The organism is Shewanella colwelliana, from assembly GCF_001735525.1.
GTDB classification, from domain to species: Bacteria; Pseudomonadota; Gammaproteobacteria; order Enterobacterales; family Shewanellaceae; genus Shewanella; species Shewanella colwelliana.
The window spans coordinates 1-49,340 of the sequence record NZ_MCBT01000044.1; the positions used below are offsets into that span (position 1 = coordinate 1).

Genomic DNA, 49,340 nt, shown 5'->3' on the forward strand with positions numbered 1-49,340 from the left:
CTGGCATTTACTCTGCCCGCTGACAGCGAAGGCAAAAGCCTAGCATTCTGTATTACCCCAGTGGCACTCACCGGAGAGCCCAAGCAAGGCACCGAGGTCTGCGATACGCAAACCATCATCGGCAGCTACGTGCCGCCGCTTGCAAGCAGTTTGAGCATCGCCCCCCAAGTAATAGCGGGGACATTGCTCACGGGCAGCTACACCTACACCGACAATGCTAGTCGCCCTGAAGGCATTAGCCTCTATAGTTGGCGTGTCGACGGCAGCCAAGTTGCTACCAATAGTAGCGTCACGCTTGGCGTAGACAGCGAAGGCAAATCGCTCACCTTCTGTGTCACTCCAGTTGCAAGCTACGGCAACAACAGTATTGGCACCCAAGTGTGTACCACGCCAGCGACGGTTCAACCCAAAGTGGGCAGTGCCCCCGTAGCGAGTGATGTTGTTATCGCCACCCCACTGCAACCTGGCAGCGCCACTACGGCCAGTTACAGCTACAGTGATGCCGATGCCGATTTAGAAGGAGTAAGCCTGACACGCTGGCGTCTCAATGGGGTCGACAGCGGCAGCGGACTGGCATTTACTCTGCCCGCTGACAGCGAAGGCAAAAGCCTAGCATTCTGTATTACCCCAGTGGCACTCACCGGAGAGCCCAAGCAAGGCGCCGAAGTCTGCGATACGCAAACCATCATCGGCAGCTATATCGCTCCTGTGGCGACTAATCTCAGCTACTCCCCAGCAGCTGTAGTTGGTAACACGCTTATCGCAAGCTACGATTATAACGACAGTAATAGTCGCCCTGAAGGCGCAAGTTTACTCACCTGGAAAATAGATGGAATTGACTACGCCTCAGGTGACACATTACTGCTCCCCGTAACTGAGGAGTCTAATGATCTCAGCTTCTGCGTAACGCCTATCGCCAGTTTTGGCGAAAATGACACCGGATTAGAAATCTGTACTCCCGTAGAAACGATCACACCAAAACCAGGTAGCGCACCAGTCGCATCTAATCTTATTTGGGATACTTTCCCCAAAGCTAACACACTACTTAGCGTCACGTATGACTTCAGCGACACTGATGGTGACTTGGAAGGGGTCAGCCTATTTAGCTGGAAAATCGATAATGTCGAAGTCAGTCAAAATATCGATTACACGCCACCAATCAATAGTAATGGTCAATCAATCAGCTTCTGTATTACCCCGGTAGCCATTACTGGTTCGCCGAAAATAGGCAGCGAAACTTGCATATCCACCTCGCTTGCGGCCATTTTTTTAACTGGCGAACTTAAACTCTATGAAACCCTGACTTTAGACGTTAGAGGCTATTCAACATCAAGCGTCAGTTGGAAATCGACTAATCCGCCACTAAATGCGGTGCGCTCCACCGATGTAAATAGCTATACCATAAACAGAGATCCTGTGACTGAAAACGCCCTTAACCTTGTTGGTCACGATATCGAAGTTTGCGTAACCACTGTTGAAGAGGGAGAAATCTGCTTACTCGCATCCTCATTCCCCAATAGTGAAGTCACGGGAGGGCTGCCTATCGCTCTTGACGGTAGTAACAACGTTACTCAAAGAGCTGTCGCACCTGTTGATTACATAGAGCTTACGCTTGGTGGTGTAACTAAACGTCTACATCGCCCGTTAACGATCCATGAATCAACGCTGCTTAAGGCTTCGATTCCCTCCGCCCCAATTCATGACGGTGAGCGAAGTGAAAATGGCAGCGACGTTAAGTTTACCCTGTATACATGGCCCAATGCCGAGGCATTATGCACGGCACGCGGTATGACCCTCGCAGTAGAGGGCGATACAGACACTTCAGATCCATTTGGCCTGAAACAGTACTACAACGATACACTTGCAAAATACCCTTTACTCAGTAGCTCCCCCGTGACATTAGCATACGGCTGGGGAGCCGATGTTGACTATTACTGGAGCTCATCCGATGCGGGCGGAGGCTCACATCGAGATCTTTATATGGTTTCAGGATCATCTGGCTCAATTTCTGACTCGGTTCCAGAATATGCAGCCTGCCTTGAAACCATGCCTTAGTCAGTTGATGGCAAAGCAAAAAGAGATATTCATGAACTGCGTGATTAACCCTATTTTTAAAGTCTTCTTTGGGAGCAAGTTATGTTCGACCGTTACATAAGCTGTGTTTTATCAACCCTACTGGCTATAGCACTAACATTGAGTATGGCGGTTAAAGCTGACGAATTGACCCCAGTTTCTACCACCACCGACAGCGCCCTTTACCTCGGTGTAAAAGCGGGGTGGATGCACTATCAAAACGCATGTGAAGCATGGAATACTGCATGCGATGGCAATGATGCAGCCTATGGTTTGTACGCTGGCTACCAATTTACATCGCACTTTGCATTGGAAACAGCCTACCTTGATCTCGGTCAAGCTGTTGCTAGCTATCCGCAAACGGGATTTGATGAGACATACACTGGCACCATGAAAGCATGGGAGACTTCAACAATAGGGCGCATGGGCATTAGCCAACAATGGGATCTCTTTGCCAAGCTAGGAACACTTGCATGGCAGGGAGAAAACAAAGGGCCTTATAGCATTCGTTCCGACTCTGGATGGGCACCACAGGTAGGGATTGGAATAGAATATCGCTGGTCTGACACTTGGGTGACTCGGCTGGAATATCAATATACCCATGAGCTAGGCAGCGAAGAGATTGGTGGTAGCCATGGCCACCTGACGACCTTAGGCCTAACGTATCGTTTCGGCCAGCGTAGTCACGCGATCTCCTCTCCAAATCTAGCGCCAGTGCAAACCGTGCAACCCGCACAACCCGTGGCGCAAGCCCCTTTGGTTGCACCTCAAAAAGTTGAAATCGCACCAATTCAACGGGTAGTTTTATTTGATTTTGATCGCAGCAGCCTAAAACATGTCAACGAACTCAATGCGGTCATTGAGCGACTAACTCAACATCCAAAGGCGAGAGTGCACATCCGCGGTTATGCCGATTCAATTGGGGCCAGTGAGTATAATAAAGCACTCTCCATGCGCCGGGCTCAAGCAGTATCAGCTCACCTCATTGCCAACGGTATTAAACCACAGCAAATTGAATTGGCAGCCTTTGGTGAATCATTTCCCGTCGAAGCGAATGAAAACCCACTTAAAAGACACTTAAATCGGAGGGTAGAGCTTGAAATCCCCGCCATGATGAGTGAGTAAGGCAAGGGGATAGTCAGCAAGAGCACAATGACATTGGACAGTTTTTTATAACACGGCTCATCAATCTAGCCCGCGGCGGTGGTAAGTATACCACCGCTAAGATTGCGATAACGTTTGGGGGTAGTGGGCGGCGATGAACAATTAACTATGGATAGAAAGGCGCTTATTCATAGCATTAACGCAAATTCAATAATCACTCAACGGGTAAGTGACCTGTTTTCACCCAAATAATAGTCTCCTGTTCGACGTAAGGAAAATGTTGACTCATGTGAGGACTACGCAACCAACTTCCGGCTGGATAGGCACCAAATTCATCTTTAAATTCACCACTCAGTACGAGTATCTCTTCGCCACCAAAATGTTTATGTGGCTGAAACCTCTCTCCTTTTGGCCACTTTACCAAGGCAACATGTTCGTGCTCAAACGAGTGCAGTGGCATCACAGTTAAGCCCCCCATACCGGGTAACCAAGGCGCACAATTGCTATCTACCCGTACTTTTTCTTTATCCCTTGGATGAAATTGATTGAGCTTTACAAATATCGTACACCCCTGCTGACTAAAAGGCGCATGCATACTGCCGGGCGGGTTTCGAATATAGGTCCCAGCAGGGTAGTCACCCTCTTCATCAGAAAAAACACCTTCTAGGACAAATATCTCTTCTCCCAGAGGATGGGAGTGAGTTGCAAAAGCTGAATTTGGTTCATATTTGACGATACTGCTTGTATGGCCCTTCTCTTTTGCTTCTCGCTCAAGCGGCCTACGCCATACTCCAGCAGCGGGGCTTGGCAACCATTGCTGTGCTGACGTTTCAATCACCACCCTATGACTAAAATCCATATTTAACAACATAGTTAACTCTCGACTTTGTTTCAATAGACCCCTAGCGGCCCACAAGGTTTTCCAGCCAATAGACTGCAGCTATCCCGAGACATTTCTCAGTCTACCCCGATACAAGTTTTAGCTAATCAGACCCAAAGACGAGACTTTAACAATTAGCCATCTATTATTTAGTGCTTAGGTTTGACGCCATTACGGACCATCTCTTTACCGGTTTCATACACTTCATCGGTGATCCAGCGCGCATGGAGTAACTTATGATTGCTGTCGAAAACGGCAACAAAATGACGGCCATCCGCATTATTTGTTGCCATTCCAACGCCTTCAACCCCTTTGAGTCCCAATCCACCATTTTCTACCGACAGCAAAAACTGCTCTAATGCTGCTAGGCTGTCGATAACATTTTGTTCATCATTCATCTTTACATTCTCACAATTTGGAATCACCGCCTGCAAGTCAGTCGCGGCATAGTCATAACGGCTACTTTACCGATCAAAGCAGCCGATTTGAACCCCGAAACTCGACTAAAGTCATTCGCCAATCATCTGCGCGTGATCTGACTAAAGCGAGTAGTCAATTCATAGTCACTATTGGTCTTCAGCCCGCTCGACGTTATATCACGCACAAGATGACTTTTGTCACCCCGATCTGGTGACAAAACACTCTTAGCCTCAATCAAGAAACCCATGATACTAAGGACAGCTAATCAATGGTGGGCCCAGTAGTTAACCCTCACCACTTTCGAGCGTCGCTCAACACTAAACAAGGAGAATTAAAGATGGATGACGGACAAATAGCGACAAAGACATTGGAACAATACCGAGACGAATTTAAGCAGAAAAAGCTGATCACCATGCCGCTATCTGGCACTATCATCTGGGCAAGTCTGGCCATCATGGCGACTCAAATTCCAGACCAACAGATGGTTCTTCCCATGTACATCGGAACAGGCTCAATTTTCTATTTGGCGCTATTACTGTCCAAATTTACAGGAGAAACCTTGATCGCTAAAAAGGCTGATAGAAACCCGTTTGACAGCCTGTTTCTTTATACCGTGGTGATGTCACTAATGGTATTTGCCATTGCAATGCCATTTGCCGCGCTAGATCACACCTCAATTCCCCTTTCTATCGGCATATTGTCTGGATTGATGTGGCTCCCACTTAGCTGGATAATCGAACACAAGGTTGGTGTGATCCATACTTTTGTCAGAACATCCGCCATAGTAACCGTATGGTTGCTACTACCAGAACAACGATTTGTTGCCGTCCCCGCAGTCATCGTGTGCATCTACCTCGTCTCGCTCTATCAACTTCACCAACGCTGGTCAGCGCTCAACACCCCGGTCGTTCGCAAACCAGTTAGCCACTAAATCAGACTGTCGGCTAAGCGTGAATTCACTTTATGTTTAGCCACCTCTCAATTGCTTGCTGTAGATAAAGGCGTTGCCCTTCAAATGTTATTCGGCTCAAATTTCGATTAAGTAAGTTGCACACTTTTCAGATAATAAAATATCCAATATATTAAAAATCACAATGAAGTAGTGATTTTGCCAATTGAAAATACCTTTATAAATTAAACCCTCATTCAACCTTAGTTTAAAACATAGGCGAGATAAAACCGCCAACACTCACCTGCCTTATTATTCACAATGATAAATTAAAATAACCACACCCAACACCACCTGTCCCAAAACAAAGACAAACTTACCACGACATTAAATATAAATACCACAACTTACAACCAGCGAAAGCAAGCGACAAAACCTTATAACAAAACATATAAAGAAGTTGACTAAACCAGAATTTAAAAGCTATCAAACCTTGTTCACCAATTTTACATAACACGCTTGTTTTAAATAAAAAACAATCAACAAGGCATGGATATTCAGCGTATATAGATAAAATATCAAACATGAATACTATTTTTAAAAACCATGGATAAAAATCAAAATATAACAAATAAAATAAATGATACATTTGTTAATATTTTGATAAAAATTGACTATAAAAAGATCAAATACACTGTTAGCATGTTGGCGAGATAATAAACTAAGGAAGGTTAAAAGTAGCGAAGACTACATTGAAATTAGGATTCAGATTACTCATTTTCGATTTACACTTTTACTAAAAAACAGGGTAAAAAATGAAAATAAATAAACTGAAATTGGGGTTGTTGTTATCGTTTGCATCTACATTAAGTCATGCTGATGACATCCAAATCTACTTTAATCACGTGGTTAATCCACCCGCCGTTCAAGCTAATCTCGAACAGAAGATAATTGAACTCATCGACTCCGCTGATAACACGCTATATATGGCTATTTATGACCTTGATCTTCCAGGGATAGCCAATGCAATGGTGGCAGCAAAACAACGAGGCGTTGATGTAAAATTTATCACAGATGAGGACAACATCGCTGGCGAAAACGTGATGGCACTGGGCATTTTAAATCAGGGGGGGATCCCTTGGATTGATGATACCGAAAATGGCAGTTCAGGCTCAAAGATCCAACACAATAAGTTCATTGTGGCCGATGGAAAAAAAGTACTCTCTGGCAGTACCAACTTTAGCCAATCTGGCGTTCATGGCGATCTCGATGCTAATGGCAACTTAGTGAGTGAAGGCAATGACAACCACATTATCATTATCGACTCGAATCAGTTAGCCACTGTCTATACCCACCAATTTAACTTGATGTGGGGTGACGGCCCTGGCGGTGCACAAGACTCGCTTTTTGGCCTAGGAAAACCTGATCACCAACTCGAAACTGTCTACACCAATAACGATAATATTCGCATTGACGTACAGTTTACCCCGCAGTCTCCTAGCGTCTATCAAGGGTCAACCTTGTACAATATGCAGCAATATATCCGTAATGCTCAATACCGTATTCATTTGGCCCAGTTCGTCATCAGCGCGCAAGATATCGCTGATGAGATGGAGCTCCGTCACGACGCTGGGGTCGAGGTGCAAGGCTTAGGCGATCGCTCCTTCTTCTCTCGCTACTACTCTGAGTTTCAAGATATGTTAGGCAAAGAGTCACCCAACACCAAAGGTGAAATCGAAGTCGATAGTTTTACGGGTGCCGACAATAATATTTGGGAGAACCCTGCAGATGTGCGTGTTGCGCAACTCAACGGCGGCGACAAATTTCATCACAAATATATGATCATCGACGATATTGTATTAACAGGTTCACACAATATCAGTGGTGCAGCAGCATTTGGCAATGACGAGAACATCATTATTATTCACGACAAAGCCAGTGCAGCTGAATTTGAAGGGCACTTTAGCTACAGCTTTTGTGTTGCAGGAAATGGTACTGATTGCGCCACCCCCGCCTATGAAGAGGGAACTTGGGAAGGTGTTTTCTTCACCAGTACCGAGGTTGGCGTCGTCCTCGATATCATCAATAATGCCAGTATGACCGAACTGGATATTGATGCAGCAATGAATAAAACTGCTGCAAAAAATATCATCGCAGCGCGTCCTATCGACAATATGGACACACTTGCAGCCGTCTCATATGTCGGCGGTGCTGCCATGTTAGATCTCAAGCAATATGTAAGTGAATGGCAAAGTAAGTAATTACTGCCGATCCCCAGCGGCCATAACTCTATGGCCGCTTTTCATTCAGCGTGACATTGCCAATACTATCTAACCTATGGGTAATGCGCACTGCGATTGTTTTTGTATTGCATCAAGGATAGCACTGACAGGACGCTGAAAAAGAGGGGATCGCTCCAGCCAAATCCACTAAAAATGCCAATGACCCCTGCATAAAGGGTGATTAATGCCCCCAGCCCGTTCGCAATCACTAATGCCAGCATCAACTTTTTTGCCACCTCGCCAGACGCTATGTCCCTTAGCAAAATGGTAACTGCTGCCAGTCCACCTAAAAAGATACTGGTATGTTGTGATAGAAAGTAGGCGTATTGATCATTGAGCTCAACGCCATACATTGGCCACACATATTGGGGTAAAAAGAATAGCACTACCGCAAATACAGCGTAGATAACGCCATGTATAGTTAAAAAGACTTTATTAGTCATAACATGCTCTCCAGCTTAAACCAGCGGTGAACGATTAATGGTTGAAAGGGAGCGATTGACATCAAAAACCTTGCCACGTACCTGCTCAATCCCCATCTCTTTTAGACGCGCTGCATGCATAGCTAAATAGGTCTTAGCAGATGCTTCATCTTCAAACAGGTATATGCCTCCACCCAGCTTATCATTAGCGCTCTCAGTCCATATCTTCCATATCATACCAGGCTCATGGTTAATCGACTCAGCCAACCCCGTTAGCATAGCCGTCATCTCCTCGCCAAATGGTCCTTCATATTCAAAGTCTACCTGTAGTAATTTGTTCATATTTCGCTCCAATCAATGTCTATTAAAAATGTTAGTGTCGCTGTCGAGTGTTGCGCACTTCAACGGCTGAACACCTCTTGCCAACTCACAATTGGCTAGGTGTACTCGAGTGATAAGTGCCATACTACTCATAAAATTTAGACAGAAAAGTTCAAAATATTGCGCATAACTGTGGAAAAATTAGACCGATGAAACTAAAAACAACACTAGAACAGTGGCATACCCTGCTGGAAATCAACAAAGCTGGTAGCATTCAAGCGGCAGCACATCAGTTAAACAAAAGCCATACCACGCTTATCTACGCAGTAAAAAAGCTTGAAACACAGCTAGACCTGTCGCTTATTCGTATCGAAAATCGTAAAGCCGTGCTCACCGATGAAGGTAAGTCCTTGTTACGCAGAGCCCAATCTATGTTAGATCAAGCCATCATTTTGGAAGAACTCAGCACGCAAGCAGCAAGGGGGTTAGAGTCACAATTAACTGTTGCCATCGATCACCTGTGTGATCGTCAATGGTTATACCAACCTATGGCACAGTTTTTTGAACACAACAGCGCAACATCGGTTCAAATTGTAGAAACATCCCTGTCTAAAACTCGCCAAATGGTCACAGACGAAAGTGCCGATATATCCATCATCACCCTGCCAATCATCGATCACCCCTGCGAATCTTTTGCAGTGGTAGAGATGCGACTAGTGGTCGCCAAACAACACCCTCTGGCGTCACTAGCAAGCCCGTGTATCGGTGACTTAGCTGCCAACAGACAGATCGTTATCCGCGATTTAGGGAGCCGGGAAAAACAAGATGTGGGTTGGCTTAAATCAAATCAACGCATCACCGTCGACAATTTTGATCACGCATGGCAAGCCCTTATACAAGGCGTTGGCTATTGCCGTGTGCCAAAACACATTATCGAAAAATACCAAGACCCCAATATTATTGTTCTCGATATAGAGCACGCCAATAGTTACCAAGTACCACTTCACCTAACACTCCCTAAAGGCTCTAAAACAGGCCCTGCAGCGAAGCAGCTTTACCGATTACTCCTAAACTCAAGCAACAACTTGCCTTAGCAAAGGTGTAAGTATCGACCTCTCTTCCGACTAATTTTTAGGCAAAAAATCTATTTACATTGTTGTTATTGAACATGAAAATAGACAATGTTAGTGTCTGCGTCATGTGTAGAACCATCTAAGGAAAGAGCAATGTTAAAGAAAATTTTGGCCAGTGTTGGTATTGGAAAAGCAAGGGTAGATACGATCTTGCTTGACGATCAGCTACGTGCTGGCGACACCTTTGCTATTGAAGTGGTCATAACGGGTGGCGATGTTGAGCAGGAGCTGAACGGGCTAGAGTTTGCCATTATGGCACAGGCAAAAGCCGAAAAGAGCCTAGGTGATGATGAGGTAAAATATAGCAAGAGTGTTATATTGCAAAGCTGGAAGCCTATGCTAAAACAAGTGATCCAACCTGGCGAAACCGTCATTCGCCGATTTAACCTTAATCTTCATTCAGAAGCACCAGCAACACAGCTCTTTGGTCAACCTATTGCTAAAGTCTGGTTGCAGACTGGGCTCGACATTAAAAATGGGGTTGATGGCAGTGACAAAGATCCCTTAGTGATCGTCCCCTCTGCGACACAGCTTGCTGTACTTGAGCTTATCGAAAACAGCGGTTATCGGCTTTATAAGACCGATATCGAAGCGGGTTATATACGCGCTAAGCAATTTTCATCCCACCTCCCCTGCTACCAAGAGTATGAGTTTAAACCCGCTTCCCACTCATTTTTTGGGGCTAGAGAACTTGAAGTCACCTTCGTCGACAACGGTGAATCGACTGGAGTACTGATTGAGATAGATAGGGCTTTCACAGGTGATGGTTACCTCAGTGTATCAATCCCGAACCACTGTGACACTGTCGACGCGGTTCGCCCTTATATAGAAAACCTCCTCAGCTAACCAACAGATATAAAAACGGAGGCGACAAGTAGGTCAGCCTCCTTTACTTATAACGCGCATCCTACACCTAACAACAAAATATAAAACAACAACTTAACTAATAACCGCAGTTTTCTATCGACTCGCACCTCAATCTAGATTTGTTTAACTTCCACACTCGCTCCAACCACCGCTACACCACGTCTCTATAGAGACTCACATCACCCATATACCGCTCCAAAAAAACTAACACCTCAAACTATTTTAGGTGTTGTAAAGTTTCATAAACAGCTGCAAACCGCTTAAAGCCTAGAAATTTAATTCCCAAAAATGCTAGAATAGTTACAACACTAACTATTAGCGCTCTAACTATATTGTGATAGTAGTCAGGCTTAGTCATTTATTTAACGCTCAGGAGGGCAATAATGTCGTCAGACAATGCAACAGACGAAAATCTCATTTCACGGATATGGCACACCACAGCAATAAAAACCAAAGAGAGTATGCAACTGCTGTGCTTAATCGCCATTTTAAGCACCTATCTCTTTGTCATGTTGAAACCCAGTGGGATTCAAAATAACAAAGCGTTAGGAGGCCACTAGTTCATGCACTATCTTAGTTATGTTTCATTGGCCGTTTATTTTATCGCTATGTTGGCAATAGGACTGTTTGCCTATAAACAGTCAACCAGCGATGTATCAGGGTACATTCTCGGTGGCCGTAAGGTGAGCCCACAGGTCACTGCGCTATCAGCTGGCGCCTCAGACATGAGCGGTTGGATGCTTATGGGTCTGCCAGGCGCCATGTTTTTAGTCGGTTTTGAAACCATCTATATCGCACTCGGCTTGTTATTAGGCGCGCTGATAAACTACTTAATTGTTGCGCCAAAACTAAGGGTTTATACCGAAGTTGCTGATAATGCGCTGACAATCCCCGAGTTCTTCGCCAAGCGATTTCACGCCCCAAGCAGTAATATTAGGATTATCGCCGCGGTGATAATTGTGATCTTTTTTACTCTATACACCTCCGCGGGATTGGTGGCAGGCGGTAAACTGTTTGAATCAGCCTTTGGCCTAAACTATGAATTAGGACTCGTTATCACCTTAGGTGTTGTGGTGTCATACACCCTGCTGGGTGGCTTTCTAGCTGTGAGCCTTACCGACTTTGTACAGGGTTGCATCATGTTTGTGGCGCTTATCTTAGTGCCCGTTGTCGCCTACCAAGAGTTTAGTAATGCTGACAAAATGATGAACTTTGCCTATGAGTCGATACCGCACTTTGGCGAAGCAATGCAAAACGTGACGCTACTAGGGCTGATCTCAAGTTTATCTTGGGGGTTGGGTTACTTTGGTCAACCGCACATCATCGTTCGCTTTATGGCGATACGTTGTGTCTCTGACATTAAAATGGCGAAAAACATCGGCATGAGCTGGATGATGGTGACAATTGTTGGGGCACTGGCAACAGGACTTGTGGGAATAGCCTATGCCAACAAGTTTGAGATGAAGCTCAGCGATCCTGAAACTATCTTTATTGTATTCTCAGAACTGCTCTTCCACCCTATGATCAGTGGATTTCTCTTGGCGGCGATTTTAGCTGCGATCATGAGTACGATATCATCGCAACTCTTGGTGTCATCGAGTTCACTAACCGAAGACATTTATCGTGTTGTATCAAAACGCGAGGCCACTGAAAAACAGATGGTTGCCATGGGCCGTTACGGCGTTGCCGGTGTTGCTATCGTTGCCAGTGTATTGGCAATGGATCGCTCTAATAGCATTTTGTCCCTTGTGAGTAATGCTTGGGCAGGATTTGGGGCAGCATTTGGCCCACTTATATTGTTTAGTTTGTATAAGCGCAACCTAACCCACAAAGCTGCCATAGTTGGTATTGTCTCTGGTGCAGCAACAGTCCTGTTTTGGATATACGCCCCAGTCCTCGCCAACGGCCAAGCACTGACCAGCGTGATCTACGAGATGATCCCAGGGTTCTTAGTCAGTAGCGCGGCAATATGGATCACTAGCGCTCTCGATAGCGAACCTTGTGAAAACACCGTCGATACATTCAACAAGGCAGGCCGAGTACTGGCAGAACAAAGATAGGGACACGGATATGGCAAACATACACTGGAAACGCATCGTCGTTAAAGTGGGTAGTGCCTTAATCGCTCCCCACAAAAAAGGATGTAGCAGTCATTTTCTATTAGGCATAGCGCAGTTTATTGCTAACTGTCGCGCCCAAGGTTGCCAAGTGGTACTGGTCTCTTCTGGATCCGTTGCCGCTGGCAGACACAGGTTTGCCAACGTCACCTCGCCAGATGTGCCGACGAAAAAGGCGATGGCCGCGGCAGGGCAAGCAGACATGATGGCAACGTGGGATAAGTTATTTGACTTTCCCACCGCTCAATTGCTGGTGACACATGGCGATCTCAGAGACCGTGACCGCTATATCAGCATCAAAGAGACGCTATTTAGCCTATTAGCCCACGACTTGTTACCCATTATTAATGAGAACGATGCCGTAACCACCGATAAATTAAAAGTCGGCGATAATGACAATCTCTCAGCAATGGTTGCGGCGGCCGCGGATGCCGATGCGCTGATCATCTGTTCTGATGTGAAGGGGTTATATACCAAAAACCCCAACATTCATGATGATGCCAAACTCATTAAACAGGTCAGTCACATTACCCCTGATATCTATGCGATGGCCGGTGGCGCCACCAGCGATGTCGGTACGGGTGGGATGCAAACCAAAATCGAAGCGGCTGAAAAGGCGATTTCTCATGGTATCGAAACCGTCATCGTTGATGGTTTCGATCCTGACTCCTTCAATCAGCTACTTAAAGGACAAAATCCTGGCACCTTGTTCACCCCATTTGAACAGCCGATGCAGGAGCACCTGCACTGGATGCTTCATACCTCACAAGTGCAAGGTGAACTGATCGTCGAAGATGACTTTGATGCAGATTTAGAGCAACACAATACGCAACTGACCAGCGAGGATGTCGTCGCTGTCACCGGAAAATTCTCAGTTGGCGATACAGTATTAGTGCGCAAAGGCGATGGCACTAAATTAGCCAAGGCGAAATCAAACTACAGCAGTTGCCTAATCAATTTTATTACGGAACAAGAAGATGGGGATTTTGCTAACGATGTTCAGCATAAAACAGGCCCACTTATTTCCGAAAAAAACATCGCCATATTGGAGTAATAATGAGTTTAATTAAAGACTTATCAAGTGCTGCGGCCGAAGCGGCACAATCACTAGCAGTGCTTGAAACCTCAACGAAGAATACCATACTGCTAGACATGGCTAAGGCGCTTAGGGCCCATAGTTATGAGATACAAAGTGCCAATGTGATCGACATGGCTAATGCGCAAATGCTGCAATTAACCGATGCGATGCTTGACCGACTAAAAATGACGCCAGAACGAATAGATGCTATGGCAGAAGGTATCGAGGCTATTGCGGCCCTACCGGACCCAATTGGTGAACTTCGCGATATCGGCCAGCGTCCCAACGGGCTTAATATCAGTAAAATGCGCGTGCCTCTCGGTGTCGTTTGCATGATTTATGAGGCGCGTCCAAATGTGACGGCTGATGCGGGTGCTCTGTGCTTTAAATCAGGTAACGCTTGCATTCTGCGTGGTGGTAAAGAAGCACTGCAAACCAGCACGGTTATTGCCAATATTTTGCAAACGGTTCTCAAACATTATGGTTTGTCACCTGCGTTAATAACTGTGGTTCCCTCACCAGACAGGGCATTAATGATGGAGTTAATGCAGCAACGGGATTATATCGACGTGATCATACCTCGTGGCGGCGAAGGCTTAATCAACTTTGTGACAGATCACAGTAAAATCCCAGTTATTCAGCATTTTAAAGGTGTTTGCCATCTGTATGTGGATAAAGATGCCAACCTAGACACGGCGATGTCTCTACTGATCAATGGTAAAACTCAGCGCACGGGCGTGTGCAACGCCCTGGAGGGGTTATTAGTTCATCAAGATGTTGCTGCCGCCTTCTTGCCTAAGGTCGCCACAGCACTTGCTAAGCACCAAGTCAAAGTCAACGCCTGTTCGCAGACCGCAAGCTACTTTGATCAGTGTAATGTCTTGGAAAATGAAGATTTTGGACAGGAATACCTAGACTTAGAGATAGCGATTCGCCAAGTCGATGACCTAACTCAGGCCGTGACGCATATTAGGCGCTTTGGCAGCCATCACACCGAAGTCATCTGCACTACCAACGACCTCACCGCCGCCCGTTTTCAACGCACGGTCGATGCCTCTGTGGTGATGGTTAACGCCTCATCACGCTTTTCTGATGGTGGCGAATTAGGTCTGGGCGCGGAAATTGGTATTGCCACGACGAAACTGCATGCCTATGGCCCCATGGGGTTAGAGTCACTTACCACAGAGAAGTTTTTGGTAAATGGAGATGGTCAGATCCGCGCTTAAGGTCTGCCTGTCAACGTAGACTCGCAGCGCGGGTCTACACCTTTCAATTTACTTCTTTGGAACCCTTGTATGACTATGGATAACCTCCACTCAAATTTAGACCCACAAATGCCAATCGCTTTTATTGGCGGTGGCAACATGGCCAAAGCGATCATTGCAGGCTTAATTCAACATGGCCATAACAGTAAGAGCATTCTTGTTTGTACTCCAAGCCAAGCGACACGTAGCAACCTAGTAGAGCAGTTCGACATTAGGGTGCATCAGGATAATAGTGCTGCGGTTGGCTTTGCCGACGTGCTCCTTCTTGCCGTAAAGCCCTTCGTGATCCCACAGGTCTGCGAAGAGATAGCCCCAATAATCGCAACACGGCCCAATAAGAAGCTAGTGATCTCCATCGCCGCAGGTGTGAAGCACCAGACCTTGAGTAAAAAACTCGACAATTTGCAACGCATCATTTGTGCCATGCCCAACCTGCCTAGTGCCATAGGTAAAGGATTAACGGGCATGTATGCCCCTGCCCACAGTCAGCAGCAAGATATTGACATGGCAGATAGCATCATGACAGCTATAGGCGATACGGTATGGGTGAAGGATGAGCAGCAGATGTCTACCATTGTCGCCACGGCAGGTAGTTCGCCAGCCTACTTTTTTCTATTTCTTGAGGCCATGGAAAAGGCTGCGATTGAGCAAGGTCTGCCAAAACAGGCAGCCAATAAAGCTGTGCTACAAAGCGCGATGGGCGCTATCTCTATGGCGATAGATAGTCAACATGACTTACCCACATTACGTCGTCATGTCACCTCTCCTAAAGGGACAACTGAGCAAGCTATTTTAGCTTTTCAACATGGCGAACTCGATGAACTCGTGGCCAACGCGATGCACTCGGCCGCTAAACGCGCTAAAGAGCTCTCACTGGGGTAATACTGATATCAAATCAGTGCCTAATGGGCTAACAAAAAATGCATCATGACCACATGCTCATGCAAGAGCGATGGGCGCTTTGAAAAGAAGCGCTTCGTTAGCCCGAAAACATCCCAACCTCTCTCTGAGTGCCATGCCAAAAGCGCTGCCATCGACTAAGTAGCTGGCTATTGCCCAGTTTCTGCGCCTCTAGCGTACTCGCATCAACCAAATCGTCGAGTTTTGCATGGGCAATATCTTTACCTTGAGTATGCTCTAGCAATCGTCGATACGAGTACAAAAAATAGAATTTGCCACGGTTATCGGCACGATCATATTTGTTCACCATGATCTCCTCAGCTAAGACTAATGATGACGCGATCTGATTCTCATCTAGCTTCATTGACAGCAAATGCCCTGCCATCTCCACCATCTGCGTGGCATCATTGCAAGGGTTAGTGCATACACCTTCCCACTGGCGGTACATGAAGTGGGACAAGAAGAACTCATACATCGGCATATACTGGCGCGTCGTCCCTTTTGCCAGCAACCACCCAAGCTCTAGAGGGTCATCTTGATGGCGCAACATCAAGGCATAGGTCAACTTAAAGCTTCGATGAAACCGGTCCGCATCGGTATTGCTTTTCAAATAGTAACGATGCTCCTCAGAGGTGTAATCCATGGGATCTAAATACTTAATCGCGACACTGTCCCACCAGCTAGGTTTAGCGACGGCGTGCTCAAAAGCAAACCAACGGGGCCAATTAGCCTCACTATTCCTCTCTAATGCAATAGCATTATTATTCTGCATATTATCCCAGCTTTGATACACCACAGGAACCAAAAACAAACATGTTAATATTAAATTTGCCTGCCAGGTTTTAACCACTAACCGGCTGTGGCGCCCAATAATTAAGGCGATCAAATAGAGAAAACTTACGCCCAGTAACACCAGAAAACACAGCAGCCAGAAATGAAATGGCTGACTTATCCTCGTTTTTGGTTTAGCCATTTCATTAAAATAAACACTGATAGTGTCGCCCTCTTTAACCCTGCCATACACTAGGGGGGCTAATTCGCTATGGAGCTCAAGCTTGTCTTTAACGTAGGGATTTTCAAATTGGTAAATAACCTTCAGTGCCGTGGAGTAGGAGGCACTACTGCCACTCCCTGAACGTGATTTTGAAGCCACCTTTTTTATCACTGTTGCTTCAATAAACTGGCTCTGTTCAATATAGATAAAGTTGCTAACAACCATATTCCCCAACAGAAAAATACAGCTGGCGCAGGCGGCCCAAAGCACAAATACAATGCGCCTTACGACCTTAGTGTCTGATGAGGAATGCAGGTCCAATGCCATAAAGAGAGATATCCTTGTTCTCGAAAGTAATGCCTCAGATAAACTAGCACAAGCGGCTCTCATCAGGCGCTATAGCTTAGTAACAAAATATTGATTTAATGGTGTAATTGCCTGTAATGCACTTTCTCTCTCCGCCCATAACTGAGCGAGTGAGGTGTCAATGCTGGCCACATTGAGCCTCTATGCCACTGATTATCACTACGCCACTCAGTACTAACTTTAGCGCTAACTCAAACAGTAACTCAAGTACTGACGGTCACTCAGATACCGCCCCCAGCGCAAAGCAAACAGAAAGGTTAACAAATGGGCGCTTCTACGCCACAATAACCCACCAAATAGGTTAACGAAGCTGAGCTTAGCTGGCATGAATAAGTTGTATTATGTTTACGATCCCATGTGTTCTTGGTGCTGGGGATTCAAACCCACCTGGGGAAAAATCGAGCGAGCATTATCAGGTGAAGTAGAGATAGTTTACTTGCTTGGCGGGCTCGCGCCAGATAGCGACCAACCTATGCCTGCCGCGATGCAGCAACAGATCGCCGCGCATTGGCACAGAATAGAAAGCCAGCTGGGCACAAAGTTCAATCATGAGTTTTGGACAATCAATACCCCCAGGCGTTCAACCTACCCCGCCTGTCGTGCCATACTCGCCGCTCGGGCTCAACAAGCTGAACCACAGATGCTAACCGCCATCCAAGAGGCCTATTACCTGCAGGCCCGTAACCCGAGTGACAATGTGGTATTAATTGATTTAGCGAATAACTTGGGGCTAGATAAGGCTAGGTTCTGCATCGACTTACTGAGTGAAACAACACAACAAGCCCTATTAGCTGAGATCCATTTTACGCGATCCATCGGTGGCAATAGCTTCCCCTCTTTGTTTGTGCACACTCCCGCTGGCATCACCCCAATCATTGTTGACTACCAAAACGCCGACACCTCTATTCAGCAGGTGCGAGAAGCCATTGAATTTAAGTAAGCGAGAGTTCGATTAGCTCCCTTCCCCCAATTGAGCAAAAAAAAGCGAACCTTAAGGTTCGCATTTTCATTGATAAGCTTTTCGTTTATCGCCTTTTCGCTTATGAGCTGGAGACCTACAGGCCAGCTTTAAGCTTGCGAGCTTGGTGAAGCTTCTTGTAGCTTTCAATCAATCTTAGGTGCGGCTCAATACCCTCAAGCTGCATACTGGTTTTAGTCAGCCCTGAGAATCGAATCTCGCCAGTGACAGAGCCAACAGCATTTTCCATCACGGTTTCACCAAACATGCGCTTGAAGTTATGAATAAAGTGTTCAAGTTCTAACTCTTCATCTAAAGTCACTTCCAATACCGCGTTGACGGCTTGATAAAACAAGCCACGCTCAACGGTATTGTCGTTAAACTGCAAGAAGTCACCAACCAGCTCCATCGCCTCTTCATGAGCACCTAACGCAAGGAAGATCAAAATCTTTAACTCAATAATGGTTAGCTGACCCCAAACCGTGTTTTCATCAAATACGATACCAATAAGGGTCCGGATATCGGTGTAGTTGTCGAGCTGGCTCTCTTCGAAACGATTAACCAGATCAACCAGTTCATCATCACTCAAAGCGTGCAGGTTTAAGATATCTTCGCGGTAATCGAGCGCCTTGTTAGTGTTATCCCAAATCAGATCTTCAACGGGATAAACCTCAGAATAGTCAGGCACTAAAATACGACAAGCCGAGGCGCCAAGCTGATCGAACTCAGCAACATAAACCTCTTTACCTAAGGTCTCTAAGATGCCAAATAGTCCCTTGGCTTCCTCTTCGTTGGTGCCAGAAAAATCCCACTCGCAGAACTCAAAGTCATGCTTGCTGCTAAAGAAACGCCAAGAGATCACTCCAGTTGAATCGATAAAGTGCTCGACAAAATTCTCAGGCTCACTGACCGCCATGCTATTAAAGGTCGGCTTAGGCACATCATTTAGCCCTTCAAAACTGCGCCCTTGTAACAGCTCTGTCAGGCTGCGCTCTAATGCCACTTCAAAACTTGGATGTGCGCCAAATGAAGCAAACACACCACCGGTTTTAGGGTTCATCAAGGTCACGCACATCACTGGGAATTGACCGCCCAAAGAGGCATCTTTTACCACAACTGGGAAGCCTTGCTCCTCAAGCCCTTTGATGCCCGCCAAAATACTTGGGTATTTCTCAAGCACTTGCATAGGGACATCGGGCAGTACAATTTCTTGCTCTATGATTTCACGCTTAACGGCGCGCTCAAAGATCTCAGATAAACACTGCACCTCGGCTTCTTGCAGGTTGTTCCCCGCACTCATGCCATTACTCAAAAACAGGTTTTCAATTAAGTTCGACGGGAAATAAACTGTTTCGCTATCGGAGCGACGCTTATAAGGAATGGTGCAGATCCCGCGGTCAATGTTACCTGAGTTGGTATCGACAAGATGCGAACCACACAGTTCATCATCTGGATTGTAGATATCTAAACAATAGTCATCGAGCAAACCTGCTGGCAGCGCGTCATCATCGGTGAGCGCAAACCACTTCTCATTGGGGTAATGCACGAAATCGCTATTAGCGATATCTAAACCAAAGAACTGGTCATTATAGAAAAAGTTACAGTTGAGGCGCTCAATAAACTCACCTAATGCCGAGCACAGTGCGCTCTCTTTGGTCGCCCCTTTACCATTGGTGAAGCACATTGGCGATGCCGCATCACGGATATGCAGTGACCACACATTTGGCACGATATTACGCCATGATGAGATCTCAATTTTCATCCCAAGATCAGCCAAAATACCAGTCATATTTGAGATAGTCTGCTCAAGCGGCAGATCTTTACCTAAAATGTAGGTGCTCGCGTCACCCTCAGGCTGACCCATCAGCATGGCATTGGCGTCGGCATCGAGGTTTTCAACCGTCTCGATTTTAAACTCTGGCCCCGTTTGCACCACTTTTTTAACGGTACAACGATCGATTGACCGTAAGATCCCTTCACGATCTTTAGCTGAAATATCTTCTGGCAGCTCAACTTGGATTTGGAAAATCTGGTTATAACGATCTTCAGGATCTACGATGTTATTTTGCGACAGCCTGATATTTTCTGTGGGGATATCACGCGCTTTGCAATACACCTTGATAAAGTAAGCGGCGCAAAGAGCTGACGAAGCTAAGAAGTAGTCAAAAGGACTCGGCGCCGAGCCATCACCTTTATAACGGATAGGCTGATCAGCTGTGACGGTAAAGTCGTCAAACTTGGCTTCGAGTCTGAGGTTGTCGAGAAAGTTAACTTTGATTTCCATTGAATATGATTTCCACTTTGTCGCGAACACCGCGCATGGCCGAAGCCAAAAAACTTAATGGGGGAATTATCGGTGTTTTTGACTCATTAGTCTTGGGTTAATTAACGAAAACGGCAATAAGCCGCGTTAAAACCGCTAGCACCTACTAACGTATACAGTATCATTTGGGGCAACAAATTAAAAAAGGCTGTAACTACGCAGGAAGTGAGCCGAGATTGGTAGAGACGACCCAAGTCCCCACCAAAATTAGCGACACAGATTCAATAATTAGAGGGCTTCACTTCTTTGTGCGACCTTATGTTCATACATTAATTTATCTGCTCTTTCGATAATACTGTCTACATCATCGGTTTTATTATGCAGTTGGGTACAGCCGTAACTCATGCTCCACTGATGACCAGTTTGACTCAGGCCAAGCACGGTATAGGCAGCCTGAATACGCTCCATCACTCGGTTGGCATTGGCTACATCGCAATCAACAAACACGATTAAAAACTCATCTCCACCAATGCGGGCTGCGAAATCACATTCACGAATAGACATGTTAATCACGGTCGCCACCCCTTTAATCAACTCATCGCCCGCGTCGTGGCCATACTGATCATTGGTTTTTTTAAGCAAGTTAACATCAATAAAACTGACAGCCAGCTTTGCTTTGCGGCGGCGACAACTGCTGATATTTTTACCCAAGTAGTCAACAATAGCCTGACGATTATAAAGCCCAGTAAGCGCATCGTGCCGCGCATCAAAGTGCAGTTGTTTAAACAAGCGGTCTTGTTCCACTTGAGAGCTCGCCAACTTATAGGCTAAAAAGATAAACATGGGCACAAGCAACAAAAAGGCTAAGACAACACCGCTATTTAGGGTCTTGTACCCTTCGCGAATAGTCGTATCTGGAACAAACATGACCAGATAAGCACTCTCACCATTGGCAGTCTTAAAAGTAGAATTGGGCGATAACTGAAACAGACTAAAATAAAATTCTCCCCTGTCGGTTTCAACTTTACCGCGATCAGCTTGCTGCATCCTTCTCCAAACAATGGGATAGTCTTCAGCAAAGCGCACTTGCGCCTTGTCGGGGAACATAAACCGCCACTCATCTTCAGGCCTGTCCCCCTTCAAATAGTAGCCATCACGATTGATCAAATAGGCTTTGTCATTATCGTGGACGTTTAATGAGTCGATGATATCTAGCAGATCTTGACCGTTATAGTTGATCACCCCAGCCCCTATAAACTCGCCTTGAGCTGAATGGATCGGGGTTGCAAATCTGATAGTGGGTTTAAAAGGCTGTTCCACTTCGCCATGTTCTACGTTGAGATCAAATGCTGAGGTGTAGGTCTGTTTAGGTGTCAGTCGCAAAAGGTCTTGAAAGTAATATCGATCATATTTATTTTGCAGCTGGTCTGCTGGCGCTAATTGCAACATGCCATCACGATTTTGTGCAATGCGGATGACCTCATCGCCTTTGGCGTCAAACAAACGTATCTGATCATAATGCTTGTACAGCAGGCTAATTTGAAACATTAAGGAGGTAAGATAATCTTTAGCCCGTTCACTGCCAGCTAATGCTGAGGCTGCTATGTTACTGTGTGCGTAGTAAGTTAAATCTGCACCCACAATACTCAATTCTGACACTAGACTATTTTCAATAATGGCCAACTCTGTGTATTGCATGTTTTCTCTTTCATGAGAGATACTCTGCATCGATACAACGTAAGTAATACCAATCACCATTAACAAAAACAGCACTAGCAGCCCTGAGTAGATAACCCCTCGTTTATATTTAGCATAACTCACGCCCGCAGCCACATTGTCTATACTCCCCATGATCCCCACTCAACCTTCATCAACACTTCCCCAATAAGCCGATTGCTTTAAACGAGCGCTCTCATAGATGAGTCCTTCTATACCGACTCACTAACGCTAGCTATCTCTGTAATAGTTAGATAGAAATGTAATGATGCGCAAGTTACACCATCGATTAACCTGATTAAGCTCAATGCCCAACCCGTTTTCGGCATACCTTAGTTTTGGCTTTTATCCGATTCTCGTTTAACCAAAATAAAAGTTAAGTACATCTTAGTCGGCAATGACAGTGCCATACCCACCGCCACACACACGGCGCTAATAATAATACCTGTGACCCCCAGCGATTCGATAGCATCACTGAAATTGTGCAGGTAAATACCAAGGGCGATAAAGCACAGACCAATACCAATACTGATCTTTAGCAGTAAAATCAGTGTTTCATCGGTCATTTATCCGCCCTAATATTACCAGCCCCAAAAGAGTATAGTGACGTTTTTAACGCGCTAGCGCGATGACTAAGATCAAGTTGAACCTATCCAATAAACAGCCTAAGCATGCAAATCTAATAGCGCCAGCTTAACCAGGCCCTGCATGCTGATTGAAAACCCAATAACTAAATACCCACCCGCCCCCCTTAAATACACGGCCAAATCAAGGCTAATCGGCATAGCGCACACGAGTCTCCAATGGCTGGCGGAGCAAGCGATATCAAGCTAGGATTAAAAAGGTGCCGTATGGCATCTATAACTTAAAACTAAGATAAACTGAGCTTAAAAAACTGAGCATTTAACTCTGTTAGCAATATCAACATGAGAGTGGTCAATGATCGTTATCACAATAAAAAAAATAGTTATACTCGCCGCCGCTTTCTGCTTACCCTCCTTTTTTCTATACGGGCAAGTACCTGACTCTCGGTGCGCCAACACCATTAAAGTCGGCTTTAATGATTGGCCACCGTACGCCTGGCTGGACAATGTTGGCAAGGTTGTTGGCCTAGATGTAGACATGTTAACCCTAGTTGCAAAGGACCTCGGCTGCGAACTCGAATTTATCCGGATGCCAGTCAAACGAGCGCATCAAATGATGAAAACAGGGACACTAGACATGATGATGGGTGCCAGTTACACCCAAGACAGAACCCTTTACGCCGACTTCTCCGACACTTATCGCAATGAAGAGGTGAGGCTATTTGTTAGAGCCGAACAAGCCTCTCATGTCACCATTGAACAATGGCAGGACATTTTCAGTAAAAAACTAAAACTATTAGCGCCTGGCTATGGCTGGTATGGACAAGACTATTTAGCCACGAAACCTGAATTACTTCGCCAAGAACTATTGATTATTAGCCCCAATAGTAAGCAATCGGTGCAGATGTTAGCCTATGGAAGAGGTGATGTTCTGATTGGCGATGCGATATCACTGCCCTATATTGCCGCCCAATCGGCGGGACTCTCCATTACGCCTCTACCGCTGATTGTCGACAGCAATCATATCCACTTTATGGTGAGTAAGAAAACCACTCACTCTGGCCTATTAAAAGAGGTTAACCAGTCAATTTTGAATTTATCAACACGTGGGGCATTTGCACGAGTGGTTCAAAAATGGCAGCACGTTTCGGTCGCCAATACGCGGACCTTGCCTAGCGCCTCCCAGAAAGTCGATGACACCAATGGTGCAATGAACTTGAGCAGTCACAGCACACTCAGTCGATAGTATCGCTTATGGGTTAACCTGTGTGCGGGATTAATCGTCCTCTTAAAGAGCTTGTCCAACAGCCCTTAAGCTGCAGCAGGCAATGTATTCCATATCCTGCCAGCTAAAAGACTAATATTTATGTTTGCAAAACAAGCATTGCCGATATATTGTGCAATGCCAGACTAAAGACTTCGTTTTTAAAGGAATCATAATGACGTCATGCACGACTTGTATTCGAGCTAACCGCTGCCCACCTCAGGGCTAATTCAGCTTATTTAGCTAATCGATAGCTAATCCACAAGTTTAAAGACAAGACTCTGTAACGATAGTGCCATGCATTCGCTACAGCTTGCCTATCTGTGCATTTTTTTAGAGAAGGTCATGAGAGCTTCTCGAGGATTCATTATGAACATTGACACGCTTATTGTGTTTGCAGGAATTGTATTTTTAATCGCTATTGTCCCCGGCCCTAACGCGCTTTTGGTGCTATTTACGGCACTCACCCGTAGTCGTACTTTGGCCTTCAGTAATATATTAGGTGTCAGCAGTGGTTTTATGGTGCATGCCTTTATTTCAGCTCAAGGGTTAAGCCTTCTACTAAGCCAATCAAGCTGGGCATTTTTAATGCTCAAATATGTCGGGGTGGCCTATCTGACCTATTTAGGGATAAGCAGTATCAGAGCAGGCTTAACCACTCAGGCTATAGCGATGTTACCCACCGATAACCGAGAAACTGAACAAACAGATAAGAGATATTCCTCGTTATTAAGCCATTTCACAAAGGGCTTTTTAACGAATATGCTTAATCCCAAAATCATCCTTTTTTACCTATCTATTTTTCCACAATTTGTGTCAGTAGAGTCGGTTGTGAGCGACAGTTTACTGTTAGGTGGGATTCAATCAGTTGTGGTTTCAAGCTGGTTTTTAGTGGTTATTATGCTGGCGCAGAAGTTTAAAGCCTTGCTTAATCACGTTAAAGCGGCAAAGGCCATTAGATACCTCACTGGTGGAATATTTCTTGGTTTCGGTATAAAGCTGGCCAGCACAAAACTCTAAGTTAATTAGCAACTAAGGTAGCCGTATTGCCTTAGTTGCTAAACGCCAGATTTTAAAACTATTTATCTGCAGATCGCATGCTTATCCTGATGTAAATCGTGCCCAACACCTAGGTAGCAAACATATTTAAAAACACCGACTACCAAGCCTCGGCATTAAAACGTGCTTCCCTGGCTTGTGCTAGCGTACATTGAGTCACATCCATAAGTTCTGCCAACGTAATATTAGGACAGCGCTCAATAAGGCGAGCAAGCTTAGCGGCTAAGGGTTCAAGCTTATCTGCATGCTGCAATAACGCGGCCGTTAACTTTCTCACTAGGTAACCCATGTCTGCATTGTGCGCCCTCTGCAACTGCGCAGCAAAAGATTGAACATCAACAGCTCCGCCCACAAGCTGCCAATGCCTAGAGCGACGTACACGCTTAAGGGTGCAGTAATTTTGCAGTGCCATGATTTGAGCTTGCTTAACCTGCTCCCGACCGATGCGATGGATAAGCGAGGGCAGCGGTACGGTAATCGCTTCATTCATTGCTAGGCCAACTCTGAGGCTAAGGGTTAAAAATCGTAGCCGCCATTTTTTCAGTCAGAAGCTAAAAAAACAAGTGAAGAATCCCGCTCAAACTAAGCTGCAATTTTATACGCTATGACTGTTTTATCTCTTTATTAACTGGCATTAGCACCTGCCATTTTAAGCAATAACTCATATTCAAACGGTATTATGTAACTAGCAGGTACTAAAGTGTGTTCTATCGCAGCATTTCTGTCAGAATTAATCGCTATCATCTGCACTAGGCTACAAACGGTTAACTTATCTCAAGGAGTATTTATGTCCCTTAGCCATCAGCAAAAAGTGTACATACCCAAGGACGTTCGCAGTAACCAATACATCACGGCGGAAATAAAAGTAACTGACGCGTTACTGGCTCATTACCCAGACTACAAAACCTGTTATAAGACACTCAGCCGTGAGATTTTTAATCTTGCAGATCAAGAAGATGTTCGTAACATCCATGTGATCACTAACGACAAACTCCCCGTTGTTCGTTTCCATACTGAAGCCTACTGTTTCCCCACGGCTGAGCAGATCATCTTTTTCTACAATCCTGAGTACCATGAAGCACAAACCCTACATAGTCAGGATGATTATCGTGCTCGCAAAATCCGCATCGTGTTCTTGGCGACAGGTGATGAGATCCGCAGTAATTCGGCTAGCTTCCACACTAAGGTACAAGACTTCGTTGCCAAACTCGTACCACAGCTGCCAGAAACCGAGCTGACGATCAAAATTCGCGATCATCAACACCTCTCTTATGATCTATTTGCTAAAGCAAAAGGCAACAAAGAAACCTATGGCTATAAGCTACGCGCTATCGGTCGCAGGTATAAAGCAAGAAACTGCCCGATCCCAGAAGACCATGGTTCAATCTGCTATGTCACGGTTAAACTTCCATTAAGCCGCACCCTCAAGCAGGCAATACTGCCCGAGCACACCACCGACTTCACTCCCCTGTATCAAAAGCTGGAAGATGCCTTTGTCCAAGCCGCGTCGGCGAAGCAGCTCAAACGCATTGCTATGGTGGCTAACGGCTTAACACCGCTTGTACGTAACAGTAAATACGATCAAGTTGAAGGTACGGATGAGGTACAAATGCTGGGGTTTGACCCTAACCTAGAAGAACAACAATTTGTCAGCCATTGGGATGGTAAGCACTTAGTCGAGATGGTCAGCTTTACCATAGTCGCAGGCAAAAAAGATTGTAAAGATGCAGGCTTTGGCCGCTTTATGAATCAAGTAGAAGATGCCCTCAAGGGTTTCACATCGGCACTCGCATTCGATAAAACACGAGAAAGCCTAATTGTTAGGTTCCATCAGCATATTAGCTACCATAGCCATAACAATACAAACAACTAAGTCGATACAGACAGCTTAGTGCTGCAATCCGAAACGCCCTGACAAAGCAGGGCGTTTTCTTGTATTGGTGAGTATAAATATGTGACGGGGATAATTTGGTTTTTACCGCTTAAAACAGCGCCATCCGTCACCTTAAGCAATGTGCTTTTATCACAGAAAAAAATGACTCATGCACAACTCATTTTGCATCACTCTCGCCAGTGCACTGGCTTGCTCAATGTTACCAATGACAATGGTCAACGCATCCCCTGTGGTTGTGTTTGACCCTACTTGCCATGGCAATGTTATTCACACACAACAAGAAGCCAGTCGTGACTTTAACTATCTCGAGTTTCAACGCAATAACCAAACATGTCAGTTAAAAGGTAAGATTGGCGGCGAACATCAAACCTATATTAATGTCCTCGGTTTTGCTGGTGATCAATTTTCAGTATCTTTAATTGAACCAGTGGAGCAACCAGGTTTTACCATTTCAGGTGAGGGATTAAAGGTATTACCAACTGCAGACAAAACATTTCAGGTGATTGAAATTGAAGCGAGGCAAACCTTCTTTAGCATCGAAGTTTTTGGCTATCCTTACGCTGAATATAAGATGATAATTCAAAAACACTAAATGGATTCGCTGCGCCCAAAGTGCCCCTCATGATTAAGGAAAACATCAAATGGATGCTATCAATCAACTACTAGCACATCAATTCGAAGAGGAGATTTACCACAGCGATGGCTATGGACACCTACAAGTGCAAAGCACAGCGACATATGACTTTGGCTGCGCCCCTGCCGAGCTACTCGACCAGATTGAACAGACAGGCCAGTGGCAAAGGTTTTTTCTTTCCATAGCTGAGCAGCCCGACAGCTGGTTACTCGCATTATCAAACCATCTCCCTTTGGGTAAACCCTACTCAATCAGCATCTTGGTTGAATTATTACAACGCCTACACAGTAGAGACTCTCGCATGATTTTGATTCAAGAGTCGCCAATGTGGAGCTGGCGCAGCCAACATATTCTGCAACTCCAGACTGTACTTAACATACTGCAGAAGCTAATTGATGAAACAACTCCGGCCCAGCAAAGTAGTGTGGAATCGAACGATTTTGGCTATGAAATCGAAATATCGATGCTTAATGACATTGCGCTGAAGTTAGCCAACATAAAAAAGCGATCAACACGCCCAGTTAGCCAATAGATGTAAACTGAAGGTTATCAAAAAGAGTGCGATAAAACGCGTCACTATGTGCAAGTGCCGTCAAACAATATGACTTAAGCAAAGATATAACATTCTTTAACAAACAACTTGAAGTGTTGCACCAATAAAATAGTCTCAATGGTAGCGAAATTGCTGACAACCATAACTGATTGTCAGCAACGCCTCAGTGGTTAACTAAGGCGTTGCAGCAGTTTACAGGCCGTTTTGGTATTGCAACGAGGTCGACTCTGGCACTAATCGCTCCAGCATAACGCTGGCTTCACGGTGGCCATTAAGCAGGGCGTCGAACTGCTTAATTAACTCAACTTTGTCTGGTGACTGTCTGTCACCCGCACCAATATTAGTCAAATCAATCATAAAGCCATCAAACATCTCACCTAGATCATCAATAATGTCCGTATTTAAAAACTGATCTTGGTTATAAATGCTTGGATAACCCGCTTTTTGCTTATCGATAGCAAACGAATCGCCTTTGAGGTTTTTAATGCTGGTCGACTTATCGCACGACAACATACAGCCATTATCGATACGAGGTTTTTCACACCCCACGCTCTGCTGAAAGAAACACTGACGACTGGCCATCAATAAAATCGGGTGATAGATGCTATAGAGCATTTTAAAGTTATCAGGCCTTGCTATCTGCTTAATTTGCTGCCTATTTATCTCATTCGAAATAAAGGCGCCACCGCATTCAAATCCTTGCTTGAGTGCCAGTAACGCAAAGGAGTTAGTGGTATTTAAGAATGGTCCAGCAAGCCATTTTATGCCCAGTTGCTGTGCATGGTAGGCAATACCTGTGTTATTAGTAACAATCAGCTTTGGCTTTACTTGCTGCAAAATATTTAGCGCAACGTCAAAGTCCTTGCCAATTAGCACTGGCGGGAACCAAGGAATTAACCTAGGGTTTTGCAACAAGAAATCGACATACTTAGTACAGCCACGCTTATAGGCATCGGGTAGCTTAAAGTAGATATCACCATCAGTCACATCCGCCAGGGCGACATCCTCCTCATCACATATCAGTAGTGACAGCTCTATCGCTTGTCCCGCAGGCTTAGGGGAGTGTTCAAGCTTAGGTAATGGCACTTCAGCAATCACAGCAACATCATGGTTCAAATAAGCAAGCAGCGCATTTTTAAGCGTAGTAATTTCGCGATATGGAATACTTAAGCCATTGGTTAGCTGCTCAGTATCAAGCTCCATCAATTCATAGTTGGCGTTATTGATGTTTTTAAAGCGTTTTTCAATCGCTTCCTTATCAACACTTAACTCTTCACTCGGTCGCATCAAGCTTGTGGAACTAAAGCACTTGGTTACCGTTCTAGTACTGGCTTCGTCTCCAGCCACAAGACTATCACTTTGCTCGGTTGTCACGGTTAAACGTAGCGGCTCACCTTGTTCACTGGCAAAGCACAAACGAAGCTTTATTTTATCGATACTCAAGTGGGCAATTTTTTCATCCACTGAGGCATTGATTTCCTGTTTGTCTAACTGCAATTGCTGCTTAGCATCGTGGATCTGTACCACAGAGATCGACTCGCCTTTTTCGGCTTTGAGCTTATCAACCAAATGATTTTTAGAATTATCACGGGGATTATCGATAAACATCGACTGGTTTAAATCACCACGCAAAAACGCATTAGTAAAATCGCGGTTAAATACCTTATATAAGCGCTCACCATCTTGGGTGAGCTCGCCAGTTTCAACATAACCATCAATCTGCTTACGAAAGCTATCAATCACAGTATGAACATAGCTAGCCCCTTTAATACGGCCCTCCACTTTAAAGGAGTAGACCCCAGCATCAATCAATGCGGGTAAGTCGAAAAATGCAGAGTTATCTTTGATATTTAATGGAAAATTATGCCCTGACTCGGTCGTTTCATACTCTTCGCGGCACGCTTGGCTGCAACGCCCACGATTACCAGAGTTACCTGCACTGGCCGACGTTGAATAGCAAAGACCCGAAAATGCGACACATAATGATCCATGCACAAACACCTCTAATAAGGTGTCATGCTCCTGTCCCACTTTGGCTAATGCCGTGATCTCCCGCAAATTAAGCTCTCGCGACAGGTTTACCCGGCTGGCACCAAGTGCTTTCAAAAATGGAATTTGCCCCGCATTGTGAGTTGTTAGCTGCGTCGATGCATGAATATCAAGGGTCGGAAAATAGTTACGCAATACATACAGTAAGCCCAGATCTTGTACAATCACACCATCTAGCGTGGTATTAACCAACTTATTTAAAAGTTTAAATATGGTTTTAAACTCTTGCTCTAAGATGACAATATTGAGGGTTAAGAAAATTCGACAATCATATTGATGGGCAAGTCTGATGATCCCCACAAGTTGATCGAATGAAATATTAGCGGCGCGATTGCGGGCATTAAAGGTATCCAAGCCACAATACACGGCGTCTGCACCTGCAATAATGGCGGCTTTAATAGCATCAATGTCGCCACCCGGCGCTAATAATTCAATCTTGGGTTTCATCACGGTAAGCAGGTCTCTGTAAACATTAAAGCGGGAATGGTACCCGTATATTTTGCCTATTAATATCGCTAAAGTAGATTAAACATTAGCAAACTCGTAAATAAGTCACCTAGGAATAGTCTATAAAATGAATAAAAATAATAATTTACCTATCATCTATTCCCTAAGAAACTGCCCCTTTGCCATGCGTGCTAGAATCGCAATTTATAAATCTCAGCAGCCAGTACTGTTGCGTGACATCGTATTAAAAGACAAACCCACCGAGATGTTAGTCGTATCACCTAAAGGCACAGTCCCCGTATTGATCACCCCAAATGGCACTGTGATAGAAGAGAGCTTTGAAGTGATGTTGTGGGCGCTTAGCATGAGCGATCCCGACGATCTGTTGTGCTCGGGTGATGATGAGATGCTAGCGAGCATGCAAACCTTAATCTATCGATTTGATAATGAGTTCAAGCGCTGCTTAGAAAACTATAAATGTGCTAAACGCTACAGCGAAACGAATATCATCGAGTGTCGCCAAGCTTGTGAAGTCTATATCGCCCAACTGGAGCAATTGTTAACGGCGCATCAATACCTGTTGGCCGATAGAGAGAGCCTTGCCGACATCGCCTTGCTACCATTTATCCGCCAGTTTGCCCGCGTCGAGCGCCAATGGTATCTGCAAGCTCCTTATCCCCATGTTCGCCAATGGCTTAACCGCTACTTGCAAAGTAAGATGTTCAGTAAAGTAATGACAAAGCATCAATTGTGGCTACCTAATCGTAGCGATCTTCTGTTTGGTGGGTGAAATGATATAACGATCGTTTATGTCTCAAACTTGGTGCCGTCTCTATAAGGCTAACTTTTGCTGAGCTAGCCACGTTAATTTCTTGAGCCTAAGCGCAGTATTGCCTACAATGACGCACGCTTTATTCACTACAGACAACGAGCATGAACGACACAACATCACAACCAGCCTTACCGGATCGCCTTTCAGTTAATCCACGTAGCCCACATCATGTGGCTGCCATTTTTGAACACGACATTGGTATTCGCGTTAATGGCAAAGAACGTTTTGATGTGGAAGAGTATTGCATCAGTGAAGGTTGGGTCAAAGTCCCTTCAAAATCCTTAGACCGTCGTGGACAACCACTACTCTTGACCGTTAAAGGCACCGTTGAAGCGTTTTACCGTTAAGACAAATGGTCCTTAAAGTCTAAAAAGGCGAACCTATGTGTTCGCCTTTTTAATGCGTTTTTACCCAGACTTAGGCTTACGAATCGACAGCACAGCCACCACAGCGATCAGCAATAGCCCGCCCATAATCAAAAACACATCGTTGTAGGCTTGAATATAGGCTTGCTGCGTCATCGTTTGTCCCAATAAGGCTTGCGCCTGAGCACTGGCAGTAATGGGGTCAGATCCCGCAGACTGCAGCATATTGGCACTTTGCGCCAAGTAATCTTGGGCATAACTACTCACCGCAGGAATAGACTCCTTTAAACGTGCCAGATGGGTACGCGCTAAGTTATCGGTCAGTGTTGCCACCAGTGCAATACCACAAGCGCCACCAAGATTTCGCATCACGTTCAACACGGTCGAGGCAGAGGCATTCTCTTCCGCTTTAATATGCATGGTCGCTAGTATGCCAATGGGCACTAAAATAAACGGCTGCCCCAAGGCCCTTATAATTTGCGAAGCAATCATCTGCTGGCCAGCAAAATCTGCGGTCATATGACTATTCATGTAATAACTAAGCGAGAACATCGAAAAGCCAAACGCGGCCAGATAGCGCCCATCGAAACGCTTCATCAGCTTGGGAACAAATGGCAAGACTAAGAGTTGGGGAAAACCCATCCACATGATCACCTCCCCAATTTCTAACGGGTTGTAATTATGTATCTGCGACAGATAAAGTGGGATCATGTAAATCGCGCCAAACAAGCCCATACCCAATAGAAAATAGGCCAAAGTGGAAATAGCAAAGTCGCGTTGCCCAAGCAGTCGCAAGTTGACCAGTGGGGTTCGATGGCGCAGCTCTATCCAAATAAATAGTGCAATATTCACGGCAGCGATAATGGCTAAATGACGAATCAAGTCTGAACCAAACCAATCCTTACGATTGCCCTCCTCAAGCACCACCTCTAAACACCCCATCCCTAGTGCCATGGTGACAATACCCGCCAGATCTACATTTTTAAGCTTGTCCCACAAAACTGGCTTTTTCTCTAACCCGTAGGCCAGCATTGCCATCACCAACAGACCTGGTGGCACATTAATGTAAAACAGATAATGCCAGCTAAATTGCTCAGTTAACCAACCACCCAATGTTGGGCCAATTGAGGGGGCAAAGGTGGCTGTGACCCCAAACAGCGCCATACCAATGGCACGCTTATCATCGGGTAAGAACTCTAGGATCAGTCGGAAAGCTAAAGGAATTAACGCGCCGCCAAAGAAGCCTTGCAGAGCCCTGAAGGCGATCATCGACTCAAGGTTCCAAGACAATGAACACAGCACCGAGGCAATAATAAAGGCAGAGGTTGTCCACAATAGGTAACGACGTGTCGATAACCCTGTGCTTAACCAGCCAGATAGTGGAATCGCTATCATCTCAGCCACTAAATAAGCGGTTGCTATCCAACTGCCCTCTTCTAATGTGGCCCCGAGGCTGCCTTGGATCTCTTTCATCGACGCATTGGTGATCTGAATATCCAGAATCGCCATAAAGGCACCAATTAGGCCACCAAACACCGCAATCCAAGCTCGGCGACTGCCCCGCTCGAACCCTTGCGGTTTAACCACTTGCGAAGTAACGTCTCGACTTCCAGCATCAAGTGCCGATGCGTTTCCCATTGAGGTATTGGTACTGCTAAGAGTGCTCATCCTAGCGACTCAAGTTAGCCGTCAAGGTCGACACTTCAGCCACAGAAGTATCAACATCCACCACCGCACTTAATCCGGGGACAACTCTTGCGGCATCAGCGCCTTGCTCTGTCAGCGGCAAACGAATACGTACCGGAATACGTTGTACAATTTTAGTAAAGTTTCCGGTGGCATTTTCAGCCGGCAATAAACTAAATTTGGAGCCGGAAGCCGGTGACAGACTATCGATAACACCTGTAAAGGTTTGGTCGGGAAACGCATCGAGACTAACCTGCACCGGCTGGCCAGGCTGCATATGCTGGATCTGCGTCTCTTTAAAGTTCGCGGTGATCCACACAGCCCCATCCGGAACCAAACTGTATAACGCTTGGCCTGGTTGCACATACTGTCCAACCTTTGCACCACGCTTACCTATGATGCCAGAAAAAGGCGCGGTGACCCTGGTATCGTTAAGTTGAATGTTGGCCAATGTCAGGCTTGCTGTGGCTTGATCTACGTCAGAGTCGGCTTGTGTCAGTTGCGCATTAAACACCGCTAATTCACGCTCCTTAGCGACTAACTGCGCTTTAGCTTCATCTAAATGCGCATTAGCTGAGTCAAACCCAGCTTGCAACTCATCGACATCATCTTGAGAACTATAGTTACTGGCTTTCAGCTTTTGTGCTCGGCTCAACTGCTGTTGTGCTCGAACCCTGTCAGAAACCGCGGCCACTACGCCAGAGCGTGCTTGGCTTATTAGCGCTTGCTGCAGATCGACCTTAGCGACTAAGGTTTGCAAGTTCGCCTTAGCGCTTGCCAATATTGCTTCACTCTGGCTCACTTTCGCCACGAATTGACTATCTTCAAGCTGCGCTAATAACTGTCCAGCCTCAACATGTTGATTATCGCTCACATTAGCCAACACCACATACCCCGGCACTTTGACGCTAATATTAGAGATGTCGTTTTCAACATAGGCGTTGTCAGTCGATTCGGTAAACCTGACTAGCGTCCACCAGTAATAGCCCATTCCAACCACCGCAGCGAACAGTACAGGGACAACAAACACCATTTTACTTTTGGACATATTTGACTCCTAGATTTGTTAAACCTATTGTACTACTGTCTCACCAGGTTTATTAGATAGCTAAAATTCAACCAACTGTTTCACAGGTGTAACAATCATGGATCTCAATCGGGTACAAATTTTCGCGCAAGTGGTTGAACAAGGTAGCTTTACAGGTGCCGCCAAAGCACTGGGCATCACCAAAGCAACCGTCAGTAGAAAGGTCGCCGAACTGGAAGCGGATGCCGGAGCGCAATTGCTGTTTCGCACCACGAGAGCACTAAAGCTTACCGAGGCGGGGTCGAGCTATTACAACCGGATCAGTAAAATTTTGGTCGACTTACAAAACGCAGAAGACCAGCTCAGTGCCAATCAGGAGATCATCAAAGGCAACCTAAAAATTGTCTGCCCCATTGAACTGGGCCAGTTATTTTTGGGCCGTATTTTTGCGCAATTCTTAGCGGCTTATCCCGACATCACTATCGACGCCGAGCTGACCAACCGTAAAGTGGATGTCATAGAGGAAGGGATTGATATACTTTTTCAAATCACTGAAAGCAATGACGCGAGGCTACAGCAATATGAAATAGTCAATGCCCATAAAGCATTGATGGCTAGCCCAACATACTTGGCTAAACATGGCACCCCAACGGTACCGCAAGACCTTGCCCAACATACCGCGATTAAGCTGCAATCGGCACATATCGATGGTAGCTGGAAAATCTTTGATGGTAAGCAGTGGGTGGCGATGGAGCCCAAAGCACAACTCACGGTAAACAATGTCACTTTAGCGCGAGAAGCCGCTATTGAAGGGTTAGGTATCACCGCTGTGCCCAGCCTTATTGCCCAAGAAGCGTTAGAAAAAAAACTCTTAATACCCGTATTAGAAGATTACCCAATGCTGCAAACCAAGGTCACTGTGAGTTTTCCACAGCGCGCTTATCTGCCCCGTAAATACCGGGTGTTTATTGAGTTTCTCTATGCCGCCGTGTTTATGCGCTGGCAAGATCGTGTACTTCAAGTGCCTGACTTTGTGACCCCAAAAAGCCATACAGCAACACAAGAACCGTCTTAAAACCATAATAAATACAGGACAATAGGACAGGTTTCCAGGTTAAAAATGGCGCCATTAAGGCGCCTTGTTAACCCTATTAGCTCATTAGCCGTTTATTGAGCCGGGCATCATCTTGCACCCGACGATACAGTTTACTTAAGCTTTTACCATGAGCACGTTTCTGCGCAATGCTGGCACCATTAAGCGCTTGTTCTCGTAACAGCTTTTGATAGCTTTGTAGACGACGCATGTCGAGTGTACCGCTCTCCAATGCTTGCTGAACCGCACATCCTGGCGCTTGCAGATGCTGACAATCGACAAAACGACATTGGGTTGCTAGATCAACGATATCGCTAAACGTGTGCTTTACCCCCTCTTCACAATCAGCCAATTGCAACTCACGCATGCCTGGCGTGTCGATTAACAAACCACCAGCATAAGTGAAGTGCAGTGAGCGTCCCGTTGTGGTGTGGCGTCCTTTAGCATCCTCCTCTCGAATACCCGATGTCACCTGTTGCTGCTGACCCAATAGGCTATTAACTAAGGTAGATTTACCGACCCCAGATGAGCCGATTAAAGCCACAGTCTTGCCTTTTTCTGCGTAACGGTTAAGTACCGCTGTGCTGTCGGTATCAAGGGCATTAACCGTCTCGATTAGCAAGTGGGCATTAAACTGCCTTAACTGCTTAATGTAGATCTCTATGTCGTCGCAGAGATCCTGTTTAGTCATAACCACAACCGGTGTCACACCAGCTTCATTAACCAAAGCCAAATATCGTTCGATACGGCTCAAATTAAAGTCTTGGTTAGCTGACGACACAATAAAAACCCAATCAAGGTTAGCGGCGATTAACTGCTGGTCGACTTTGCTGCCAGGGGCTTTACGGCTAAATAACGATTGCCGTTCTAGCCGTTTCACAAATTGTTGCTGCGCATCCAATACCAGCCAATCACCGACAGTCATCGAGGGAAGTTGAGTATGTATCGCCAGTTGCTGCGTGCCACAGGGTGAAATGAGTTCGTAGTATTGCCGATGGTGCGCCACTACGCGTGCTAGCGTCACCTTGTCGATATCGATATCCACTAACTGTGTTTGGAAATAGCTGTTCCATCCCAATTGACTTAGGGATAACGTCTCTGTGACTGCGTGAGCAGCTACAGATGCCAAGTTTGAATTGGTGTTTGTTGATGTTTTAGTTGCGCGTATAACGGCAAAACGATTGGATTTTGTCATAATGACCCCAGCGCAAAGCGCCTGAATATAAAATTCTGGGATACTTAAATAGGTAAGTTCCCGGTATAGATGCGATGAACTACCGGGCAATGCAGCGCCACATTGCGTTGTCTAAAGACAAGCAATAAATGTGGGTTATTGTGCGAATGTTGCCCAGTATAGGGAAACAACAATCATCAAATTCTCCTTCTCATTGAGTGAATAGCTAAAGTATAGAGCTAGCTTAACGGTGACTAATTTATCACCAAAGCGACTCATGGGCTAGCATAAAGCCAACTCCTCAGAAGATTTCTGCTCGCGCTGTTGGTTTGATCACAAATGATCCCAATCCATATAAGAGTGTGATCGACTCAGCGTATTGTTGGCAATTAATGCAAGGCGAATAGATGATAGAATGGTTACTCACTTGTGAAGCTATTCAACACCGGAGTAGGCAGCCAAAATACGTCTAGAAGGCGATTTTTACCACATCCGATGTAGTCTTTACGAGATTAAACTCGGTTCGACTATGTTCCTCACTCGTTGCAAATAACAAGAGCGTTGTGAATGTCTTTAATGCACGACTAAAGGGGTTTAGGATTTAGGATAACGCATGGAGCGCTTACCGAGGATGCTAGAGCCGAGGAACAATTAAAAACCTGGCCTCAGACGCGCTAAACTCTCGCTAAGCGATCAGATCTTTATACTGATTGGTATGAGTTCATTGAGTGGGCATGAATGTCGGTGACCTACCACCAAAAAATGGGAGGGTGCTCATATCTTTAAGTAACTGACTTTGCTACCTTGGTGTTGCAATATTGTTCTCAAGTTGTAACTCACGAATGGGGTTACTTTTTAGGAGAGGCATGTGACAAGATCACTCTTCATACTTATCGCATTATGCTTAGTGACTACGCTTTCCGTGAGCGCAAAAGCGCTTAAGTTTGCCGTTGTCCCTAAATATTATGGTGTTTTCTTCGATCAAAGTAAAAATGGCTGTCAAGACGCAGCGGCCCAAATAGACGGGGTCGAATGTATTTATCGTGGCCCAGAAGTCGCGAGTGTCAGAACCCAAGATCAAATCATAGTACAACTTATTAATGAAGGCATTGATGGGATTGCCGTGGCTGTCACCCAATCAAAATTTTTAGCAGAGAACTCGCTCAAGAAAGCGCAACAAGCGGGCATACCTATCGTTACCTACGACTCTGACTTTGATGCCCTCACCCAAGCCAAACATGAACATCTTCGTTTAGCCTACATAGGTACCGACAACTTTGAGTTTGGCAAGGCCCTGGGTGTACAGCTAAAAACATTGAGGCCCAATGGTGGTACATTGATCATTCAAACAGGTAGACCTGACTCACCCAATTTAAATTTAAGAATCATGGGTATACGCTCAGAACTCTCAGCGAAAACCTACGACGCACCGCCTGGTGAACAACTTAACAACGACAATGGTTGGACTGAAGTAAGAGAACCATTTTCCAATTTTGACCAGTTAACTCAGGCCGTTAAGCAAATGGAATCGGTAATGAGAGGTAAACCAACCAAAGCGAATTCTTTTGTTGCTGTAGGAGGATGGCCACAAAACGACGCAGACCTGTACCGTAAAATGATTGCCCCCTACCAAGCCAAACTTGATAATAACGAGGTGGTGGTCGTGATCTCTGATGCCGCTCCACACCAATTAACCCTACTAAAAGACCGTCTCGCCCATATCAACGTGGGGCAAAACCCGTATGAAATGGGTAGACAAGCTATTCTTACCCTACATAAAATCGTCACGCAGCAAGCCTATGACCCAGTCATCTACACACCAATGAAACTTTGCACCCCAGAAAACTATGCCACCTGTGGCAAAAGCTCCCCAAAAGTGCCTATCAGTGATTAGTTGACCAGAGCCACACGGCGGCTATAGCGCTGGTTAAACTTAAACGAGCTCATGCTCAAGGTGCGCGCCGCATCAACCCAACCAACAATCATCGGCACTAATGTCCAACAAAATACCAAGTACATACTGCCCTTTACATAATGGCCTAAATAGAATTGATGTAAGCCGAACACCCCAAATAACAAGCCAAACCAAATTGTGAGGGTTTGGTTTTTAATGTGCACGTTAGGGTCGATGCCAGCAAGCGCTTCTAATCCTTGGCCCGCATGGCATTGGGGGCAGATCGCCACATTAAAACCGATCCTCTGAGCGCACTGCGAACATTGCACGTCTATATACTGCGAAAATGGGGCGTGATTCTGGGGCATTACAAACTCCTGTGTCATACACAAATAAAACCACTAATCAAAAGCTGCTTGAGACTTTTGATAAATATTAGGCCACACATTATGCGTACAAGTGTTCGCTGAAATATAGGTGTGTAGTTCACATTAATAAAATAAAAGGCCCAAAATCGAAGACCCTGTATGTCTACTAAATCGCTCACCTCACAGAACCATAGTCGTTATGAATAAATTTAGCGTGCTTTACCCAGCGACCCACTATATTGTAATTGACTTAATTAAAGTGAGCTTAATGATGTGATGATGGGTGCGCACAGCTTTGATGACAAAATTAAAGCGGGCAAAGTGAAAATGGAAGGCGACAGCCAGGTGATTAACGATCTAATGAGTTCATTAGTGACCTTCACCATGGCATTTGAGCTACTACCTGGCACCTTGCCAGACACAGCCAAGTAACTCGAAAGCCACACACCACAATTTGCGGTTTCCGGAAATGCTAAGCTCGGCACAAAGTCTAAAATGAACAATACCACTGATTACCATCAGTGGTATTTTTTGCCCCAGCGTCATACTGTTATCCATCGTACCCCACATCAGTCCCCCTTACAGAAGCTTAAAATTCTAGCTATTGAAAAATAGCCAAACTCGGCCTATTCTTGTTGGCACTAGCAAAGGATGCTACAGCCAATACACATTACCTCATCGCAAGGATGCAATATGGATTTAGTTCAATTGATATTAATCGCCCTTGGTTTGGCGATTATGCTTATTGTTCCATTTATCGCCCGACTAATCAGCCCCAGCAATGACAACAGCTACACTTATCGCAAGCACAAGGCGCTATTTTCGCCTGCCGAACGCTCGTTTCTTGGGGTGCTAGACCAAGCGATTGGTGACCAGTATCGCGTGCTTGGCAAAGTGCGTATCGCAGATGTGATCACGCCCCAAAAAGGCATGAGCCGCCAACACTGGCAGGGAGCCTTTAATAGAATATCCGCCAAACATTTTGACTACCTGCTGTGTGACAAAGAGAGCCTGAACGTAGTTGCTGCGATTGAACTTGACGACAACAGCCATCAACGCGCTAACAGGCAGCAACGCGACCAACTGATCACCGACGCCTGCCTCACTGCCGAGCTACCACTGATACGCTTTAGCGCCCAGCGCAGTTACCATATCGATAAGGTGCGCAACAGCATCCACACCAGCTTAAAGCCGCTTGTTGCGACTAAGGCCTCACAACATATTAATCAGGCCACTATTTAACGTCAGCACGAATTGAGAATTCAACCTCTGGCAGGCAAAAGCAATCACTACCCCATGCTATTTCGAGGTTGCTTTCTCACTGTTCTCCATAGAGAATAGCGCCTAGATGAAGTGATAAATACCGCATAGGAGCGCCAACGACATGATGACAAAATGGGCGATACGTTTTTTACAGATGGCAGAGCTCGTCGCATCTTGGAGTAAAGATCCCTCCACCCAAGTGGGTGCAGTGATCACTGAGAACAATCGCATCGTCTCTTTAGGTTTTAACGGCTATCCACATGGTATCTCTGATAGTGCTGAAACCGATAATCGTGAGATGAAACTACTTAAGACCTTGCACGCTGAAGAGAATGCCATTCTCCATGCCAAACGCGACCTCAGTAGCTGCGAGATCTGGGTGACTCACTTCCCCTGCCCTAACTGCGCAGCCAAAATCATTCAAACTGGTTTGCGCGCTGTCCACAGCCCACAGCCTAGCGAAGACTTTTTATCGCGCTGGGGCGATAAGATTAAAGTTAGCCAAGATATGTTTGAACAAGCTGGCGTCACCGTCGATTGGATGCAGGTCGACGCAGCACCAGCAGAATAGATCTGCTCACCACCTTATCGAAACAAATAACTCATGAACTGGGCTAATGGATTTAGCCCACGTTAATCTAAGGAAAGATAATAAAAACAAGATCTCATACCGCTATCGAGGTTAAGTAGCCACTATTCAGATAAAGCGATAAGACAGTGCTGCTGGCCAACAGCATTCGCCACTGCTATTAGTCTCGCCTTTATCCCCTGCTCTATACCAACGCCACCCCGAGCCAAATCATCGACTGCGATAAAAGCCGTGGTCGTTAGCTTGCTGCTATCATTTTGGTAGGCATAGCCTGGCTCTACCACCCAGCGTTTTGCAAGAGCGTCCGCAGCGCTTTCTTCACCCTTTTCATTCTTCACCTGTGTATCCGCATGAGTGCCAGCCTGAGTGCCCGCTGGTGCGCTCGTCAAATGCTCGGCTTTCTCTGCTAACGATCTCACCAAGATAAAGTCGAAAGACAAGATGAAATCTTCATTACTGTACCAGTCTGCTTTTAGGGCCTGAAAATTGAGCCACATCTCAAGCTGGGCCAACAATGGCTTAAGCGAACTGGAAAACTGGCTATCGGCCGTGATGGTAATAGGAAACCCTTGCTGCATAGTCTCTTTGCCTGTGGTTCTGCTGCTCGGCATTTAGCTATCGAGCTGGTTAATACTTGTTATCTGTAGTGAAAGTCCTTGCTATAAGCGGTTGCGCTAAACGCCTTACTGCCGGCGATTAACGTCAAGCATTTACCGAGCTCGAGTCTTTACTGCGTTTATGCTGGTACATGCGTTTATCTGCAAGCGCCAGACATTCAGATTGATTGGTGCTTTCCTGGGCATGCGCGATACCATAGCTAATGCCTGATTGCGGCCATTTAGCCTGTAATGCATGTTCACATTGCCTGATTAGCCGCTCAATGTCAGCAACCGCTCCCCCCATATCCTTAGGTAAATGGTCTTTCAGCAACCACACAAATTCATCACCGCCAGTGCGATACACTTCGCCTTTATGGTCCAGTGCATTGGTCATGGTTTTAGCCCCATAACACAAAAAGGCATCGCCCTGATCGTGGCCGAGTTTGTCGTTAATCTGTTTAAACCCATCGTAATCGATAAACGCAATAATGTACTGTTTATCGACTTGGGCCAGCGCTTCGCTCAGCGCGTAACGATTGCCGATGTGAGTGAGCGGGTCAATTCTGGCCTGATAGTAGGCACGAGAGTAGTCTTGTTTCTTTTGCTGCAACCAAGCCGCCAAAGAGAGGAGTATGCAAAAACAATCGCCTGCTAAGGCCAACAGCACCACCAATTCGGCGTGCAGTTGCCCAGTAATGATGTTGCTATGAGATAAAATATAGTAAAGCAAGGACAGGCCATATAAGAGGTTACCAAGCAGATAATACTTAGCCCTAAAATCACGATACATCAGCATTTTATAGCCAATAACAATGGCCAGTGGCACCCAAAGTAGTGCGATGATATGGGAAATAGCAAAGGCAATTGAAAAGCTTAGCAGCGGCATGGCTAAGCCAAAAGCCAGACAGATAATAGATACCCCATTGAACAGTTTTGCCAAGTTTCTATGCAAGGTGTCGAGGTTAAAGAGTAATTTCGTAAATTGACTAGCAGCGGCGATGGCAAAGGGAAATATCACCATACCAAGATAGGTGGTATTGATGTGTTGGAGATTAAACAGATCGTCAATTAAACCAGAAGCCGCAGCCCAGCCTAAACCATGTAATCCAATGTAAGCCGAACAGGCAAGCGTAACCACTAGGCGCGTTTTGATATACAAGGTTAAAGCAATGGCCGCCAGTGTGAGCATGATAGCTATTGAAAACAGGGTCACCGCATTGGTAATAAATTGCTTCTGAAAAAAGCTGCCGCTGTTAATAATCTCAATCGATAGCGGCAATGCGTAATGCTCCGCTTTAATGTAAAGCCATAGGTAACCACTTTCTTGCTGGCTCAATGCAAGTTCAAACGCCTGATTGTGCATTAATTTAGGCGTGTCGATATCTTCATGCTGTGAAAACTTTATCACACCGGTATTTGCGTATTGATCTGACTGCCAAAAACCAAGCCCTTTATCGACAAAATTGGCGTTGATTCTGATAAACCAGCTGGCAGCCCGCAGTGTCTGACTAGAGAGTTGAAGGCGTGCAACATAGGCCCCAGACTGGTTAGCCAACGAGGTTTTAATGGGGGTTGCTGATTGATATAAACCTTGCATCGCAGCGATGGACGTTGGCACGGAGTGAGACTGGGCATCCACAGCACGCCAAATATCAATATCTTGTATGGCGATATCTGTCGTCGCTGAAAGTGGTTGAGCCACCCCAGCAAAGCTTAGAAAGGAGAAAGAGATCGTCGCCATCCAGAGCAACATCAATGCTAATACACGCTTAATTGCCATGTTGTCCATTTATGCAAATCAGTATGTTGCAAGCCTAGCATAATTGTGCAAGTTCGCTGTAATGTTTAACAGCAAATCGTGCCGTAAAACAGCCAGATGTGTGGCTTAAGCGGTATGACTGAGGTTTTCGCCGCGTAGTTGACTCCAGTCAATGAGCAGCGAAAATCTCAAACTGAGGCAGTATTATCAAGCCCAAGCAATAATTACTCGTAGTCGGAAGCGTAAGTCTCTTGATACGTATGCGAATAAAGCTCAAACAAGTTACCAAATGGGTCTTCTAGGTAAACCATTTTCGCTTGCTTGCTATCATCTTCTGGGTGGTAACGCATGATGTCCATACGCACTTTACCGCCAAACTCCTCAGTGCGCGCGATGGCCCCTTCAAAGTCATCGGTTTGCAAACAGAAATGGAAGATCCCCAAACGAGAGAAATCGACTTCGTGACGCTCTGCACGTTGTTTCATCTCAAACAGTTCAACACCTATGCCATCTGTGGTGACCAGGTGCGCAATATTAAAGCCTTTAAAGCCTTCGCCAAATACGGCAATACACATTCTGCCAATCGCGGTTTCGCGCTCTTCAATGACTTTGGTGTTGTCCATCACTATGTTAAGACCTAACGCTTTAGTGTAAAACGCTACCGCGGTGTCCATATCGCCAACCATAATACCTACGTGATTCATTTTCATAATATTGCTCCACACTCTGAGATGAGATAACTCGTTTGTTTTGACTGACATCTTTAACTAACCCGTCATTTGACTGAGTTGGTCGCTTCAATTCACCAGCCGTTTCGATGAGTGAAGTATATGGAGCAAGAGTGATTACGTAAAATTATCAATAATTATGATTATAAGTACGTTTTGTTATTATAATTCTAAATATAGCTAATATCAGCTAACCGTGAATAGCCTTTGAGTCTTGATGATGTTATCTGTTTGCGGTGTCGCGCTTTGCCCAACGCCGTTTAATCCTGCATGTCGATGATGGCTTGGTCCCAATGGGGCGGTGAGCCATAGTACCCCTCGATAAAATCGATAAAGCACCTCACCTTATTGGGCAGTAGCTTTCTGTGGGCATACACCGCATACAAACCTACAGGCTCTGGCGCTAGCTCAGGCAATACCTCTACCAGGTCGCCACGGCAAATAGCTTCGCTGGCAATAAAGCTAGGTTGTAGCACAATTCCCCCTCCAGCAATCGCGGCCCCCACCAACACATCGCCATTATTGCAGTGAAAATCGCCATTCATCTCGCTGTTTTTCTCGCTTAGCCACTTAAAGATGGACTCTTTGCCGGCCATATCCATATAGCTGTAATGCAAGTAGCGGTGATACTTTAGATCTTCAGCTTGGCGTGGAACGCCATGTTTTTTTAGGTACGTAGGCGCTGCACATAACATTAGCCGGATGGGAGCTACTTGCTTAGCAATCAAGGATGAGCTTTTGAGCTGCCCAATACGCAACACAATATCGAAACCTTCCTCAACGACATCGACTTTACGATCGTTAAGCTGCAGATCGACACTCACTTGAGGGTACTGTAATTGAAACTCAGTGAGTAGCTGACTGAGATGCTTTATTGCAAAGGATACTGGCGCACTGATACGCAGGGTTCCTTTGGGGTTTTGTTGCAGCCCACCTAATTGGGCGTCCATCTCATCAATGCTTAACAGGATCTGCTGTGCATGCTGAAAATAGTACGAGCCTGCTTCAGTCAGGCTCACTTTACGTGTCGTTCTGTGTAGCAAGCGTACATCAAGGCTCGCTTCTAGCTTAGACACGTATTTACTGACCAACTGCGGTGATAGCTGCATGGCAGTCGCCGCATTACTGAAACTGCCTTCGGTCACAACCGAGACAAAGGCACGCATAGCGTCAATTCTGTCCATTGGCCTCCCTATTAACAACGTTTTGTTGGTAATCAATCCCAAAAATCCATCTTACTCTTGCATTATGTTGATAGTAAAGTGTGCTCATCCCAAGGCGGGAACCAAATCAACTCAATTTAATAAAGGGCACCACCATGAACACATCACGATTAAACAAACTATTTGTATCCAACGCAGGGCTCGCAGGCTTAATACTTAGGGCACCCATTGGCTTAATCTTGGCTGCCCATGGCGCACAAAAACTGTTTGCTTGGTTTGGTGGCTATGGCTTAGAGGGCACAGGGAAATGGATGGCAAGCATAGGAATGACGCCGGGCTATTTGATGGCGTTATTGGCTGGCAGTGCTGAATTCTTTGGTGGCTTAGCCTTAGTATTAGGCCTGGTCACTCGCCCTGCGGCAGTGGTCGCCGCTTTCACCATGTTAGTGGCGATATTTGCAGTGCATATTGGCAACGGGCTATTTATGTCAAACAACGGTTATGAATATGCGTTAACACTTTTAGTCGCACTTGTTGCGGTCACTGTTCAAGGTAGCGGCTCTTTTAGCCTTGATAACCTTATTGCTAAAAAGCTTAACCGCTAGGCCATCTCACGTATCGACAACATCGCCCAGTCGCGGCTTAGGCCGCGCCTAAATAATCACTCAGTGGCTAGGGTGATATCGTTTGGAGACAAGTATGAGCAACTTTAATATCGCTTTCATTTCCCACGGTGGTGGTCCAATGCCGTTACTTGATGACCCTCATCACAGCGAGCTGGTGGTCTATCTAAAGTCCTTGGCTAGCAAATTGGTGCGTCCCAGCGCAATTTTAGTCATTAGCGCCCATTGGGAGGAATCAGTCGCGACAATCACCGCCGGCCCGCATCCTAAAATGATCTACGATTATTCAGGTTTTCCGCCTGCTAGCTACCAGTTGCAATACCCAAGTCCTGGTGAGACTGCGTTGGCACAACAAGTACAGAGTGCGTTACAAAGGTCAGGTATCGAAGCAAAACTAGATAGCCAACGCGGATATGATCACGGGATGTTTGTGCCATTAACCTTGATGTATCCAGAGGCCGATATTCCCGTTATCCAGTTGTCATTGGTCAATACCCTCGATGCCGCTCAGCATCTAAACATAGGCAAAGCATTGCAGGCCCTTAATCACGATAACTTACTGGTCATTGGCTCAGGTTTCTCTTTTCATAATATGAGAGCGTTCTTTGCCCCAAACACTGAAAATAGCCAGCTGAAAAATAAAAAGTTTGAGCATTGGCTACAAACAACTTTAAGTGATAAACAGCTAACTGAGGCGATGCGAACCCAAGCAATGACAGACTGGCTCAGCACCCCCAATGCCCGATATTGTCACCCCCGCGAAGAGCACCTGCTGCCTCTTCATGTCTGCTACGGCTTAGCTGGCCGCCCCTATGATGAGCATCAAAACGTCACCATCTTAAACAAGCAATCGAGCTCGTTTGTGTGGCGCAGCCAAACAGCAAGTTCACCGAGCTAAGGCTTGGGTAAGCCGTTAATTTTTAATGGCTTGGCTTGATTTCTTTTTAGGATAATTTTTCGAATTAAACTGTGCAGACGATGGCGTTGAGCAAGCCATCAAAGGTTAGATAAAGCTATAAAACGTAAGTAGACAAAGGTGTGTTGGCCTTGGAATGAAGGTGTTGGCATTTTTGTGGTTTAACATTTGGCTGAATTAGTGTTGGTAGAGTGTCTTTGAAATTTGTATCTTCACTGTAACTAATCGCCTGTCCGGCGAGGAAATGTGCAGATACTGCTGCTACACGCCGTGAATCCATCCTTGGAGGCTCGACGATGGCATCCCTGCCATCAACGTCCGCAGCCGCATCTGCACCGAGTTTTCTACCTCTTCGATTTGACCTTGTGAGAAGCTTTTGGACAGAAATTGGTTAGAGTCAAAGCTCTTAAAGTGATGATTATTATTAGGGAAAGAATGGCAAGCTGATATACGGTAACGCTTTGCTAAGGGGCAATTGACTGTTGGCTAAACTTGCGCGAAGCGCAAAGCCAACTGTTAATTGTCCCAGTGAGTTTACGAACGAACTTGAGCAACTTGTTATAAGCCATCTTTAGCGCCATGCGTAAACAGTAAAAATTTAGGGGCATAACCTGTAAATACAACATGCCCGGACATATATGACATACCAAACGTCACAATGCCTAAAAGCCAAATAATATGATCATATGGTTCAGTGAACGCAAAAGTAACCGTAGCTAAAATAGCAAAGAATGAAAGTACAAAGATGAAACCCGCGAGTACCCTAAAAGGTGTTCTAACTTTGGCTAATTGTTCCCTCGGTAAACTCATATATTCCTTTGGCTTATAACGCTTCAAACATCGGATTGGTGAAGTTGGCGACTTTTTTGGAACAAAAAAGATGACAGCTTTGCCAAGTCCGAGTGCTTTGACTTGTTATACGCTTTGCTCACGATTCACCATCATATGGTTTTAAGTCAGCAAATTCATAAATGTTTTTGACATATTCTTTGCCATTGAGGTCACACGCATAAGCCTGAACTTCTAGCTGCATATTTTGCGCGATGTATATGTCGGTTCTTAGCTCGGAAAATACCGAAACATCTAACTCATGCTGGGTTAGAAGCTGCGGAAGCCAATCTTTGTAATATTCAATACTTTTTGTGATTCGTTCGCTGAATAAAGGGACCACCTTATTTTCTTGATATAGCCAATAGATAGAAACCTTTGCGCCATTGGCTTTAACCGCTAACTCTTTCAGCTCTTTAAATACAAACTCACCATCAACGTAGTTCTCGAAGCTCACATAAGAGTGGCTTAGGTTATGTGATAATGATTTGATGTTCTTCAATTTCATAATTGCGTATAACGCCGCATTAAGCGGACAAAAATTGCGGGTTAAAATGTGTAGCGAAGCGAAACGTAACCCACTGTTTTTGTTCCGTTTAAATGCCTTGTTATATTTTTATTCTTGCTCGCTAGTGTATTTCTCAATAAATTCAGATAAACCTTCAGCGTACAGATTACAAGACATAGATTCGTGATCTGCAAAACCAACTGAAAATTCCGTTGAATTTAAATTTGTTACATAATAATCACCACAACCATTTTGCCCAATTATAAAATAATGCTCAGGCCACTTTTCACCAAAGTAACCTTCTTTTCTTACGGTATTATTTTCTTCTATAATTTCATCTGCATCATCTAACAACCCAAAATCTTGAGCATCTGTTTCTAACAATTCAACAGGATAATTAGTCACGATATCAACATAACAAGGTGGTAATTGTATATTTGTTCTTTTTTGAATAAGTTCGATGTCATCCAATGTCATGCGACCCCCTTAAAATATAACATTTTATTAGTGCGCATGCGCGTTTACCTCGTTGGACCAGTGAATACGCGCACAGTTAACTATCTGTATACAATGAACTTATCAGCATTTTGCTAAATATACCATCTGGAAAAACGCGCATGCGCGTTTTCCAAACCTATTATCTACTTGGCGAATAGCATAAGCGATTAATTTTAAAGCAATTTATTCAAACCAAAATGAGAAAGCGCGCACGAATACAGGATGAAAATTGTTCAAAATCCTGATGATTTGAATATGACTGTATAGTTATTCAGTTTTTGGTTGGGAAGTTGTGAATTACATCTCGCTGGTGTAGCGATGAAAATTGCCAAGCCAGAAAGTCCGTTAGGTACTGATCCACCGACAACGTGTTAACTCATTTTGGGGTAAAATCAAGTCAGTTTTTTATTCCCCCTTCCGACATCCGCCCAATCGAAGAGACGTTGAGATACCGAGTGTAGATACGCCGGTGAGCTTCCGAAACAGGGATGTTTCGGCAGAGCCTAAAGGGACTTATTCACGGCGTCTCACAGGCGTATCTGCACATCCCTCGCCGGGCAGGCGTTAGATGGCGATAAAGATATGACCTTCACGCACACACCCCAATAACAATGAACCAAAAGAGAAAATGTAACCAGCCTTCACTCGAAGGCTAACAAGTTTTGGGGCAAAACTAAGTTAGCTTTTAATGCGTTATTAGTCCCAAATGAAGCAAAATCGAAGAGAGAAAATAACCCAGTGTAGATGCAGCTGAGGGTATCGAAAACATGGCCAAAAATGTTCCCGACATTTTTCGGCATTCCCTACTTCCATGTAGGTCAGATGTTTTCGTTAAGCGGCCAAGGATGGCGCAAAGCGTCCCGAAGCAGTATCTGCACATAAGCCTGCTGCAAGC

The 49,340-nt window shown here is 45.3% G+C and carries 46 protein-coding genes; 26 read left to right on the forward strand and 20 right to left on the reverse strand.

All coding sequences use genetic code 11. From position 1 onward, the window contains the following. Together BEL05_RS21070 and BEL05_RS14495 are read left to right on the forward strand one after the other, a co-directional pair. On the forward strand, positions 1 to 2,055 hold a 2,055-nt coding region (locus BEL05_RS21070; RefSeq protein ID WP_217629869.1), incomplete at its 5' end, for a hypothetical protein. Between the two features lie 81 nt (positions 2,056 to 2,136). Beyond that, positions 2,137 to 3,198, forward strand: a complete 1,062-nt coding sequence (locus BEL05_RS14495; RefSeq protein WP_069671593.1) for an OmpA family protein — start codon at positions 2,137 to 2,139, stop codon at positions 3,196 to 3,198. Positions 3,199 to 3,391: 193 nt separating this feature from the next. Here the strand turns inward: BEL05_RS14495 and BEL05_RS14500 are convergent, their stop codons facing one another. Both BEL05_RS14500 and BEL05_RS14505 read right to left on the reverse strand, forming a co-directional pair. After that, complete coding sequence (locus BEL05_RS14500) at positions 3,392 to 4,045, reverse strand: cupin domain-containing protein (protein ID WP_069671714.1); 654 nt, start codon at positions 4,043 to 4,045, stop codon at positions 3,392 to 3,394. Positions 4,046 to 4,206: 161 nt separating this feature from the next. Beyond that, a complete protein-coding gene (locus BEL05_RS14505; RefSeq protein WP_069671594.1) occupies positions 4,207 to 4,455 on the reverse strand; it encodes a hypothetical protein in 249 nt (82 codons plus the stop codon). Between the two features lie 359 nt (positions 4,456 to 4,814). Here BEL05_RS14505 and BEL05_RS14510 point away from each other — a divergent pair, with 359 nt between their 5' ends. Both BEL05_RS14510 and BEL05_RS14515 read left to right on the forward strand, forming a co-directional pair. Continuing rightward, complete coding sequence (locus BEL05_RS14510; RefSeq protein ID WP_069671595.1) at positions 4,815 to 5,408, forward strand: DUF7010 family protein; 594 nt, start codon at positions 4,815 to 4,817, stop codon at positions 5,406 to 5,408. Between the two features lie 773 nt (positions 5,409 to 6,181). Beyond that, positions 6,182 to 7,627: a phospholipase D-like domain-containing protein gene (locus BEL05_RS14515; protein ID WP_069671596.1), complete on the forward strand. Its 1,446-nt coding sequence runs from the start codon at positions 6,182 to 6,184 to the stop codon at positions 7,625 to 7,627. A gap of 74 nt (positions 7,628 to 7,701) precedes the next feature. Here BEL05_RS14515 and BEL05_RS14520 read toward each other — a convergent pair whose 3' ends face one another. Further along, positions 7,702 to 8,091 carry a hypothetical protein gene (locus BEL05_RS14520; protein WP_069671597.1) on the reverse strand — a complete coding sequence of 130 codons (390 nt, stop codon included), beginning with the start codon at positions 8,089 to 8,091 and terminating at the stop codon, positions 7,702 to 7,704. A gap of 15 nt (positions 8,092 to 8,106) precedes the next feature. Beyond that, complete coding sequence (locus tag BEL05_RS14525; protein WP_069671598.1) at positions 8,107 to 8,412, reverse strand: monooxygenase; 306 nt, start codon at positions 8,410 to 8,412, stop codon at positions 8,107 to 8,109. Between the two features lie 188 nt (positions 8,413 to 8,600). Between BEL05_RS14525 and BEL05_RS14530 the strand changes: the two genes are divergently transcribed. The 6 genes from BEL05_RS14530 (at position 8,601) to proC (ending at position 15,733) form a co-directional block, all read left to right on the forward strand. Continuing rightward, on the forward strand, positions 8,601 to 9,485 hold the full coding sequence (locus BEL05_RS14530; RefSeq protein WP_069671599.1) for a LysR family transcriptional regulator: 885 nt from the start codon (positions 8,601 to 8,603) through the stop codon (positions 9,483 to 9,485). 132 nt (positions 9,486 to 9,617) lie between these two features. Continuing rightward, a complete protein-coding gene (locus BEL05_RS14535; protein WP_069671600.1) occupies positions 9,618 to 10,370 on the forward strand; it encodes a sporulation protein in 753 nt (250 codons plus the stop codon). Between the two features lie 584 nt (positions 10,371 to 10,954). Then, entirely contained in the window at positions 10,955 to 12,451 is a 1,497-nt protein-coding gene (gene putP, locus BEL05_RS14540; protein ID WP_069671601.1) for a sodium/proline symporter PutP, read from the forward strand. A gap of 10 nt (positions 12,452 to 12,461) precedes the next feature. After that, a complete protein-coding gene (gene proB, locus BEL05_RS14545) occupies positions 12,462 to 13,562 on the forward strand; it encodes a glutamate 5-kinase (protein WP_069671602.1) in 1,101 nt (366 codons plus the stop codon). A 2-nt stretch (positions 13,563 to 13,564) separates the two neighbouring features. Then, positions 13,565 to 14,812, forward strand: coding sequence for a glutamate-5-semialdehyde dehydrogenase (locus BEL05_RS14550; RefSeq protein WP_069671603.1), 1,248 nt, complete (start codon positions 13,565 to 13,567; stop codon positions 14,810 to 14,812). Positions 14,813 to 14,881: 69 nt separating this feature from the next. Beyond that, positions 14,882 to 15,733 carry a pyrroline-5-carboxylate reductase gene (gene proC / locus BEL05_RS14555; protein ID WP_083250363.1) on the forward strand — a complete coding sequence of 284 codons (852 nt, stop codon included), beginning with the start codon at positions 14,882 to 14,884 and terminating at the stop codon, positions 15,731 to 15,733. Between the two features lie 97 nt (positions 15,734 to 15,830). On the opposite strand, the gene BEL05_RS14560 is transcribed toward proC, so the two are convergent. Continuing rightward, positions 15,831 to 17,072, reverse strand: coding sequence for a hypothetical protein (locus BEL05_RS14560; RefSeq protein ID WP_069671604.1), 1,242 nt, complete (start codon positions 17,070 to 17,072; stop codon positions 15,831 to 15,833). A 182-nt stretch (positions 17,073 to 17,254) separates the two neighbouring features. On the opposite strand from BEL05_RS14560, the gene BEL05_RS21075 reads away from it, so the two are divergent. Together BEL05_RS21075 and BEL05_RS14565 are read left to right on the forward strand one after the other, a co-directional pair. Then, complete coding sequence (locus BEL05_RS21075; RefSeq protein WP_175427348.1) at positions 17,255 to 17,416, forward strand: hypothetical protein; 162 nt, start codon at positions 17,255 to 17,257, stop codon at positions 17,414 to 17,416. A gap of 20 nt (positions 17,417 to 17,436) precedes the next feature. Next, positions 17,437 to 18,051 (forward strand): DsbA family protein, encoded by a 615-nt coding sequence (locus BEL05_RS14565; protein ID WP_069671605.1) that lies wholly within the window; start codon positions 17,437 to 17,439, stop codon positions 18,049 to 18,051. Positions 18,052 to 18,166: 115 nt separating this feature from the next. Here BEL05_RS14565 and BEL05_RS14570 read toward each other — a convergent pair whose 3' ends face one another. From BEL05_RS14570 to BEL05_RS14580, 3 genes are all read right to left on the reverse strand, one after another. Continuing rightward, positions 18,167 to 20,353 (reverse strand): OsmC domain/YcaO domain-containing protein, encoded by a 2,187-nt coding sequence (locus BEL05_RS14570; protein WP_069671606.1) that lies wholly within the window; start codon positions 20,351 to 20,353, stop codon positions 18,167 to 18,169. A 267-nt stretch (positions 20,354 to 20,620) separates the two neighbouring features. Continuing rightward, on the reverse strand, positions 20,621 to 22,183 hold the full coding sequence (locus tag BEL05_RS14575; protein WP_069671607.1) for a sensor domain-containing diguanylate cyclase: 1,563 nt from the start codon (positions 22,181 to 22,183) through the stop codon (positions 20,621 to 20,623). Positions 22,184 to 22,380: 197 nt separating this feature from the next. Next, a complete protein-coding gene (locus BEL05_RS14580; RefSeq protein ID WP_028764319.1) occupies positions 22,381 to 22,614 on the reverse strand; it encodes a hypothetical protein in 234 nt (77 codons plus the stop codon). A 373-nt stretch (positions 22,615 to 22,987) separates the two neighbouring features. Between BEL05_RS14580 and BEL05_RS14585 the strand changes: the two genes are divergently transcribed. Both BEL05_RS14585 and BEL05_RS14590 read left to right on the forward strand, forming a co-directional pair. After that, the gene (locus BEL05_RS14585; RefSeq protein ID WP_051413138.1) at positions 22,988 to 23,878 is read left to right on the forward strand and encodes a substrate-binding periplasmic protein; all 891 of its coding nucleotides are present in this window, start codon (positions 22,988 to 22,990) and stop codon (positions 23,876 to 23,878) included. 387 nt (positions 23,879 to 24,265) lie between these two features. Next, positions 24,266 to 24,916, forward strand: coding sequence for a LysE family translocator (locus tag BEL05_RS14590; protein ID WP_069671608.1), 651 nt, complete (start codon positions 24,266 to 24,268; stop codon positions 24,914 to 24,916). A 139-nt stretch (positions 24,917 to 25,055) separates the two neighbouring features. On the opposite strand, the gene BEL05_RS14595 is transcribed toward BEL05_RS14590, so the two are convergent. Continuing rightward, entirely contained in the window at positions 25,056 to 25,445 is a 390-nt protein-coding gene (locus BEL05_RS14595) for a ribosome recycling factor family protein (RefSeq protein WP_069671609.1), read from the reverse strand. A gap of 297 nt (positions 25,446 to 25,742) precedes the next feature. On the opposite strand from BEL05_RS14595, the gene BEL05_RS14600 reads away from it, so the two are divergent. The 3 genes from BEL05_RS14600 (at position 25,743) to BEL05_RS14610 (ending at position 28,015) form a co-directional block, all read left to right on the forward strand. Beyond that, a complete protein-coding gene (locus BEL05_RS14600) occupies positions 25,743 to 26,828 on the forward strand; it encodes a DUF3083 family protein (RefSeq protein WP_028764322.1) in 1,086 nt (361 codons plus the stop codon). Between the two features lie 169 nt (positions 26,829 to 26,997). Next, positions 26,998 to 27,441 (forward strand): hypothetical protein, encoded by a 444-nt coding sequence (locus tag BEL05_RS14605; protein ID WP_139151893.1) that lies wholly within the window; start codon positions 26,998 to 27,000, stop codon positions 27,439 to 27,441. A 49-nt stretch (positions 27,442 to 27,490) separates the two neighbouring features. After that, positions 27,491 to 28,015, forward strand: coding sequence for a hypothetical protein (locus tag BEL05_RS14610; protein WP_028764324.1), 525 nt, complete (start codon positions 27,491 to 27,493; stop codon positions 28,013 to 28,015). A gap of 213 nt (positions 28,016 to 28,228) precedes the next feature. Here the strand turns inward: BEL05_RS14610 and BEL05_RS14615 are convergent, their stop codons facing one another. Then, positions 28,229 to 30,532: a peptidase U32 family protein gene (locus tag BEL05_RS14615; RefSeq protein ID WP_069671610.1), complete on the reverse strand. Its 2,304-nt coding sequence runs from the start codon at positions 30,530 to 30,532 to the stop codon at positions 28,229 to 28,231. 127 nt (positions 30,533 to 30,659) lie between these two features. Between BEL05_RS14615 and BEL05_RS14620 the strand changes: the two genes are divergently transcribed. Together BEL05_RS14620 and BEL05_RS14625 are read left to right on the forward strand one after the other, a co-directional pair. Beyond that, positions 30,660 to 31,322, forward strand: a complete 663-nt coding sequence (locus BEL05_RS14620; RefSeq protein WP_069671611.1) for a glutathione S-transferase — start codon at positions 30,660 to 30,662, stop codon at positions 31,320 to 31,322. Positions 31,323 to 31,465: 143 nt separating this feature from the next. Next, complete coding sequence (locus BEL05_RS14625; RefSeq protein ID WP_028764327.1) at positions 31,466 to 31,711, forward strand: DUF3297 family protein; 246 nt, start codon at positions 31,466 to 31,468, stop codon at positions 31,709 to 31,711. A 60-nt stretch (positions 31,712 to 31,771) separates the two neighbouring features. Here BEL05_RS14625 and BEL05_RS14630 read toward each other — a convergent pair whose 3' ends face one another. Next, positions 31,772 to 33,367: a DHA2 family efflux MFS transporter permease subunit gene (locus tag BEL05_RS14630; RefSeq protein WP_139151899.1), complete on the reverse strand. Its 1,596-nt coding sequence runs from the start codon at positions 33,365 to 33,367 to the stop codon at positions 31,772 to 31,774. A gap of 31 nt (positions 33,368 to 33,398) precedes the next feature. Then, positions 33,399 to 34,463, reverse strand: coding sequence for an HlyD family secretion protein (locus BEL05_RS14635; RefSeq protein WP_069671613.1), 1,065 nt, complete (start codon positions 34,461 to 34,463; stop codon positions 33,399 to 33,401). Positions 34,464 to 34,560: 97 nt separating this feature from the next. Here BEL05_RS14635 and BEL05_RS14640 point away from each other — a divergent pair, with 97 nt between their 5' ends. After that, positions 34,561 to 35,517, forward strand: coding sequence for a LysR family transcriptional regulator (locus BEL05_RS14640; protein WP_139151894.1), 957 nt, complete (start codon positions 34,561 to 34,563; stop codon positions 35,515 to 35,517). 76 nt (positions 35,518 to 35,593) lie between these two features. Here BEL05_RS14640 and rsgA read toward each other — a convergent pair whose 3' ends face one another. Next, positions 35,594 to 36,730, reverse strand: coding sequence for a ribosome small subunit-dependent GTPase A (gene rsgA / locus BEL05_RS14645; RefSeq protein ID WP_083250364.1), 1,137 nt, complete (start codon positions 36,728 to 36,730; stop codon positions 35,594 to 35,596). Positions 36,731 to 37,577: 847 nt separating this feature from the next. Between rsgA and BEL05_RS14650 the strand changes: the two genes are divergently transcribed. After that, positions 37,578 to 38,603: a substrate-binding domain-containing protein gene (locus BEL05_RS14650; protein WP_069671615.1), complete on the forward strand. Its 1,026-nt coding sequence runs from the start codon at positions 37,578 to 37,580 to the stop codon at positions 38,601 to 38,603. Here BEL05_RS14650 and BEL05_RS14655 read toward each other — a convergent pair. Beyond that, entirely contained in the window at positions 38,600 to 38,971 is a 372-nt protein-coding gene (locus BEL05_RS14655) for a TM2 domain-containing protein (protein WP_037428771.1), read from the reverse strand. The genes BEL05_RS14650 and BEL05_RS14655 overlap by 4 nt on opposite strands. A gap of 273 nt (positions 38,972 to 39,244) precedes the next feature. On the opposite strand from BEL05_RS14655, the gene BEL05_RS20785 reads away from it, so the two are divergent. The 3 genes from BEL05_RS20785 (at position 39,245) to BEL05_RS14665 (ending at position 40,805) form a co-directional block, all read left to right on the forward strand. Then, the gene (locus BEL05_RS20785) at positions 39,245 to 39,403 is read left to right on the forward strand and encodes an alkyl sulfatase C-terminal domain-containing protein (protein ID WP_139151895.1); all 159 of its coding nucleotides are present in this window, start codon (positions 39,245 to 39,247) and stop codon (positions 39,401 to 39,403) included. Positions 39,404 to 39,664: 261 nt separating this feature from the next. Further along, a complete protein-coding gene (locus BEL05_RS14660; protein ID WP_069671616.1) occupies positions 39,665 to 40,213 on the forward strand; it encodes a DUF2726 domain-containing protein in 549 nt (182 codons plus the stop codon). 142 nt (positions 40,214 to 40,355) lie between these two features. Then, positions 40,356 to 40,805: a dCMP deaminase family protein gene (locus BEL05_RS14665; protein ID WP_028764335.1), complete on the forward strand. Its 450-nt coding sequence runs from the start codon at positions 40,356 to 40,358 to the stop codon at positions 40,803 to 40,805. A 122-nt stretch (positions 40,806 to 40,927) separates the two neighbouring features. On the opposite strand, the gene BEL05_RS14670 is transcribed toward BEL05_RS14665, so the two are convergent. From BEL05_RS14670 to BEL05_RS14685, 4 genes are all read right to left on the reverse strand, one after another. Next, positions 40,928 to 41,434, reverse strand: a complete 507-nt coding sequence (locus BEL05_RS14670; protein WP_245687003.1) for a hypothetical protein — start codon at positions 41,432 to 41,434, stop codon at positions 40,928 to 40,930. A gap of 91 nt (positions 41,435 to 41,525) precedes the next feature. Beyond that, on the reverse strand, positions 41,526 to 43,202 hold the full coding sequence (locus BEL05_RS14675; RefSeq protein WP_175427349.1) for a sensor domain-containing diguanylate cyclase: 1,677 nt from the start codon (positions 43,200 to 43,202) through the stop codon (positions 41,526 to 41,528). A 203-nt stretch (positions 43,203 to 43,405) separates the two neighbouring features. Next, on the reverse strand, positions 43,406 to 43,891 hold the full coding sequence (locus tag BEL05_RS14680; protein WP_028764337.1) for a VOC family protein: 486 nt from the start codon (positions 43,889 to 43,891) through the stop codon (positions 43,406 to 43,408). Between the two features lie 278 nt (positions 43,892 to 44,169). Then, positions 44,170 to 45,093: a LysR family transcriptional regulator gene (locus tag BEL05_RS14685; protein ID WP_069671618.1), complete on the reverse strand. Its 924-nt coding sequence runs from the start codon at positions 45,091 to 45,093 to the stop codon at positions 44,170 to 44,172. A 134-nt stretch (positions 45,094 to 45,227) separates the two neighbouring features. On the opposite strand from BEL05_RS14685, the gene BEL05_RS14690 reads away from it, so the two are divergent. Both BEL05_RS14690 and BEL05_RS14695 read left to right on the forward strand, forming a co-directional pair. Then, positions 45,228 to 45,677: a DoxX family protein gene (locus BEL05_RS14690; protein ID WP_069671619.1), complete on the forward strand. Its 450-nt coding sequence runs from the start codon at positions 45,228 to 45,230 to the stop codon at positions 45,675 to 45,677. Positions 45,678 to 45,771: 94 nt separating this feature from the next. Next, positions 45,772 to 46,593 (forward strand): DODA-type extradiol aromatic ring-opening family dioxygenase, encoded by an 822-nt coding sequence (locus tag BEL05_RS14695; RefSeq protein ID WP_069671620.1) that lies wholly within the window; start codon positions 45,772 to 45,774, stop codon positions 46,591 to 46,593. Between the two features lie 946 nt (positions 46,594 to 47,539). Here the strand turns inward: BEL05_RS14695 and BEL05_RS14705 are convergent. Both BEL05_RS14705 and BEL05_RS14710 read right to left on the reverse strand, forming a co-directional pair. Continuing rightward, the gene (locus BEL05_RS14705; protein ID WP_069671622.1) at positions 47,540 to 47,947 is read right to left on the reverse strand and encodes a hypothetical protein; all 408 of its coding nucleotides are present in this window, start codon (positions 47,945 to 47,947) and stop codon (positions 47,540 to 47,542) included. Positions 47,948 to 48,055: 108 nt separating this feature from the next. After that, complete coding sequence (locus tag BEL05_RS14710) at positions 48,056 to 48,424, reverse strand: SMI1/KNR4 family protein (RefSeq protein WP_069671623.1); 369 nt, start codon at positions 48,422 to 48,424, stop codon at positions 48,056 to 48,058. Positions 48,425 to 49,340 lie beyond the last annotated feature (916 nt).

Coding starts and splice junctions, on each gene's coding strand:
- BEL05_RS14680 (WP_028764337.1), bottom strand. CDS start 43,891: ATGAAAATGAATCACGTAGGTATTATGGTTGGCGATATGGACACCGCG.
- proC (WP_083250363.1), top strand. CDS start 14,882: ATGACTATGGATAACCTCCACTCAAATTTAGACCCACAAATGCCAATC.
- BEL05_RS14675 (WP_175427349.1), bottom strand. CDS start 43,202: ATGGCAATTAAGCGTGTATTAGCATTGATGTTGCTCTGGATGGCGACG.
- BEL05_RS14705 (WP_069671622.1), bottom strand. CDS start 47,947: ATGAAATTGAAGAACATCAAATCATTATCACATAACCTAAGCCACTCT.
- BEL05_RS14610 (WP_028764324.1), top strand. CDS start 27,491: ATGGATGCTATCAATCAACTACTAGCACATCAATTCGAAGAGGAGATT.
- BEL05_RS14510 (WP_069671595.1), top strand. CDS start 4,815: ATGGATGACGGACAAATAGCGACAAAGACATTGGAACAATACCGAGAC.
- BEL05_RS14625 (WP_028764327.1), top strand. CDS start 31,466: ATGAACGACACAACATCACAACCAGCCTTACCGGATCGCCTTTCAGTT.
- BEL05_RS14690 (WP_069671619.1), top strand. CDS start 45,228: ATGAACACATCACGATTAAACAAACTATTTGTATCCAACGCAGGGCTC.
- BEL05_RS14710 (WP_069671623.1), bottom strand. CDS start 48,424: ATGACATTGGATGACATCGAACTTATTCAAAAAAGAACAAATATACAA.
- BEL05_RS14630 (WP_139151899.1), bottom strand. CDS start 33,367: ATGGGAAACGCATCGGCACTTGATGCTGGAAGTCGAGACGTTACTTCG.
- BEL05_RS14585 (WP_051413138.1), top strand. CDS start 22,988: ATGATCGTTATCACAATAAAAAAAATAGTTATACTCGCCGCCGCTTTC.
- rsgA (WP_083250364.1), bottom strand. CDS start 36,730: ATGACAAAATCCAATCGTTTTGCCGTTATACGCGCAACTAAAACATCA.
- BEL05_RS14535 (WP_069671600.1), top strand. CDS start 9,618: ATGTTAAAGAAAATTTTGGCCAGTGTTGGTATTGGAAAAGCAAGGGTA.
- proB (WP_069671602.1), top strand. CDS start 12,462: ATGGCAAACATACACTGGAAACGCATCGTCGTTAAAGTGGGTAGTGCC.
- BEL05_RS14520 (WP_069671597.1), bottom strand. CDS start 8,091: ATGACTAATAAAGTCTTTTTAACTATACATGGCGTTATCTACGCTGTA.
- BEL05_RS21075 (WP_175427348.1), top strand. CDS start 17,255: ATGCCACTGATTATCACTACGCCACTCAGTACTAACTTTAGCGCTAAC.
- BEL05_RS14685 (WP_069671618.1), bottom strand. CDS start 45,093: ATGGACAGAATTGACGCTATGCGTGCCTTTGTCTCGGTTGTGACCGAA.
- putP (WP_069671601.1), top strand. CDS start 10,955: ATGCACTATCTTAGTTATGTTTCATTGGCCGTTTATTTTATCGCTATG.
- BEL05_RS14695 (WP_069671620.1), top strand. CDS start 45,772: ATGAGCAACTTTAATATCGCTTTCATTTCCCACGGTGGTGGTCCAATG.
- BEL05_RS14560 (WP_069671604.1), bottom strand. CDS start 17,072: ATGGCATTGGACCTGCATTCCTCATCAGACACTAAGGTCGTAAGGCGC.
- BEL05_RS14600 (WP_028764322.1), top strand. CDS start 25,743: ATGTCCCTTAGCCATCAGCAAAAAGTGTACATACCCAAGGACGTTCGC.
- BEL05_RS14670 (WP_245687003.1), bottom strand. CDS start 41,434: ATGCCGAGCAGCAGAACCACAGGCAAAGAGACTATGCAGCAAGGGTTT.
- BEL05_RS14565 (WP_069671605.1), top strand. CDS start 17,437: ATGAATAAGTTGTATTATGTTTACGATCCCATGTGTTCTTGGTGCTGG.
- BEL05_RS14605 (WP_139151893.1), top strand. CDS start 26,998: ATGCACAACTCATTTTGCATCACTCTCGCCAGTGCACTGGCTTGCTCA.
- BEL05_RS14570 (WP_069671606.1), bottom strand. CDS start 20,353: ATGGAAATCAAAGTTAACTTTCTCGACAACCTCAGACTCGAAGCCAAG.
- BEL05_RS14525 (WP_069671598.1), bottom strand. CDS start 8,412: ATGAACAAATTACTACAGGTAGACTTTGAATATGAAGGACCATTTGGC.
- BEL05_RS14590 (WP_069671608.1), top strand. CDS start 24,266: ATGAACATTGACACGCTTATTGTGTTTGCAGGAATTGTATTTTTAATC.
- BEL05_RS14515 (WP_069671596.1), top strand. CDS start 6,182: ATGAAAATAAATAAACTGAAATTGGGGTTGTTGTTATCGTTTGCATCT.
- BEL05_RS14620 (WP_069671611.1), top strand. CDS start 30,660: ATGAATAAAAATAATAATTTACCTATCATCTATTCCCTAAGAAACTGC.
- BEL05_RS14615 (WP_069671610.1), bottom strand. CDS start 30,532: ATGAAACCCAAGATTGAATTATTAGCGCCGGGTGGCGACATTGATGCT.
- BEL05_RS14655 (WP_037428771.1), bottom strand. CDS start 38,971: ATGCCCCAGAATCACGCCCCATTTTCGCAGTATATAGACGTGCAATGT.
- BEL05_RS14580 (WP_028764319.1), bottom strand. CDS start 22,614: ATGACCGATGAAACACTGATTTTACTGCTAAAGATCAGTATTGGTATT.
- BEL05_RS14575 (WP_069671607.1), bottom strand. CDS start 22,183: ATGGGGAGTATAGACAATGTGGCTGCGGGCGTGAGTTATGCTAAATAT.
- BEL05_RS14595 (WP_069671609.1), bottom strand. CDS start 25,445: ATGAATGAAGCGATTACCGTACCGCTGCCCTCGCTTATCCATCGCATC.
- BEL05_RS14640 (WP_139151894.1), top strand. CDS start 34,561: ATGGATCTCAATCGGGTACAAATTTTCGCGCAAGTGGTTGAACAAGGT.
- BEL05_RS14530 (WP_069671599.1), top strand. CDS start 8,601: ATGAAACTAAAAACAACACTAGAACAGTGGCATACCCTGCTGGAAATC.
- BEL05_RS14635 (WP_069671613.1), bottom strand. CDS start 34,463: ATGTCCAAAAGTAAAATGGTGTTTGTTGTCCCTGTACTGTTCGCTGCG.
- BEL05_RS14495 (WP_069671593.1), top strand. CDS start 2,137: ATGTTCGACCGTTACATAAGCTGTGTTTTATCAACCCTACTGGCTATA.
- BEL05_RS14505 (WP_069671594.1), bottom strand. CDS start 4,455: ATGAATGATGAACAAAATGTTATCGACAGCCTAGCAGCATTAGAGCAG.
- BEL05_RS14660 (WP_069671616.1), top strand. CDS start 39,665: ATGGATTTAGTTCAATTGATATTAATCGCCCTTGGTTTGGCGATTATG.
- BEL05_RS14550 (WP_069671603.1), top strand. CDS start 13,565: ATGAGTTTAATTAAAGACTTATCAAGTGCTGCGGCCGAAGCGGCACAA.
- BEL05_RS14665 (WP_028764335.1), top strand. CDS start 40,356: ATGATGACAAAATGGGCGATACGTTTTTTACAGATGGCAGAGCTCGTC.